General features: G+C 64.9%; 51 protein-coding genes (2 of these 51 cut by a window edge). 25 read left to right on the forward strand and 26 right to left on the reverse strand.

From position 1 onward, the window contains the following. Window positions 1-479 carry the 3' end of a glucosamine inositolphosphorylceramide transferase family protein gene (locus AU465_RS26630; RefSeq protein ID WP_192254834.1) on the forward strand. It extends 982 nt beyond the left edge of the window, so 479 of the gene's 1461 nt are visible here — the last part of the coding sequence; its start codon lies off the left edge, out of view; the stop codon is at window positions 477-479. A gap of 209 nt (window positions 480-688) precedes the next feature. Here the strand turns inward: AU465_RS26630 and AU465_RS26635 are convergent, their stop codons facing one another. Both AU465_RS26635 and AU465_RS26640 read right to left on the reverse strand, forming a co-directional pair. Further along, entirely contained in the window at window positions 689-1783 is a 1095-nt protein-coding gene (locus AU465_RS26635) for a glycosyltransferase family 4 protein (RefSeq protein ID WP_192254836.1), read from the reverse strand. Next, entirely contained in the window at window positions 1780-3192 is a 1413-nt protein-coding gene (locus AU465_RS26640; protein WP_192254838.1) for a lipopolysaccharide biosynthesis protein, read from the reverse strand. Before AU465_RS26640 ends, AU465_RS26635 begins: the two co-directional genes overlap by 4 nt. Window positions 3193-3432: 240 nt before the next feature. Between AU465_RS26640 and AU465_RS26645 the strand changes: the two genes are divergently transcribed. The 3 genes from AU465_RS26645 (at window position 3433) to AU465_RS26655 (ending at window position 8308) form a co-directional block, all read left to right on the forward strand. Continuing rightward, window positions 3433-5589 carry a GumC family protein gene (locus AU465_RS26645; protein WP_192254840.1) on the forward strand — a complete coding sequence of 719 codons (2157 nt, stop codon included), beginning with the start codon at window positions 3433-3435 and terminating at the stop codon, window positions 5587-5589. A 20-nt stretch (window positions 5590-5609) separates the two neighbouring features. Next, complete coding sequence (locus tag AU465_RS26650) at window positions 5610-6719, forward strand: glycoside hydrolase family 5 protein (protein WP_192254842.1); 1110 nt, start codon at window positions 5610-5612, stop codon at window positions 6717-6719. Between the two features lie 65 nt (window positions 6720-6784). Continuing rightward, the gene (locus AU465_RS26655; RefSeq protein ID WP_192254844.1) at window positions 6785-8308 is read left to right on the forward strand and encodes a hypothetical protein; all 1524 of its coding nucleotides are present in this window, start codon (window positions 6785-6787) and stop codon (window positions 8306-8308) included. A 42-nt stretch (window positions 8309-8350) separates the two neighbouring features. Here AU465_RS26655 and AU465_RS26660 read toward each other — a convergent pair whose 3' ends face one another. Continuing rightward, a complete protein-coding gene (locus AU465_RS26660; protein WP_246506449.1) occupies window positions 8351-9235 on the reverse strand; it encodes a GNAT family N-acetyltransferase in 885 nt (294 codons plus the stop codon). A 545-nt stretch (window positions 9236-9780) separates the two neighbouring features. Between AU465_RS26660 and AU465_RS26665 the strand changes: the two genes are divergently transcribed. From AU465_RS26665 to AU465_RS26675, 3 genes are read left to right on the forward strand one after another with little or no spacing between them, the layout of a single operon-like run. Beyond that, complete coding sequence (locus AU465_RS26665; protein ID WP_192254846.1) at window positions 9781-10332, forward strand: MaoC family dehydratase; 552 nt, start codon at window positions 9781-9783, stop codon at window positions 10330-10332. After that, entirely contained in the window at window positions 10329-11489 is a 1161-nt protein-coding gene (locus tag AU465_RS26670) for a CaiB/BaiF CoA transferase family protein (RefSeq protein WP_192254848.1), read from the forward strand. The genes AU465_RS26665 and AU465_RS26670 overlap by 4 nt, the downstream gene beginning before the upstream one ends. Before the next feature lie 14 nt (window positions 11490-11503). Further along, the gene (locus tag AU465_RS26675) at window positions 11504-12631 is read left to right on the forward strand and encodes an extracellular solute-binding protein (protein ID WP_192254996.1); all 1128 of its coding nucleotides are present in this window, start codon (window positions 11504-11506) and stop codon (window positions 12629-12631) included. 33 nt (window positions 12632-12664) lie between these two features. Here the strand turns inward: AU465_RS26675 and AU465_RS26680 are convergent, their stop codons facing one another. Next, on the reverse strand, window positions 12665-13501 hold the full coding sequence (locus AU465_RS26680) for an amidohydrolase family protein (RefSeq protein WP_192254850.1): 837 nt from the start codon (window positions 13499-13501) through the stop codon (window positions 12665-12667). A 122-nt stretch (window positions 13502-13623) separates the two neighbouring features. After that, on the reverse strand, window positions 13624-14409 hold the full coding sequence (locus AU465_RS26685) for an IclR family transcriptional regulator (RefSeq protein WP_192254852.1): 786 nt from the start codon (window positions 14407-14409) through the stop codon (window positions 13624-13626). A gap of 158 nt (window positions 14410-14567) precedes the next feature. Here AU465_RS26685 and AU465_RS26690 point away from each other — a divergent pair, with 158 nt between their 5' ends. The 6 genes from AU465_RS26690 (at window position 14568) to AU465_RS26720 (ending at window position 20958) form a co-directional block, all read left to right on the forward strand. Continuing rightward, a complete protein-coding gene (locus AU465_RS26690) occupies window positions 14568-15881 on the forward strand; it encodes an ABC transporter substrate-binding protein (protein WP_192254854.1) in 1314 nt (437 codons plus the stop codon). A gap of 106 nt (window positions 15882-15987) precedes the next feature. Next, a complete protein-coding gene (locus AU465_RS26695; RefSeq protein WP_192254856.1) occupies window positions 15988-16884 on the forward strand; it encodes a carbohydrate ABC transporter permease in 897 nt (298 codons plus the stop codon). A 302-nt stretch (window positions 16885-17186) separates the two neighbouring features. Beyond that, a complete protein-coding gene (locus tag AU465_RS26705; protein ID WP_376774907.1) occupies window positions 17187-18452 on the forward strand; it encodes an ABC transporter permease subunit in 1266 nt (421 codons plus the stop codon). Window positions 18453-18459: 7 nt separating this feature from the next. Beyond that, entirely contained in the window at window positions 18460-18912 is a 453-nt protein-coding gene (locus AU465_RS26710; protein ID WP_192254858.1) for a MaoC/PaaZ C-terminal domain-containing protein, read from the forward strand. A gap of 20 nt (window positions 18913-18932) precedes the next feature. After that, window positions 18933-19667, forward strand: a complete 735-nt coding sequence (locus AU465_RS26715) for an SDR family oxidoreductase (protein ID WP_192254860.1) — start codon at window positions 18933-18935, stop codon at window positions 19665-19667. 13 nt (window positions 19668-19680) lie between these two features. Then, entirely contained in the window at window positions 19681-20958 is a 1278-nt protein-coding gene (locus AU465_RS26720; RefSeq protein ID WP_192254862.1) for an L-fuconate dehydratase, read from the forward strand. A 90-nt stretch (window positions 20959-21048) separates the two neighbouring features. On the opposite strand, the gene doeB is transcribed toward AU465_RS26720, so the two are convergent. The 10 genes from doeB to ehuR all read right to left on the reverse strand — a co-directional run bounded on the left by doeB (window position 21049) and on the right by ehuR (window position 30947). Further along, window positions 21049-22050, reverse strand: coding sequence for a N(2)-acetyl-L-2,4-diaminobutanoate deacetylase DoeB (doeB, locus tag AU465_RS26725; RefSeq protein ID WP_192254864.1), 1002 nt, complete (start codon window positions 22048-22050; stop codon window positions 21049-21051). A 5-nt stretch (window positions 22051-22055) separates the two neighbouring features. After that, window positions 22056-23234, reverse strand: coding sequence for an ectoine hydrolase DoeA (gene doeA, locus AU465_RS26730; protein ID WP_192254866.1), 1179 nt, complete (start codon window positions 23232-23234; stop codon window positions 22056-22058). A gap of 135 nt (window positions 23235-23369) precedes the next feature. After that, window positions 23370-24362, reverse strand: a complete 993-nt coding sequence (locus tag AU465_RS26735; RefSeq protein ID WP_192254868.1) for a cyclodeaminase — start codon at window positions 24360-24362, stop codon at window positions 23370-23372. After that, window positions 24359-25345: a hydroxyectoine utilization dehydratase EutB gene (eutB, locus tag AU465_RS26740; protein ID WP_192254870.1), complete on the reverse strand. Its 987-nt coding sequence runs from the start codon at window positions 25343-25345 to the stop codon at window positions 24359-24361. The genes AU465_RS26735 and eutB overlap by 4 nt, the downstream gene beginning before the upstream one ends. A gap of 5 nt (window positions 25346-25350) precedes the next feature. Next, window positions 25351-26127 carry an ectoine utilization protein EutA gene (gene eutA / locus AU465_RS26745; RefSeq protein ID WP_192255000.1) on the reverse strand — a complete coding sequence of 259 codons (777 nt, stop codon included), beginning with the start codon at window positions 26125-26127 and terminating at the stop codon, window positions 25351-25353. A 5-nt stretch (window positions 26128-26132) separates the two neighbouring features. Beyond that, a complete protein-coding gene (gene ehuD, locus AU465_RS26750) occupies window positions 26133-26792 on the reverse strand; it encodes an ectoine/hydroxyectoine ABC transporter permease subunit EhuD (RefSeq protein ID WP_192255002.1) in 660 nt (219 codons plus the stop codon). Beyond that, window positions 26792-27451: an ectoine/hydroxyectoine ABC transporter permease subunit EhuC gene (ehuC, locus tag AU465_RS26755; protein ID WP_192254872.1), complete on the reverse strand. Its 660-nt coding sequence runs from the start codon at window positions 27449-27451 to the stop codon at window positions 26792-26794. Before ehuC ends, ehuD begins: the two co-directional genes overlap by 1 nt. A 229-nt stretch (window positions 27452-27680) precedes the next feature. Then, entirely contained in the window at window positions 27681-28481 is an 801-nt protein-coding gene (gene ehuB / locus AU465_RS26760; RefSeq protein ID WP_246506464.1) for an ectoine/hydroxyectoine ABC transporter substrate-binding protein EhuB, read from the reverse strand. A 158-nt stretch (window positions 28482-28639) separates the two neighbouring features. Next, on the reverse strand, window positions 28640-29425 hold the full coding sequence (ehuA, locus tag AU465_RS26765; protein ID WP_210325259.1) for an ectoine/hydroxyectoine ABC transporter ATP-binding protein EhuA: 786 nt from the start codon (window positions 29423-29425) through the stop codon (window positions 28640-28642). 136 nt (window positions 29426-29561) lie between these two features. After that, a complete protein-coding gene (ehuR, locus tag AU465_RS26770; protein ID WP_192254877.1) occupies window positions 29562-30947 on the reverse strand; it encodes a MocR-like ectoine utilization transcription factor EhuR in 1386 nt (461 codons plus the stop codon). 92 nt (window positions 30948-31039) lie between these two features. Between ehuR and AU465_RS26775 the strand changes: the two genes are divergently transcribed. From AU465_RS26775 to AU465_RS26790, 4 genes are all read left to right on the forward strand, one after another. Further along, window positions 31040-31522, forward strand: coding sequence for an Lrp/AsnC family transcriptional regulator (locus AU465_RS26775; protein WP_192255006.1), 483 nt, complete (start codon window positions 31040-31042; stop codon window positions 31520-31522). A gap of 123 nt (window positions 31523-31645) precedes the next feature. Further along, window positions 31646-33142, forward strand: a complete 1497-nt coding sequence (locus tag AU465_RS26780; protein ID WP_192254879.1) for an NAD-dependent succinate-semialdehyde dehydrogenase — start codon at window positions 31646-31648, stop codon at window positions 33140-33142. A gap of 35 nt (window positions 33143-33177) precedes the next feature. Beyond that, on the forward strand, window positions 33178-34557 hold the full coding sequence (locus AU465_RS26785; protein WP_192254881.1) for an aspartate aminotransferase family protein: 1380 nt from the start codon (window positions 33178-33180) through the stop codon (window positions 34555-34557). An 8-nt stretch (window positions 34558-34565) separates the two neighbouring features. After that, window positions 34566-35669: an alcohol dehydrogenase family protein gene (locus AU465_RS26790; RefSeq protein ID WP_192254883.1), complete on the forward strand. Its 1104-nt coding sequence runs from the start codon at window positions 34566-34568 to the stop codon at window positions 35667-35669. Between the two features lie 37 nt (window positions 35670-35706). Here AU465_RS26790 and AU465_RS26795 read toward each other — a convergent pair whose 3' ends face one another. From AU465_RS26795 to AU465_RS26805, 3 genes are all read right to left on the reverse strand, one after another. Continuing rightward, on the reverse strand, window positions 35707-36468 hold the full coding sequence (locus AU465_RS26795; protein WP_192254885.1) for an SDR family oxidoreductase: 762 nt from the start codon (window positions 36466-36468) through the stop codon (window positions 35707-35709). 36 nt (window positions 36469-36504) lie between these two features. Then, window positions 36505-37275 (reverse strand): SDR family NAD(P)-dependent oxidoreductase, encoded by a 771-nt coding sequence (locus AU465_RS26800; protein ID WP_192254887.1) that lies wholly within the window; start codon window positions 37273-37275, stop codon window positions 36505-36507. A gap of 118 nt (window positions 37276-37393) precedes the next feature. Continuing rightward, window positions 37394-38224, reverse strand: coding sequence for a GNAT family N-acetyltransferase (locus tag AU465_RS26805; protein WP_192254889.1), 831 nt, complete (start codon window positions 38222-38224; stop codon window positions 37394-37396). 313 nt (window positions 38225-38537) lie between these two features. Between AU465_RS26805 and AU465_RS26810 the strand changes: the two genes are divergently transcribed. Continuing rightward, window positions 38538-39404 carry a hypothetical protein gene (locus AU465_RS26810; RefSeq protein WP_192254891.1) on the forward strand — a complete coding sequence of 289 codons (867 nt, stop codon included), beginning with the start codon at window positions 38538-38540 and terminating at the stop codon, window positions 39402-39404. Between the two features lie 4 nt (window positions 39405-39408). Here AU465_RS26810 and AU465_RS26815 read toward each other — a convergent pair whose 3' ends face one another. After that, complete coding sequence (locus tag AU465_RS26815) at window positions 39409-40611, reverse strand: ROK family transcriptional regulator (RefSeq protein ID WP_192254893.1); 1203 nt, start codon at window positions 40609-40611, stop codon at window positions 39409-39411. 221 nt (window positions 40612-40832) lie between these two features. Here AU465_RS26815 and AU465_RS26820 point away from each other — a divergent pair, with 221 nt between their 5' ends. The 6 genes from AU465_RS26820 (at window position 40833) to AU465_RS26845 (ending at window position 46901) form a co-directional block, all read left to right on the forward strand. Then, window positions 40833-42071: an extracellular solute-binding protein gene (locus AU465_RS26820; protein WP_192254895.1), complete on the forward strand. Its 1239-nt coding sequence runs from the start codon at window positions 40833-40835 to the stop codon at window positions 42069-42071. An 80-nt stretch (window positions 42072-42151) separates the two neighbouring features. Further along, window positions 42152-43036 (forward strand): carbohydrate ABC transporter permease, encoded by an 885-nt coding sequence (locus AU465_RS26825; RefSeq protein ID WP_192254897.1) that lies wholly within the window; start codon window positions 42152-42154, stop codon window positions 43034-43036. Continuing rightward, on the forward strand, window positions 43036-43881 hold the full coding sequence (locus tag AU465_RS26830) for a carbohydrate ABC transporter permease (RefSeq protein WP_192254899.1): 846 nt from the start codon (window positions 43036-43038) through the stop codon (window positions 43879-43881). Before AU465_RS26825 ends, AU465_RS26830 begins: the two co-directional genes overlap by 1 nt. Window positions 43882-43883: 2 nt before the next feature. Then, entirely contained in the window at window positions 43884-44900 is a 1017-nt protein-coding gene (locus tag AU465_RS26835) for an SIS domain-containing protein (protein ID WP_192255008.1), read from the forward strand. Next, the gene (locus AU465_RS26840; protein ID WP_192254901.1) at window positions 44900-45838 is read left to right on the forward strand and encodes a PfkB family carbohydrate kinase; all 939 of its coding nucleotides are present in this window, start codon (window positions 44900-44902) and stop codon (window positions 45836-45838) included. The genes AU465_RS26835 and AU465_RS26840 overlap by 1 nt, the downstream gene beginning before the upstream one ends. Beyond that, a complete protein-coding gene (locus AU465_RS26845) occupies window positions 45825-46901 on the forward strand; it encodes an ABC transporter ATP-binding protein (RefSeq protein WP_192254903.1) in 1077 nt (358 codons plus the stop codon). Before AU465_RS26840 ends, AU465_RS26845 begins: the two co-directional genes overlap by 14 nt. Window positions 46902-46945: 44 nt before the next feature. On the opposite strand, the gene amaB is transcribed toward AU465_RS26845, so the two are convergent. Beyond that, complete coding sequence (gene amaB / locus AU465_RS26850) at window positions 46946-48460, reverse strand: L-piperidine-6-carboxylate dehydrogenase (RefSeq protein WP_192254905.1); 1515 nt, start codon at window positions 48458-48460, stop codon at window positions 46946-46948. A 452-nt stretch (window positions 48461-48912) separates the two neighbouring features. Between amaB and AU465_RS26855 the strand changes: the two genes are divergently transcribed. Further along, window positions 48913-49350, forward strand: coding sequence for a VOC family protein (locus AU465_RS26855; RefSeq protein ID WP_192254907.1), 438 nt, complete (start codon window positions 48913-48915; stop codon window positions 49348-49350). Window positions 49351-49478: 128 nt separating this feature from the next. On the opposite strand, the gene AU465_RS26860 is transcribed toward AU465_RS26855, so the two are convergent. The 6 genes from AU465_RS26860 to AU465_RS26885 all read right to left on the reverse strand — a co-directional run. Beyond that, window positions 49479-50753: an RNA polymerase sigma factor gene (locus tag AU465_RS26860; protein WP_192254909.1), complete on the reverse strand. Its 1275-nt coding sequence runs from the start codon at window positions 50751-50753 to the stop codon at window positions 49479-49481. Then, on the reverse strand, window positions 50750-51124 hold the full coding sequence (locus AU465_RS26865) for a YciI family protein (RefSeq protein ID WP_192254911.1): 375 nt from the start codon (window positions 51122-51124) through the stop codon (window positions 50750-50752). Before AU465_RS26865 ends, AU465_RS26860 begins: the two co-directional genes overlap by 4 nt. A gap of 78 nt (window positions 51125-51202) precedes the next feature. Then, the gene (locus tag AU465_RS26870; RefSeq protein WP_192254913.1) at window positions 51203-52324 is read right to left on the reverse strand and encodes a DNA topoisomerase IB; all 1122 of its coding nucleotides are present in this window, start codon (window positions 52322-52324) and stop codon (window positions 51203-51205) included. A 313-nt stretch (window positions 52325-52637) separates the two neighbouring features. After that, complete coding sequence (locus AU465_RS26875) at window positions 52638-53513, reverse strand: transglutaminase family protein (protein ID WP_192254915.1); 876 nt, start codon at window positions 53511-53513, stop codon at window positions 52638-52640. Continuing rightward, window positions 53514-55925, reverse strand: a complete 2412-nt coding sequence (locus tag AU465_RS26880; RefSeq protein WP_192254917.1) for a circularly permuted type 2 ATP-grasp protein — start codon at window positions 55923-55925, stop codon at window positions 53514-53516. A 6-nt stretch (window positions 55926-55931) separates the two neighbouring features. Then, window positions 55932-57225 carry the 3' portion of a transglutaminase family protein gene (locus AU465_RS26885; RefSeq protein ID WP_192254919.1) on the reverse strand. Its footprint extends 2066 nt past the window's final position, so only the last 1294 of its 3360 coding nucleotides appear in the window; its start codon lies beyond the right edge, outside the window; its stop codon occupies window positions 55932-55934.

A 57225-nucleotide genomic window follows, 5' to 3' on the forward strand; every position in this document is an offset into this window, starting at 1 on the left:
TCTACCGCGCCTCGGACTTCCCGGACCGTTGGAGTCCTGAGACGGTGCTGGTCGAGGGCGAGATTTCCGATGCCACCTTGTTCGATCATGAAGGCATGCTCTGGCTGTTCGCCACGGATCGGGACGGTCATGGAAGCTCTTCCGACACGCTGGTGGTTTTCTCGGCTCCCGCGCTCGCTGGCCCGTGGCGGCCGCATCCGGTGAACCCGATCCTGATCGACCTTCGCATGGCCCGCCCCGGCGGAGCCTTCGTCCGCGACCGCGAGGGCCGCGTGCTTCTTCCCGTCCAGGACGGGACGCTGGGTTATGGCGGCGGGCTGGGCTTGTCCGAACTGCTGGAACTCAACCAGCATGCGGTGCGGCTGTCGGCGCCCCGGCCGATCGATGCCGCCGGCGACTGGCCCTATCCGAAGATCCACACGCTCAACCGGGCGGGCCGCCTGGAGGTGATCGACGGGATCGCCGCCGCGCGGAAGTAGCCAGAGACCGTTTCGAAACTCGCTCTGCGAGTCATATGAAGGTGTCTTTCGAGAACCGGAGCGGAGCGTACCTTGAATACGTGAGCACCGGCCTACGCCGGCCGTAGCCTTAACTGCCACGATCACTCATGAGTGCTTCGGCCGGCGAAGGCCGGAAGCGCAGAGAACGCCTGCAGATGGCCGTAGGAGTAGAGTTTCCAAATGGGCTCTCAGGCAAGAAGTAGCGCCTCGTAGCCTGCGCACATCCTGGCCGGCGAATATTTGTCCCGCAGCCGCCGTCCGGCCGCCGAAAGCCTGGCCTTGAATTCCGGCCGCGCGAACAGATCGCCAAGTCCCCTGGCCATGCCGGCGGCGTCGGCCTCGACGAACAGCGCGGCAGGTGAGCCGTCCTCCGCGGTCAGCACCTCTCGCATGACGTCGAGGTTGCTCGCAACGACCGGCAGCCCCGAAATGGCCGCTTCGACGCAGGCGAGGCCGAAGGTCTCGGTCATCGAGGCAGACGCGTAGGCGTCGCCGGCCGCAAGAAATTCGAAGATGCGCGCCGGCGCAATCTCGCCGACGAGATGCAGCCGGTCGGCGACGCCGCGGCTTTCGGCAAAGGCGACGAGCGCCTCGCGCTCCGGCCCGGCGCCGGCGAGCGCCAGATGGACGTCGGGCAATCGATCGAGCGCCCCGACTAGCGCAATCTGGTTCTTCATGCGCGTCAGCCGGCCGGACGAGACGGCCAGCGGTACGTTCTGCGGCAGGCCAAAGGCGGCACGTGCCGCAGCCTTGTCGAATTCCTCATCAGGTGAGGGAACGCCGTGATCGATGCGGTGGAGACGCCCCCGATAGGATTGCGGATAACGATCGAACTGCGCTTCGGTCCAGCCGGAATTGACGACATTGGCCTGGTAAAGGCCGACCATGCCCATCAGCTTGTCGATCTGGGACAGCAGACCCATGACGCCCTTGCTGTGCGGGGCGCCGCTCTGGTTTGCGACGATGTGCTTGACGCCGGCCAGCCGGGCCCCGATCGTGCCGAAGATGTTGCCATAGTGCTGATAGGTAATCACCGCATCGGGACGTGCCGCGCGCAGATATTGCGTCAGCCCTATGGTCGCCCGGATTTGCCCGGGCAATCCGCGCGGGCGTTCCGTCAGGATGAAATCCGCATTGGGATCGCGGTCATAGGCATCGGTCTTGCGATACATGAAGACCGTGCGCACCGCGTGCCCGCGCGCCCGCAATCCTTCGCCCACCATGTCGGAGATACGTTGCGCGCCCGCGGCTTCAGCCTGGGTCTGCACCTGGATGATCTTCACGTGCGCCCTCTCAGGAGCAGGTGGGGCACGAGACCGATCCGGTCAAAAGACAAGCCGAGGATCGATGGGTTGATGCCGATTCTGCGCCGGGCGATCAACACCCCGAACGCCGTCCAGGCGATGACGGTTCCGGCAATGCTGAGCGCAGCGCCCACAGGCCCGAGGTAATAGGTTGCCACCGCGGTCACGCAGAGCCCGACGACGTTGACGACGACAAGCACCTTGAACAGCGCGTGCTGGAGACCGGTCAGCTGCAGCAGGATTTCGATCGGGCCGCAGGCGGTGCCGAAAGTCGCGCCTATGCCAAAGATGACGAGCGTCGCCCTCATGGTCGGCGTCGCATAGGCCGGATTGAAGATCGACAGGATGAAGTTGCCGAATATCCAGAAGGATGCCAGCACGCACAGCGCGATGACCGAGCCGCCAAGCGCGGCGAGGCTGGTGATGCGCTGAACGTGGGCCCTGTCGCCGCTGTAGAAGGCCCCCGATATCTGCGGCGCCAGCGCCTGGTTGATGCCGTTGAGGGCAAGGGTCACGAAGCGCGTGGTCCGGTCCGCCACGAAGATCGCGCCTGCTGCCTCGGGCCCCAGGATCATCGCCACGAGCAGCGTGCTTACCTGGCCGAGAGCGGGTGGCAGCGAGGTGACGCCCCACAGGCCGAGCGTCACGGTCTTGAATTCCTGCTTTTGCCCTTCCGTGAGACCGCCGCGATCGGCACGCGCCGTGTCGCGCACCAGGACAATTGTTTGCGGGACGACCGAAAGGATGAGCAGCAGTGCCGTCAGATATGTCGCGGCGACCGCATCGATCTTCACATGCATGAGGTGCAGCGCCGCAACGGCGGCAATTGTCGCCGCGCGCCAAATGATGTCCCGCGGCAACAGGCCGGATATCAGCGCGTTCTTGGCCCTGAAAGCGCCGGAGGTAAACTCCGACCAGCCGAGCGAGAACGACAGCACCGCGGCCGCCACGCACAGCGGCAGCCATTCCGGCGTTCCCCTGCCGATGAAGGGCACGAATCCTACCACGATCATGAGCATGCTGGTGCCGATAAGCCCGGCCAGCGCCACGAGAATAGCGCGCGCCATCAGCGCGTGAGCCGAGCCGAGATCGCCCAACCCGGCATATTGGGGCCAGAACCTGAGCACGGTGCTCTGCTGGCCTACCGAAGCGAAGAAAGAAACCAGGCTCGCGCCGGCATAGGTGGCGCTGTAAAGGCCGAACTCGCGTTCGTTCGTCACCATGGCCACGGCCACGAACATCAGGAAGGACAGGCCCGCGCTGGCAAGCTTGATGATGCCGGCAACGGCGCCACTCCTGGCAAGCGCCGTGATCGACATGCGCATGTCGGTCGCCGGGCTGGCCGCTGCCCCCGGGGCGGCCTCGCGGTTCCCTGTATTGTCCTTCAACGTCGCCTCCTGAGACGATCGGCGATGGGCCTACCCCGCACCTACGACGACGCTCAAAACCCGATCCTGCATAAGCAAAATGCCGCAATCGCGCCAGCGCGAACGCTTCGCATGGTTACCGGCACCGCCCGCGCCGAACGCATCGTCACGCCACCACCCTTAACGGATGGCTAACGATAATCCTTAATAATGTGGAGACGAGTGAGGTCGTGAGGTCGCGGCTCTCAACGAGGAACATTGATGAAGCCAGCCAGGATCGACGAGCGCACTCTTCCGCCGCTGTTCGACATAGGTGCCGTATGGGCCATTCTTTGGGCGCGTCGCTTGATGGTGCTTGCCATCGCCGGCGCGGCATTGCTGTTGGCGCTATCCTATCTTGCGGTGACCAAACCGAGCTATACGGCGACGGCCTCGATACTGATCGACCCCCGCGACACGCGCGCGACCAATTTCAACAACGTGCTTCCGGGGATCGGCTCCGACAGCGCCGCCATCGCCAGCCAGGTCTTCGTCATCCAGTCGCCTGACCTGCTCGGCGCCGTCTTCAAAAGCCAGAAGCTCGACAGCGATCCCGAATTCTCCGGCGTCGGCCTGACGTCGCACCTGTTGTCGCTGTTCGGAGTCGGCGCGACCTCGTCGCAGGACGCTGCCTTCAAGCGCTTCCAGGGCAAGGTGTCGGTGGAGCGCGAAGGGCTGACCTACGTCATCAATGTCAGCTTCACGTCGCCGTCGCCGGAAAAGGCCGCGCGCATCGCCAATGCCATCGTCGACCAGTACCGGGCAGGTCTCGTGGGAGAACGCGAGACCGCCAACAGCGACGTGAATACGCTGCTCACGGACAGGATCTCCGGCTTGCAGAAGGACGTCAGCGTCGCCGAGCGGGCGGTCGAGGATTTCAAGACGAAACATAATATTGTGAATTCGACGGATGGCGGCACGCTGCAGTCGCAGCTCGATCAGCTCACGTCGCAGCTGATCGCCGCCCAGGGCGACGCCGATCAGGCCAAGGACCGCTACAACCAGGCGCTGGCTGCGGGAAATTCGCCGGCCGGTCTCGCCAAGCTTGCGGACGTTCTTACCTCCACCTCGGCCATCAAATTGCGCGACGACTACAACCAGCGCGCCACCGAGCTTGCCAGCCTGCAGACCATGTACGGGCCGCGTCACCCGACCATCGGACGGCTTCAGTCCGAGCTGGAGCGGTTGAAGCGGCTGATGGCCGCCGAGGCGGATCGCATAAGGCAGCAGTTGAAGGCCAGCTACGACCTTGCCGTGCAGAATGTCGGGAAGCTGCAGGACAAACTCGAAGCCCTGCGCCAGCAGTCGACGAACTCGAACGTCGCGCAGGTGCAGCTCAGGCAGCTGGAATCGAAGGCCCAGGCGACCCGCGCGGTGCTCGATGACTACCTCAAGCGCGCGCAGGAAACGTCGCAGATGCAGGGCGTGCAGACCTCCGAGGCGCGCAAGATCGGCGTGGCATCGCCGCCTGTACAGCCGACATGGCCGAAGCCGGTCCTGCTTCTCTTGGTGAGCGCGGTTCTGGGGCTCCTCGCCGGATGCGGCCTCGCTCTGGCGCTTGGTCCGCTCCCGCGGCCGCAAGAGGATCCGCTGGCACCGAAGGATGTCGCGTCGGAGCCGGTCGCGGACCGCAAGGAAGGCTCGCCTGCCAGCCCCCGGCCATTGCCGATGCCGGCCAATTTCGGCGAATACCGTCTGCCCGGCGTCGCCGGCGGGACCGCCTATTCCAACATCAAGGCGATCAGGAAGCAGCTGTTCCAGACCGGAAACGAAACGCTGTCGCTCGACGTGTTGAAGATCATGCGGCAGATGGTCCTGCACCTCAACGACCATGGCAAACCCTTTGTCATCCTCGTGTCTTCGATCCGCAGCAGTTTCGAGGCACGGATCGCAGGCGCGATGCTGGGGATCGGCATGCAACGGGCCGATCAGAATGTGCTGATAGTGGAAATCGGCGATCATCTGTCCAACTCGACGACAGACGGAGCCGGATTGTTCATCGATGGCGCGACCGGCCTGCAGACGGTCGTGTGCAGCTCCGTGACGGAGAAAGGTCCCGGCGTTGTGGATCGCAGCACCTTCCCCGGCATTCTGGCCGAGGCAGGGAGCGCGTTCGATTTCGTGCTCGTGATCGCGCCTTCGTTCAATGAGAACGGCTGGAATCCGGAACTTTTCGCCAAAGCCGACCTTGCGCTTCTGGCACTCGGCCAGTCCGAGCAACCTTCGGAAGCCGCCAGGCTGCTCGCGCAAAAATTCGGCGCCGGCCAGATCGGCCGCAGCGCCACTCTTGTCGTCGCTCCGGACAGCGCGAAGCCGGCCGGGGCGACCGACGGACCGCGAGCGGCCGGCGAACAGCGCCGCAGCGCCGCCCGGGGATAGACAGTGGAGGCGGTGGACCGATGACATGGCCGCCCAACGTGTCGCGGCGGCATGCGCTGGTTCTTGCCGCCGGAGCCGTTCTCGCCACCTCCCCTCTGCCACGGTCCGCCGCGCTGGCGGCGGCCGATGCCCGTGTACCATCGCGTGGCTTCAACCTTCCGGGATGGCTCGATCGCGACGGTGGGTCTGCTCCCGCCGCGGCCACGCTTGAAAAGCTGCGCCAATCGGGGTTCGAAACGATCCGGCTGCCGGTAAACGCCGATTTCGTCTCCAGCGGCGACCCGGCAACGCTTCGCCGCATCCAGAACGGGATCAGGGACCTTGTCGGCTTCGGCTTTTCGGTCCTCCTCGACATGCATCCCTCGGGCGAGCTGGTGGCGGCTTTCCGAAACGATCCCGAAGCCGCGGGCGAAAAGGTGCTTCAGGCCTGGACGGCCCTGCGCGTCGTCGTTGCCGATCTGCCGGCGCAATCGGTCTATCCGGAGCTGCTGAACGAGCCACCGATGGAACAGACCAACTGGCTGGCGTTGCGGGAGCAGATCGCCGCGACGCTGCGAGCAAGCTGTCCGCTCCACACGCTGGTCTGGGGACCGGCACGGTTTCAGGGCATCTGGGAAATCGCCGACACGCCGCCGCTCGCCGACGACAATCAGATTGCCGCCGTTCACTACTACGCGCCCATGGCATTTACCCATCAGTGCGAGAACTGGGATGCCTCGCCGCTCGCCCGTATTGCAAACCTGCCCTTTCCCGCAAGCAAGGAAACGGCGTCGGTGAACCGGCTGCTTTCCAAATTGCGCGCGGCGGGCGACGAAGAGGCCGCCAAGCTCGTTGAGGACGAGTTGTCGGCGCCTTGGACGGAGGCGCGGATCGCCCAGGATTTTGGCGGTCTGGCGCGCTGGTCCACGACCCACGGCTGTCCGGTTATGCTCAACGAATTCGGTGTGCTCAATTTCTGCGTGGATGTCGAAAGCCGCGCGTCCTGGGTGCGCGCCGTGCGCAAGGCGGCGGAAGCGAACCATGTCGCATGGACCTACTGGGAACTCGATCAGGGTTTCGGCTTCATCAGGAGCAGGCAGAGCATCGAAGGGTTCGACGGCGCGATGATTGCCGCGCTGCTCGGAGGTTAGCGGGACGTGGACGACAGGCGCCATAAACGCTTGCTGGGGCAAGCAATGACCGGAGCGGGCCAGCGATGAGCATGACGCAGGCCTATTCGCCTGCCCAACTAGGCGCGCCGCGCCGCGATACGCCCGAAGCCCGGCTGCATGTCGGCACGGCCTTGCTTGTCGTTGCGCTCGCGGTCTCCTCCTTTGCCGTGTGGACCCCGTTCGGGGTAGCCGCGACCTTCGTGCTGACGCTGATGATTGCGAACGCAATGCCTTCGGGCGTGCCCGTGCTGATCATCTGCGCCTTCCTCTACCAGAACCTCGTGGTCGCCTGGTTCACCCCATACATTCCCGACAACGACACGTTCGACGCGCTGCGCGGCACCAACTTCATCATCCTGATGACCGCGTTCGGCATCTTCCTGGCTGCCTCGTTTCAGTACCGCGTCCGCGCGCTGACCGAATTGCGCCCGTGGCTGCTGCTGAGCATGGTGCTATGCGGAACGGTTTGCTTCTATTTCGCGCTCGGCGTCGTGCATGGCGGCCCGAAGGACGCGGTCGTCTATTTCCGCAATACGGTCACGCCGCTTGCCTGCTTTCACGTCGCGGTCCTCGCCGCCAGCCTCTATCCCGTCGACCTGCGCAAGAGCATGCTCTGGCTCGGCGCCGGCGCGATCGTCTATGGTTATGCGGAACTGACCTTCACGATGGATTTCCTCGGCCTCTTCCATGGTGACCAATATGTCGAGCGCAGCATATCGCGGCAGGTCGAGACCGGCGTGTGGGAAAAGGCGCTCCAGGAAACGGGTTTCGTTTACCGCGGGATCGAGGACGTGATGACCACGACCTTCTTCAACACGCCGCTGTTCAAAGACATCCTGCCCAGCGTCTTCCGCATCGGCGGGCCGAACTTCCATCCGATCAGCTACGCTTACGCCTTGAGCATCATTTCGGCCTGGCTCCTCTTCAAGGGACGATGGTTGCTGCCTCTCGCGGCCTTGCCGCTGCTGCTCGTCATCGGCTCCAAGGGAGCGACCTTCACGCTCTTCGTCGCGATTGCCGCGCGGCTCATCTACCGCCCTTCCCGCGCCGGTCTGGCGCTCCTGGCCGTGATGGCCCTGGCCGTGGTCTGGACGACCGCGGCGATCGCCTATGGCGCCACGCATGGCGACTATCACGTCCTCGGCCTGATTGCCGGCATGCGCGACTTCCTGGCTAACCCGCTAGGCCAAGGACTGGGTCTCGGCGGCAACCTGTCGAGCACCAGCATCAATCTCAACTGGCAAACCGCTCAGGCCGAGGGTGCCGCCTCCGTGCCGGTCGAGAGCGCGGTCGGTGTCATGCTTTACCAGATGGGCGTAGGCAGCCTCGTCTTCTTCGGCTTCCTGGCGGCGCTGGCCGTGGCATTGCGGCGCCAGCTTATCCAAACCGGCGACCCGGATTTCCTGTTCTGCTTTGTCGGCATCGTTACCATATCGGCCAACGCGGTGCTGCAGGAGGAGGCGTTTTACTCCCCTCTCGCCCTCGCCTTCTGCCTTTTGCTCGTGGGCGTCTCGCTGGGAACACGCTGGCGCATGGCCGCGGCTGCAAGAGCCGAAGCAGCGGGCTGAGTATCGGATCGGCTGGATTCAAGGCCAGCTTCGCGACTTCGTTCAGGAACCGAACAGCACCATCTCGGTGAACGTCAGGTCTCCCGGCGAAGGCGATTTCGGGCCCTTGAAATACTTGATGCCCTTCTTCGGAAAATACCTGCCGGACAGACCGGGAACCGGGGCCATCGCATCGACGAGGCAAACCAGCTGCCCGCGCCGCAGGAGAAAGCGCCCCACGGCCCCGGCGCAACGGACCAGATCCGCGTGGGAGCGGCAGTAGACGACCTGGCAGCACGGAATGAGACCATGCAATATCCGGCGCGGCTTCAGCACAAGGGGCAACGCCAAGCCGTCGCAGATGCAGATCAGCGACAGGCAGCCCAGCGCGGCATGCTCGAGCAGTATGTATCTTTCATTGTCGGTGAGCTCAGCCATTTCGGCGAGGTCCGCACGGGCATCCAGCACGCGGTCCGGGCGCAGCATCGCGTTCAGGACGGGAAAGAAGGCGACCTGTCCACCGGAAAACAGGCGAAACCCGAATGCCTTGTTGAGCCTCACTGTCCCCGGCGATGGCGAAATATTGGTGTAGACCACGTCCTTGCGCATGATGACCGTCGCGATCATCCTGCTGGCATAAGGTCGGAACTCCGCATCCACGGACCAACTCGATAGATTGCAGCGGATTTCGTCGCCGTCCACACTCCTGTGCCTGGCATAGAGCGTAAGCACGGCGCCGACGACCCGGCCCGACTTCTCGAGGACGAAACCATAGCGCGGAAAATCGGCGACCGCGGGCCGCCGTGACAGGCGGGTCAGCGCCTCTATCCAATAGCCGTGGCTGCGTTCCGGAAAGCCCCTGTGCAGGCAGTCCGCCACGCCTGCCCAATCTTCCTCGTCGAAGGGTCGGCAGCCGACACCGGGAGGAAATGCACCGAGAACCGCCATGGTCGACTCAAGAAAAAAGGCACACAATATGGTCGAGGTCCGTATTATCCTGACGATCGATTACTAACGAATTACACGGCCATCGACGCGAATTTTATTGGCCGTATTCGGCGATGCCGTATCGCGCCCCTTGCGTACAACCATCAGGCCAAGCTTTACAACCTTTCCAGCGGTTAAGAGTTGCAGAATTAACCGATGTTTCTTCCTGCGTGATTTCTGGACAGAACCGTCGCACGGTTTCCTGGATTGCCCGAAGGCAGGCCCTTCGCGACCAAGCTTCACGCGCCGGCGCAACGGCCTGCACCCTGGCGCCGGAGCCCGACTGCAGTCGACCCGAGGAGGGACCGGGGCCTTCGCTGAGCTTCGCGCAGCCGAGCAAGCCGGTTCGGCCCGACGGACAAAATTTCTACCCGGCCCCGCTTGTACCGAAATCTCATATGTGAATATAATCTTCACAAGAGAAGATTTGGGGAGGATCGACCGCGTCTGGCTCCGGCCTTGTCCGGATGGCGCGGCCCATTCTCCGGCAGCGGACGAACAGGATAATGACCAGCTTCCCGCCCACCGTCGGCGTCGCTTCGACACGCCCTTCCGACATGCCGGCCGATCACGCCGAGCTGCCGGTGTGGAACGCCGAAAACTGGTTCTATGAGGATTGGCCGGTCGGCCAGAAGATCCGCTCGCTCCGGCGCACCATGGCCGAAGGCGACTGCCATCTCTTCAACACCCTGGTGCTCGATATCCACCCCTATGTGCAGGACCAGATGTTCGCCGAGCGCGAAGGCATTTTCGGCAAGCGTCTGGTAGCGGGCGCGTTCGTCTTCTCCGCCGGGCTTGGACTCGTCGCCACCAATTGCGTCAACGCCTTTTCCTACGGCTACGACAAGCTCCGCTTCATCAAGCCGGTCTTCATCGGCGACACCATCTATTCGATCCGCACCAACATGGAGAAGCGGCCCCGCTACAAGGACATGGGGCTGATCCGCGCCAGCTACGAAGTGTTCAAGGGCGAAGGCGAGCTGGTGCTCTACTGCGAGCACTTGCAAACCGTGAAATACAAGAACCCGGCCGACTTCGCCGGCAAGACGGAGAAATGATCATGGCCGCCGACCTGCCGCTGTCCGGCCTTGTCGTTGTCGACATGAGCCAGTTCCTGTCGGGACCTTACTGCTCGCTGAGGCTGCTCGATCTCGGCGCCCGCGTCATCAAGATCGAGCGGCCCGATGGCGGCGACCTGTCGCGCCGGCTCTATCTCAGCGACACCGAGATCGGCGGCGATTCCACCATCTTCCACGCCATCAACCGGGCCAAGGAAAGTTTTGCCGTCGACCTGAAGAACGAGGACGACCTGCAAGCGTTGCGCGGGCTGCTCGCGAAAGCCGATGTGCTGATCCAGAATTTCCGGCCCGGCGTCATCGAGCGGCTCGGCCTCGACTATGAGCATGTGCGCACGCTCAACCCGCGCCTGGTCTACGCCTCGATCAGCGGCTATGGCGAGGAAGGCCCGTGGGTGAAGCGTCCGGGCCAGGACTTGCTTGCCCAGGCGCGCTCTGGCGTGATGTGGCTGAACGGTGACGAGGATCAGGGTCCGGTGCCGTTCGGCCTGGCGATCGCCGACATGCTGGCGGGTGCCGCCTGCGCGCAAGGCATCCTCGCAGCACTTGTCCGGCGCGGCATCACCGGCCAAGGCGGCCATGTCGAAACCAGCCTGTTCGAGGCGCTGATCGATTTCCAGTTCGAGGTGCTGACGACCCACCTCAACGACGGCCGACGGCTGCCGCGCCGCTCGTCCTTCCGCAGCGCCCACGCCTATCTGGCGGCGCCCTACGGCGTCTATCCGGCGAAGGACGGTTTCCTGGCGATCGCCATGACGCCGATCCCGAAACTGGCCGACCTGCTCGAGATCGAGGCGCTGGCACCCTACCGCGACCAGCCGTCGACCTGGTTCACGGCGCGCGACGAGATCAAGGCGATCATCGCGCAACGCATCGCGCAGAAGCCGGTCGACGAATGGCTGGCGATCCTCGAGCCCGCCGACATCTGGTGCGCGAAGATCCTGAACTGGAAGGAGGTGCTGGAGAGCGACGGCTTCAGGGCGCTCGACCTGTTGCAAACCGTGACGCGCGAGGACGGTGTTGCGATCCACACCACCCGGTCGCCGCTGAGGGTCGACGGCGTGCGCGCCAAAGTCGATCGGGCAGCGCCGCGCGTCGGCGAGCACAGTGCAAAAATCCGCGCGGAGTTTGGTCTGTGACCGCGCTCAAGGGTATGACCTGGAACCATCCGCGCGGCTACGATCCGATGGTGGCCTGCTCCAGGCTTTGGCAGGAAAAGACCGGCGTTTCGATCGAATGGGAGAAGCGCTCGCTGCAGGATTTCGAATCCTTCCCGGTTGAGGAACTTGCCCGCGCCTATGACTTGATCGTCATCGATCATCCGCATGTCGGCCAGATCACCGGCGAAAAATGTCTGGCGCCTCTCGACGTGCCGGGCCGCGAGAAGGAGCGCGAGGCGCTCGCGAAGGCAAGCGTCGGCCGATCCTTCCCAAGCTACACCTGGCAGGGGCGGCAATGGGCTTTTCCGATCGATGCCGCGACCCAGGTGCAGGCCTGGCGACCCGACCTGATCGAGGCCGCGCCGACGATCTGGACCGAGGTGCTGGAGCTTGCTGAGCAGGGCCGCGTGCTCCTGCCGCTCAGGCCGCCGCACTCGCTGATGTGCTTCTTCACGCTTGCCGCCGATCTCGGCCGGCCATGTGCCGTCGAAGGATCGGGCGATCTGATCGATGCCGAGACCGGCGAAACCGTCGTCGAAATGCTGCGTGAGATCGCGGCGCTCGTCGACCCCGAATGCCTGACGATGGACCCGATCGCGGTGTTCGAAAAGATGGCCGAGCCCATCTCGCGCATCGCCTGCGCGCCGCTGATCTACGGCTACGTGCCCTATGCGACAGGCGGATTCCGCCCGAACCGGCTTTTCTTTTGCGACATGCCGTCCGTGGGCGGCAATGGCCCGATCGGCTCCGCCCTCGGCGGCACAGGCATCGCCGTGTCGGCCTTCTCCGCCGCCAGCAAGGAAGCGACCGACTTCGCCTACTGGATCGCCAGCGGCGATGTGCAGCGCGGCCCCTATGCCGCCGCTGGCGGCCAGCCCGGCCATGCCGCCGCCTGGGAGGACGAGGCCGTCAACGCCGCGACAGGCGACTTCTATCGCGCCACGCGGGCAACGCTGGAAGGCGCCTGGGTGCGCCCGCGCCACGACGGCTACATGGCATTCCAGCAGGCCGCCTCCGACCGCCTCAACGATGGTCTGGCCGGCAGGCAGGACGCACGCCGCGTCGTCGCCGACATCAATCGCCTGTTCCGGGAGAGCTTCGCGCCGGCCGCCGCCGGCTAATGCATCTCGCTCGACCGCGCAGCAGAGTCGGGCTTACAGCCGCCACAGCTTCTTCGCGTTGCCGGAGAGCAGCTTCGCGCGCTCGGTCGCGCTCGCGCCGGCGATCAGCGCATGCGTGGCCGCCACCCAGCCGAGCAGCCCGCCACCTATTTTGCAGACCGGCCAGTCGCTGCCCCATACGACGCGGTCCCAGCCGAAGCTGCCGATCGTGTGCTCGACATAGGGCCGCAGCGTCTCGGCGGTCCAGGTCGCTGGATCGGCATAGGCGACGACGCCCGAAATCTTGCCCACGACATTGGGGCGCCGCGCGATCGCGGCGATCTGCTCGCGCCAAGGGTGCTCGGCCCTGTCCTTGATGTCGGGCACGCCGCAGTGATCGAGAACGAACTGCACGTCCGGCGCCAGATCGACCAGCGCGATCGCTTGGCTCATCTGCCGCGGCAGGACGCAGAGATCGAAGGTCAGCCCGCTGCCGGCGATACGCTTGATGTTTTCACGGAAAAGCGCGCCCTCGGAAACGTCGTCGGGCACGACATGCAGCACGCGGCGGAAACCTTTCACGAAGGGATCGGCCTTCACCTTGTCCAGCCAGGCAGCGAAGCCAGCCTCTTCCGGTCGGCAGGAGACGATCGCACCCCTCACCAGGCTGCCTGGCTTTTTCGACAATCCTTCGACGTGAGCCGTCTCGGCCGCGATATCGGCAGGGTCGACGTCGACCTCCATATGCAGCGCCAGCTCTATGCCCGCGCGGCGTGCCTCGACGGCATATTCATCGTAGGAAAAATCGCGGTCGAGCGCCGGCACGCCGGACAGCCACGGATAGCGCAGCGCCGCCTTGTCGATGAGATGCAGGTGGGTGTCGACGATCATGGCTTCCTCCCTTGTCGCGCTTCTGCATGTCGCCCAAAACTGTGCAGCGGTTTTGGGAAAATGACATGCCTCAAAACATGGTCTCGATCATCTCACGGGAGAATTCATCATTCAAATAAGAATTATTCCTTCGACCTCACATCCGATCCCGCGAGTTGCGACAAACGGGCCGCGGCGGCCTGGAGCAGCGTGATGGTCCTGGTGATATCGGGCGCGGCCGGCGCATTGACCAGGGTGATATAGGGTATGGTGAGCGCGGCGATGCCGCGTCCGTCGGGACCGAGCACCGGCGCCGACAGATTGTAGACGCCGGCCGTCTGCAGCGAAGCCATCATCTCATAGCCGCGGTCGCGCACCTGGTCGAGGCGGGCGAAGAAGTCGGGCGACAGCTTCATCTCCTCGTTGCTGCGCAGATGCTCGGCGATCATCATCTCGCGTTCTTCCGGCGAGCGGAAGGCCAGCAGCACATGTCCCGAGCCGGTGTCGAACAGGCTGATATGCGAGCCGACGCGGATCGAGATACCCCAGTATCGCGGCGCTTCCTGCTGGGCGATGACGACGGCGCTGCCACGGTCGAACACCACGAGCTGGTTTGCCTGCCACGACGTCTCGGCCAGTTCGCGCATGATCGAGGTGGCGTAGGAGACCAGCCTGCGCACCGGCGCATGCAACTGGCCGAGCCCGAAGAGCTTCAGCGTCAGCGAATAGCGGTCGCCGTCGGGGCGTGTGACATAGCCGCGTTTCACCAGACGGTCGAGCATCCGGTAGAACTCGTTCGGACTGCGGTCGAGCCGCTTGGCGATCTCGGCCTGCGTCAGGCCGCCATCGACGCTGGCGAGCAGTTCCAGGATGTCCAGCCCCTTGTCCAGTGCCGGCGCGCGATAGCGGTCTTCCTCGTCGTCCTGCACCGGATGTCCCTCTGGTGAATTTTCATCTTCATATACGCAAGAGTGCCTTCATTGGGAAGAAGTTTCGGCTTGACGACTTATGAATATTTTGTTTGCATATGAATGAAGCGGCTGAGCTTCAGGTCATGGCGGCCACTGGCCGTCCAGGGAGGATATTCATGAACAGACTGCTTTCCGGCGTCGCCGCCGGCGCATTGCTCATGGCATCGGGCGCTGCATTCGCGGCCGACCTGCCGGGCAAGTTTCCCGGCGTCACCATCGACGCCAAGCTGATTGGCGGCCAGCAATACGAAAAGCTCTACGAGCGCATCGGCGAGTGGGAGAAGGCGACCGGCGCCAAGGTCAACGTCATCTCCAAGAAGAACCACTTCGATCTCGACAAGGAGATCAAGTCGGATATCGCGTCGAACTCGATCACCTGGTGCGTCGGCTCCAACCACACCTCGTTCGCGCCGCAATATCCGGGCATCTACACCGATCTTGCCAAGCTCCTGCCGAAGGAGGAGATCGACGCCTTCGTTCCGGCCAACATCACGGCCGGCACGCTCGACGGCAAGCTGGTGATGCTGCCGCGCGCGCAGTTCGACGTCTCGGCGCTCTACTACCAGAAGAGCCTCTATCAGGACGAAGCCAAGAAGAAGGCCTACAAGGACAAGTACGGCGAGGATCTCGCGCCGCCGGACACGTTCGACGAGATGGCCCAGCAGGCGGAATTCTTCGCCAGCCCGCCCGATTTCTACGGCACGCAATATGCCGGCAAGGAAGAGGCGATCAACGGCCGCTTCTACGAGATGCTGATCGCCGACGGCGGCGAATATCTCGACAAGGACGGCAAGCCGGCCTTCAACTCCGAAGCCGGCGTCAAGGCGCTCGACTGGTTCGTCAACCTCTACAAGGCCAAGGCGGTGCCTGCCGGCACGACCAACTATCTGTGGGACGACCTCGGCCAGGGCTTTGCCTCCGGCACCGTGGCGATCAACCTCGACTGGCCGGGCTGGGCCGGCTTCTTCAACGACCCGAAGTCGTCGAAGGTCGCCGGCAATGTCGGCGTCAAGGTGCAGCCCAAGGGCTCGTCCGGCAAGCGCTCCGGCTGGTCCGGCGCGCATGGCTTCTCGGTGACCGAGAACTGCGCCAACAAGGAAGCCGCCGCCTCGCTCGTCTGGTGGCTGACCAACGAGGACAGCCAGAAGCTGGAGGCCGCCGCCGGCCCGTTGCCCACCCGCACCAAGGTGTGGGAATGGGACCTCGAGCAGGCCAAGTCCGATCCGTATAAGACCGAAGTGCTGCAGGCATTCCAGGAAGCCGCCAAGAACGCCTTCCCGGTGCCGCAGACGCCGGAATGGATCGAAATCTCCAACGCCGTCTATCCGGAACTGCAGGCCGCGATCCTCGGCGACAAGACCTCCAAGCAGGCGCTGGACGACGCGGCCGCTAAGGCGACGCAGATCCTCGAGGACGCCGGCAAGCTCTAAGGACTATCCTCCCTGCGGCGCCGGTCCTTGCGACCGGCGCCGCTTTGACCGATGCGGCCGCCCTGCGATTGGATCGCCGGCCGCGCAAACTTCTTTAGGACATCGCATGACGGCCAAGCGGCTTTCCGCGCCAACCCTTCTTCTGCTGCCGGCCGTGCTCGTGCTGGCGGCGGTGGTGGTCGTGCCGCTCTGCCTGTCATTTTATTCCAGCTTCACGCCGTTCAGGCTGACGCGGCCGGAGACCTTCTTCACCTTCATCGGCCTGCGCAACTATCGCAACATTCTGTCCGACGCGAATTTCTGGTGGGCCTTCGGCCGCACCGTGCTTTTGCTTACCATCGCGCTCAATCTGGAGATGCTGCTCGGGCTCGGCCTCGCGCTGCTGGTCGAGAAGGCCAGCCGCGGCCAGCGGCTGCTGCGCACCATCATGATGTTCCCGATGATGTTCTCGCCGATCCTCGTCGGCTTCCAGTTCAAGTTCATGTTCAACGACAATATTGGGCTGGTGAACAACGCGCTGCAGTCGCTCGGCCTGACGCGGGATGCCATCCCCTGGCTGATCGAAGGCCACCTCGCCTTCATCGCCATTTCGATCGCCGAGATCTGGTCGTCGACCTCGATCTTCGCGATCCTGATCCTTGCCGGCCTGCTCGCCATGCCCAAGGAGCCGGTCGAGGCGGCGCGCGTCGACGGCTGCACACCTTGGCAGACCTTCCGCTATGTGACCTGGCCCTTCATCATGCCCTTCGCCTACATCGCCATGACCATCCGCTCGCTCGACGTCGCGCGCGCCTACGACATCGTCAAGATCATGACCGATGGTGGCCCGGCCGGCCGCACGGAGCTGTTGTGGACGCTGGTCGCGCGCACCGCATACAGCGATGCCCGCATGGGCGTGGCCAATGCCATGGCCTATTTCTCGATCCTGCTGTCGATCGTCTTCACAGTTTATTTCTTCAAGAAGCTCGCCGCGGCGCGCACCCAGATCGGCGCGGAGTGGTGAGAATGGACGCCAACGCATCCGCCCGCCTGAAGCGTAGCGCCGCGACGATCGCGCATCGCATCGGCCTGTTCCTCGCCATGCTGTTGATCTGCCTGCCCGGCATCTGGATCGTGCTGTCCTCGCTGCGGCCGACGGTCGAAATCCTCGCCAAGCCGCCGGTCTGGATCCCGCAGCAGGTCTCGCTCGACGCCTACATCGCCATGTTCAGCGGCGTCGGCAAGGGCGGCATTCCCGTCCTCGACTATTTCCGCAATTCGCTGATCATCTCGATCACCTCGACCGTCATTGCCATCGCCATCGGCATGGCCGGCGGCTACGCCTTCGCGCGCTACCGTTTCCGTGGCAAGTCGGCAATGTTCCTCGGCCTGATGCTGACCCGCACCGTGCCCGGCATCGCGCTCTCGCTGCCGCTGTTTTTCGTCTATGCCCGCCTCGACATCATCGACACGCATTTCGGCCTGATCCTCGCCTATGTCGCGCTCAACGTGCCTTTCACCATCTGGCTGATCGACGGCTTCTTCCGCCAGGTGCCGAAGGATCTTGCCGAGGCCGCGCAGATCGACGGCTGCACGCGCTGGCAGGCCTTTTGGCAGGTCGAGTTTCCGCTTGCCGGACCAGGCATCGCGTCCGCCGGCATGGGCCTCTACGATCCGGACCGGGCTAAAGCGCGAAAGCTCGCCGAGAAATGGGGCGTGACCGCCTACCGCTCGCTGGAAGAAGCGGCAGCGGTGAAGGATGCGATCTTCGACCTGGCGACGCCGCCCGGCCGGCACGCCGAAGTCCTGAGGGCCCTTCCTGACGGCGCGGTGGCGCTGATCCAAAAGCCGATGGGCAACTATCTCGGCGAGGCGACCGAGATTCTTGAAATCTGCCGCGCCAAGAAGCTGAAGGCGGCGGTGAATTTCCAGCTCCGCTTCGCGCCGATGATGCTGGCGCTGAAGGACGCGATCGCCAAGGGCTGGCTTGGCGAAGTCGTCGACTTCGACGCCTGGCTGGCGCTGGCTACTCCGTGGCAGCTTTGGGAGTTCCTGCTCACGGCGCCGCGCGTCGAGATCGCCATGCATTCGATCCACTATCTCGACCTGATCCGCCAACTATTGGGCGACCCGAAGGGCGTGCATGCCAAGACGCTCGGCCATCCCAACCACAAGGTCGCGCAGACGCGCACCAGCGCCATTCTCGACTATGGCGACACGGTGCGCTGCGCGCTCTCGATCAACCACGACCACAAGTTCGGACGCCGGCACCAGGCCTGCGAGTTCCGCGTCTGCGGCACCGAAGGCGCCGCCTACGTCAAGCTCGGCCTCAATCTCGACTATCCGCGCGGCGAGCCGGACATTTTGGAAATCTATCCCAAGGGCGGGTCGGACTGGGTGAGCGTGCCACTTGCCGGCGAATGGTTCCCTGACGCCTTCGTCGGGCGCATGGCCAATGTTCAGCGCTTCGCTTGCGGCGAGGACGCCGAGCTGGTCAGCTCCGTCGAGGACGCCTGGAATACGATGGCGTTGGTCGAAGCCGCCTACAAATCGAGCGCCGCGCCGGCGACGCCGCTCGCGGAAAAACCGTAGGGATGAGATGGAACAGTTCACCTATTTCGAGGACTACGAGATCGGCTCGTCGCGGCTCACCAGCGGCCGCACGATCACCGAGACCGACTTCGTCGTCCATGCTGGCCACACCGGCGATTTCTTTCCGCATCACATGGACGCCGAGTTCATGAAGACGACGCCCTTCGGCCAGCGCATCGCGCATGGCACGCTGGTGTTCTCCGTCGGCGTCGGCCTGACGGCGACCATCATCAATCCGGTGGCCTTCTCCTACGGCTATGACAGGCTGCGCTTCATCAAGCCGGTCTTCATCGGCGACACGATCCACACGCGCACGACGATCGCCGCGAAAGAAGACGATCCGAAACGGCCGGCCTCCGGTCGCGTCATCGAACGCGTCGAGGTCATCAACCAGCGGGACGAAGTCGTGTTGGCCGCGGACCACATCTATATCGTCGAGCGGCGCAAGCAGCCGGCTTGAGACTCGGAAGGAGACACGACATGGCTCATTCACTGGACGGCAAGACCGTCGTCGTCACCGCGGCCGCACAAGGCATTGGCCGCGCCAGCGTGCTCGCATTTGCCGCGGCCGGAGCAACCGTACATGCCACCGACATCAACGAATCCGCGCTGGCCGAGCTCAACGGGCAGAAAGGCATCGCCACCCGCAAGCTCGATGTGCTGAACGACGATGCCGTCAAAGGCGCCTTCGCCGAGATCGGCCGCGTCGATGTGCTGTTCAACTGCGCCGGCTTCGTCCATTCCGGCTCCATCCTCGAGATGAAGGAAGAGGACCTCGACTTCGCCTTCAATCTCAATGTTCGCGCCATGATCCGCACCATCCGCGCCGTGCTGCCCGGCATGCTCGAGCGCGGCGACGGCGCGATCATCAACATGGCGTCGGTCGCCGGCGCCCCGAAGGGCGTGCCGAACCGCTTCGCCTATGGTGTGACCAAGGCGGCGGTGATTGGCCTGACCAAGTCGATCGCCGCCGACTATGTCGCCAGGGGAATCCGCTGCAACGCTATCTGCCCCGGCACGGTGGAGAGCCCGTCGCTCGAAAGCCGCATGCGGGCGCAGGGCGACTACGAGGCCGCCCGCACGGCCTTCATCGCTCGCCAGCCGATGGGCAGGCTAGGCACGGCCGAGGAAATCGCCGACCTTGCCGTCTATCTCGCCGGCGCCACCTACACGACCGGACAGGCCTATAATATCGACGGCGGCTGGTCGATCTGATGAGGCAGTGAACATGACCCGCATTATCGATCTTCGCGTCTTCGACCTGCGCTTTCCGACGTCGCAAAGCCTCGACGGGTCGGACGCCATGAACCCCGACCCGGATTATTCCGCGTCCTACGTCATCCTCGACAGCGACGTCCCCTCATTGAAGGGCCACGGGCTCACCTTCACCATCGGCCGCGGCAACGAAATCTGCTGCGCGGCGATCGAAGCGCTGCGCCATCTGGTCGTCGGCCTCGACCTCGAATGGGTCAAAGAGGATCCCGGCCGTTTCTGGCATCACCTGACCGGCGACAGCCAGTTGCGCTGGATTGGCCCTGACAAGGGCGCAATGCACCTTGCCGTGGGCGCCGTGGTCAATGCGGTTTGGGACCTATGGGCGAAGGAGGTCGGCAAGCCGGTCTGGCGGCTGGTCGCCGAAATGAGCCCGGAAGAGCTCGTGCGGATTGTCGACTTCCGCTATCTCACCGATGCGATCACGCCGGCCGAGGCGCTGGATATCCTGAAGAAGGCCGAGCCCGGCAAGGCCGAGCGCATCGCAACGCTCGAACGCGAAGGCTATGCCTGCTACACCACCTCGGCCGGCTGGCTCGGCTATCCCGACGACAAGCTGAGACGCCTCTGCCAGGAAGCAGTCGACCAGGGTTTTGATCACATCAAGCTGAAAGTGGGCCGCGACCGCGCCGACGACATCCGCCGCCTGAGGATCGCCCGCGAAGTGATCGGTCCGGACCGCTACCTGATGATCGACGCCAACCAGGTCTGGGAGGTCGACCAGGCGATCGACTGGTTGCACGACCTCGCTTTCGCCAAGCCTTTCTTCATCGAGGAGCCGACCAGCCCCGACGACATCGCCGGCCATGCGAAAATCCGCAAGGCCGTGGCGCCGATCAAGGTCGCGACCGGCGAGATGTGTCAGAACCGCATCATGTTCAAGCAGTTCATCGCCGGCGGCGCCGTCGACGTCGTGCAGATCGACTCCTGCCGCATGGGCGGCCTCAACGAGGTGCTGGCCGTCCTGCTGATCGCGGCCAAGTTCGGCCTGCCGGTCTGGCCGCATGCCGGCGGCGTCGGCCTGTGCGAATATGTCCAGCATCTCTCAACGATCGACTACGTCGCGGTGTCGGGCACCAAGCAGGACCGAGTGATCGAATATGTCGATCACCTGCACGAGCATTTCCTCGAGCCCTGTATCATCGAGAACGCGGCTTATATGCCGCCGACGGCACCCGGCTTCTCGATCGAGATGAAACCGGATTCCATTGCCGCCTACCAATTCCACGGTTGAATGCGAGCCGTACGCAGGCAAATAGGTCTGCGTACGATATCGCTTCTCAAACGCTCAGCACGACGCGTGATCTGGCACCGCGATCGGGCATCAATCGACCTCGACGGCGAGCACTGAGACGCAATCGCCGGCCTTTATCAGGCCCGGGAAATGGCGCGCGGCCAGCAGGCCCGACATCCCGGCCTTGATCTCCTGCGGTGCGATGCCGGTGCGGCCGGTCGAATGGATGCGCGCCACGACCTGGCCCTCTTCCACCTTCTCGCCGAGATCGATCATGGTCTCGATCATGCCGTCGTCCTCGGCGAAGGCAAAGCAATCGCCCGACGGCATATCGAGCCATTGAGTTCTGCCCTTCTCGACCGCACCGGAAGCAATACCGGCATGGCGAAGCACGTTGAGCACGCCGCGCCGGGCAATGCGCACCGTCTCGGCCCGCGATGTCCCGCCACCGCCAAGCTCTGTGGTGACGAAGACCTTGCCCATCGCCTCCGCCGCCGTGTCGTACATGCCGACCGCATCGATCTCGGTCATGCGCATCGAGAACGGCGCAGAGAAAGCCTCGACCGCGGCGAAAGCCTTCTTTTCCTGCGCCTTGTCCGGCAGCGTATGCGCGGCGCAGAACGGCACGAAATCGAGCGTCTTTCCGCCCGAGTGGAAGTCGAACACGATGTCTGCCCGCGGCAGCAATTCGCGCTGGAAATAATCGGCGATCTTTTCCGTCACCGTGCCGTCGGGCCTTCCGGGAAAGCTGCGGTTCATGTTGCCCTTGTCGATCGGCGAGGTGCGCGTGCCGGCGCGGAACGCCGGATAGTTCATCGCCGGCACGATGATGACCGTGCCGGTGACGCTTTTCGGGTCGAGCGTGCGGGCGAGCTCGTAGAGCGCCAGCGGCCCCTCATACTCGTCGCCGTGATTGCCGCCTGTAAGCAGCGCCGCCGGCCCCTTGCCGTTGCGGATCAAGCAGATCGGGATCGTCACCGAGCCCCAGGCGGAATCGTCGCGGCTGTAAGGCAGGCGCAGGAAGCCGTGCTGGACGCCGTCGCGCTCGAAGTCGACGGTCGGCGTGATCGGCGATGGACGCAGAGCTGACATCGGTCTCAGTCCTTCACGAAGAGCTTGCGCGGCACGTTGGCCAGGCATTCGACGCCGGTCTCGGTGATCAGGATCGACTCGGTGATCTCCAGCCCCATCGTCTCCAGCCAGAGACCGGTCATGAAATGGAAGGTCATGCCGGGCTTGAGCTCGGTGCGGTCGCCGGGGCGCAGGCTCATGATGCGTTCGCCCCAATCCGGCGGATAGGAAAGACCGATCGAGTAGCCGGTGCGGTTGTCCTTGACGATACCGTACTTCTTCAAGACGGCGAAGAAGGCATTGGCGATGTCCTCGCAGGCGTTGCCCGGCTTGGCAGCGGCAAGGCCGGCATCCATGCCCTCCAGCGTCGCCTTCTCGGCGTCGAGGAAGGCTTGCGTCGGCTTGCCGAGGAAGACGGTGCGCGACAGCGGGCAATGGTAGCGGTTGTAGCAGCCGGCGATCTCGAAGAATGTCCCCTCGCCCGCCTTCATCGGCTGGTCGTCCCAGGTGAGATGCGGCGCCGAGGCATCGGCGCCCGACGGCAGCAACGGCACGATCGCCGGATAGTCGCCGCCGATGCCTTCCACGCCACGCGTGCCGGCGTCGTAGATCTCGGCGACCAGATCGCATTTGCGCATGCCGACCTCTATTCTGTCGACAATGCGCTTGTGCATGGCCTCGACGATGCGGGCGGCGTTGCGCATGTAACCGATCTCGGCCGGGCTCTTCACGGCGCGCTGCCAGTTGACCAGCGCGGTGGCGTCGACGAACCGGGCATTGGGCAGGTGCTTCTGCAGCGCGGCGAAGGCGGCCGCGGAGAACCAGTAATTGTCCATCTCGACGCCGATGGTGAGCTTGTCCCAGCGGCGCTCCGCCAGCACGCTGGCGAGGTAATCCATCGGGTGCCGCTCGGTCGACTGCACATAGTGGTCGGCATAGCCGACGATGTTGTTGTGCGCGAGATAGGCGGTGCGCTTGGCGCCATTGGCATCCTGGCCGCGACCGTACCAGACCGGCTCGCCCGAAGGCGGCACGATGACCGCCTGATGCACATAGAAGGACCAGCCGTCATAGCCGGTCAGCCAGGCCATGTTGGAGGGATCGCTGACGATCAGCAGATCGACCCCCTTGGCCTCCATGGCGTTCCGCGTCTTGGCGAGGCGATCGGCAAATTCGCCTCGCGAGAATTTCAGGTTTGGCTGCATCGTTCTTGGTCCTCGTCTGTTGGGCCCAGAGCCTGATTCAACTTCGTTGAATCAGGCTCCTCGCCTATTTCTGTTTGAGCGTGATCTTTTCGGAAAACCGGTTCCCACTTTTCCGGATCACGCTCTGGCCAGGTATCAGCTTTCGAAAACGGTTCCGGCATTGGCCGCCCGCGCGCGGTCCCGGGCCAGAGTGGCAATCGCGGTGTCCTGCACGCCAGTGCCGGTGAGGTCGGCGATGGTGATGTCGTCGGCCGAGCGTCGTCCATGCTTCTTTCCGGCGATGACCTGGCCGAGTTCGGTAACGTCGGCGTCGGCCGCCATCACGCCAGCTTCGATGGCATGGTGAAGCTCCCCGAGACGCCGCGTCTGCTTCGCGCTGTCGGCGACATAGAGATCGGCCATACGAAGGATCGCCGGCGCGATCTCGTTCTTATGCTCGGCATCCGAGCCCATAGCTGTGATGTGCTGGCCGGCGGAAACGAAACCGGCCTTGATCAGCGGCTCGGTCGAAGGCGTGGTGGTGACGATGATGTCGGCGCCGGCTGCCGCGTTCGCCGCATCCGGTTCGGCGCGCACCATGATGCCCAGTCTCTCGCGCAAGCGCGCGGCGGTCGCCTCGGCCTTGGCTGCGTCGCGCGCCCAGATGCGCGCTTCCTCAATCGGCCTGACAAGGCGCAAGGCCTCCAATTGCAGGCCGGCCTGCAAACCGGCACCGAAGATCGCGGCTATGGCGGAGTCTTCGCGCGACAAATGCTTGGCCGCGACCGCGCCGGCAGCAGCGGTGCGGACGTCGGTCAGATAGCCATTGTCGAGCAGCAGCGCCTCGACCACACCGGTCTTTGCCGAAAGCAGCACCATCATGCCGCCGCCGCTCGGCAGCCCGAGCGCCGGATTGTCGAAGAAGCCGGAGCTTATCTTGACAGCGAAGCCGTCTATGCCGGGCACATAGGCGGATTTCACGTCGACCTCGCCGCGATGCTCGGGAATGTCGAGCCTCAGAATCGGCGGCATCGCCACCGGCAGCGTGGCCAAAGCGCGGAAGGCATTTTCGACACAGGCGACGGCGTCGAGATCGAGCCTCACGATCTTGCGCAGTTCCACTTCGGTGAGGATGGTCATGCGGCTCACGCGGCGCTCTCCTCCAGTTCAGGGTCGCCGCAGACAATGCGGCGATGCAGGCTCATGTCGATGTTGCGGCCGGAGAGGATAAGAACGGTGGGGCCGTTCACCTTCACCTTTTCGGAAAGCAGCGCGCCGATGCCGACGGCGCCCGCGCCCTCGACGATCTCGCGCTCTTCCGCATAGGCATGGCGGATGCCGGCGGCGATCTCGTCCTCGGAGAGCAGGATGACATCGTCGAGCAGGCCACGGCACATGGCAAAGGTCAGCCGGTTGTCGAGGCCGATGCCGCCGCCGAGCGAATCCGCCAGCGTCGGCAGTTCCTCGACCTGCACGGGACGCCCGGCATCGAGGCTCGCCTTCATCGCGGCACCGCGCGCCATCGAGACGCCGATGACTTTGGTGCCCGGGCTCACCCCTTTGACCGCCGCCGCGACGCCCGCTGCCAATCCGCCGCCGGAAAGCGGCACCACCACAGCTGCTGCGTCCGGAACCTGCTCCATGATTTCCAGGCCCAGAGTGCCTTGCCCGGCGATGATGTCTGGATGGTCGAAGGGCGGCAGCATGATGAGCCCCTCCTCCGCGACCAGCCTGTCGACCTCCTGTTGTGCGTCGTCCTGGCTGTTGCCGACGATACGGATATCCGCGCCGAGGCGGCGGATGGCGTCGAGCTTGTTTTCGGGCACCAGCCTGGACATGCAGATCACCGCGCGCATGCCTTCGAGTTTCGCCGCATGGGCGAGCGCGCGACCGTGATTGCCGGTCGACGCCGCGACAACGCCGCGCGATCTTTCTTGCGGGCTCAGCGCGGCGATGGCGTTGGACGCACCGCGCAGCTTGAACGCGCCGGTGGTCTGGTGATGTTCCAGCTTGAGGTGGACGGGATGGCCCGCGCGGTCCGAGAGGCTTTGCGACTTAACGGCGGGTGTCCGCTCGACCTTGCCGGCAATATTTTCGCGCGCAGCGCGAATATGCTGAAGCGTGACTTCCATGTCGATCACTGGGCCAATGACTTCGTCATCAGCCGGCCGAACTCCGGCCGCGGCGTGTCGTCGCCGCAGAGCCGCAAGCAGTTCCAGGCGCTGGCCAGGTTGCTGGTGACGACCGGGCGGCCGATCGCTTCTTCCATGCCTGGAACGGCAAGCGCCGCGCGCAGCGCGGTGCACGAAACGAACAGCGCATCGGCCTGCGCGTGCGTTGCCTTGCGCGCCAAGTCCACGAGCGAACCGGGCTTGATGCGCGCCATCTCGCGATCGTCCTCGAAGCCGAGGCAGGTGAAGCTCTCGATGTCGAAGCCGTGCGCGGCGAAATAGGTTGCCATCGGCCGGCTGGTCTCGACGGTGTAAGGGGTGAGAATGCTGATCCGCTTCGCCTCAAAGGCGTTCAGTCCGCGCACGCCTGCCATGGGTGGCGTGATCACGGCAACATTCGGTTTGGCCGCTTGGATCGCCGTTTCGATCTCGGCATCGCCGATCACCACGGAGGCCGATGTGCAGGAATAGCAGACGGCGTCGAGCGGCTCGTCCGGCAGGATCAGCGCCGCGCCTGCCGAAAGCGACGGCTGCATCTTGCGCAGGTTTTCCGGCGTCGTCGGATTGGCATAGGGAATGCGCGCCACATAAACGCCGATCCGCTCGCTCGCCACCATGCGGCGGAAGTCGACCTCGCTGGTATGGTCGGTGGCAAGGGTGATCAGGCCGACGCGCTTTTCAAGCGGACGCGCATCGAGGGCGGGCCGGCTCGGCGCCAGCCGGATTTCGGGCAACGGGTTCATGACTTTCATCTCTCGATCCTGCCGTAGCGGTGCTCCAGCCAGCGCAAGAGTACGACGGAGCAGAGGCTGATGACGAGGAAGAAGGCGCCGACCAGCGTCATCGGCTCGATATAGCGATAGTAGGTGTTGGCGACGCTCTTGGCCTGGTTCATCAGTTCAAGCACGGTGATCGCCGAAAGCAGCGGCGTTTCCTTGAACATGGCGATGAAGTAGTTGGCCAGAGCCGGGATCATCGGTGGGATCGCCTGCGGCAGGATGACATGCGTCCAGGTATTGTAGCCGCTCAGGTTGCAGGCCTTGGCGGCCTCCCACTGGCCGCGCGGCACATTCTCGATACCGGCGCGATAGACCTCGGCCGTGTAGGTGCCGTAGTGCAGGCCAAGCCCGATGACGCCTGCCACCAGCGGCGGCAAAAGAATGCCGATGTCGGGCAGAACGTAGAAGATGAAGTAGAGCTGCACCAGAAGCGGCGTGCCGCGGATGAACTCGGCGAACCAGCCGACGCTGCGCGACACGGTCCGGTTCGGCGAACGCCGCGCCAGCGCTATCGCCAGACCGACGATCGCCGCCAGGACCGAGCCGAGCACCGTCGCCAGGATCGTGATCTTCACGCCCTGGATCAAGGTCGGCATGATCTCGCGGACGAAATTCCAATCCCATTCCATCACACACGCACTCCGTCGAGGCCGCGCGCCATGCGGCGCTCCAGCGAGCGCACGCCCCAGGAGATGATCAGCGCGAGCACGAAATAGATGACGAGCACGGAGACGAAGGGCATCAGCGTGCTGCCGGTCTGCGAGCGTACCACCTGCGCCTGGAAGGTGAGATCGGCGAGCGAGATCAGCGACACGACCGACGTCGCCTTGAGCAGTTCGATGGCGTTGTTGCCGAAGGTCGGCAGCATGACCAGCAGCGCCTGTGGCAGGATGACGTGGCGCATGCCTTGCCAGCGGCCGAGGTTGAGCGCCGTGCAGGCCTCGTATTGCTCGCGGCCGATCGACAGGATGGCGCCGCGCACGACCTCAGCGGCATAGGCGCCGACATTGAGGCCCAGCGCCAGCACGCCCGCCAGCAGCGGCGTCAGCGACAGGCCGACGAAAGGCAGCACGAAATAGGCCCAGAACAGCTGAACGAAGATCGAGGTGCCGCGGAAGAACTCGATATAGATCGTCGCCAGTGCCCGCACGATGGAGAAGCGCGACACGCGGCCAATGCCGGCGAGGAAGGCCATGATCAGCGCGAGCACCGACCCCATCAGCGTCAGCTCGATGGTGACAAGCGCTCCCTGCAATATCAGGCCGAGATAGCCGGACCACTGGGTCATGAAGTGCGAAGTGTCCTACGTTTGTGTTTGTCCGAGGCGGTCGCGACAGCTCCTTCTCCCCGTTCGCGGGGGAGAAGATGCCGGTTCACCCTCCCTAGCTGCAGCGCAGTTGTTGCGGAGGACGGGCAGGCAGATGAGGGGCAGCACTAACCTTCAAATGCTGGCGCCGCCCCTCATCCGGCCCTTCGGGCCACCTTCTCCCCGTCAACGGGGAGAAGGCAAAAGAACACTACTTCGCCGCGCAGAGCTTCTCGCGCGTCGTCGACATCGCCGCCTTGGCCGAGAAGCCGTAGGGCTCGATGATCTTAGCGAACTCGCCCGACTTCTTCATCTTGGCAAGCTCGACGTCATAGGCATCGCGCAGCGCCTCGTCGCCCTTCTTGAAGGCGGCGCCGTCGCAATAGACCGGCGCGCCCTGCACCGGCGCGATCACTTCGAGGTTCGGATCGTTGGCCTTCTTGATGAGGTCGTTGATCGAGAGCACCGGCAGTGAATAGGCGTCGATGCGGCCGTCCTGCACCATCTTCAGGCCGCTCTGGCCGTCCGGCACGACGATGACGCGGTCGCGCGGCACGCCGGCATTGAGCGCCAGCTTCTCCTCGGTGCCGCCGCCCGGCGCGCCGACGGTGGCGGAGGTATCCTTGGCGATGTCCTCATAGCTCTTGAAGCCCTTCGGGTTGCCCTTCTTCACCAGCATCGCTTCCGCATCGCACAGCACCGGCTCGGAATAGGCGACCGCCGCGCAGCGCTCCGGCTTCATGAACAGGCCGGCGGTGACAACGTCGAAGCGGCCGGCCTGCAGGCCGGGGATCATAGCGCCATATTCGGAGATGGAGGCGACGATGTCGTTGACGCCGAGGCGCTTGAAGATTTCGCGCGCCACGTCCGGCGCCGCGCCCGAGACCTTGCCGTCGGCGGCGACCGCCGTATAGGGCGGCTCATTGGCGATGGCGACGCGGGCGAAGCCTTGCTGCTTGAGTTGCTCGAGCTTTGCGTCGTCCGCCGAACGCGCACCGGAGGCGAGCAGCATTGCGCTCACTGCGAGGCCGGCGACGCCAGCCAGGATGCCAAGTTTCTTCATCGTTCCCAACTCCTTGGTTTCTCTTCTTGGTTTGCTCGGTTCGGGACGGCGTTCTCGCCGACCGTTTCCGATTTTCGGGACGGCTTCGCCGCCCTAGGGCATTGCGGTCAGACGCGGTGTCCGGCCGCGATGATCTTCTTCAGGAAGCCCTGCGTGCGTTCCTGCTTGGGATGGCGGAAAATCTCATCGGGCTTGCCTTCCTCGACGATCCTGCCGCGGTCGAAGAACAGCACGCGGTCGGCGAAGTCGTGGGCAAAGCCCATCTCGTGGGTGACGAGCAGCATCGTCATATCGGTCTCGGCGGCGAGCTTGCGCATGACGTTGAGCACCTCCTCGACCAGCTCAGGGTCGAGCGCCGAGGTAACCTCGTCGAACAGCATGATCTTGGGCGACAACGCCAACGCCCGAGCGATCGCTACGCGCTGCTTCTGGCCGCCGGAAAGCTGCGCCGGCATCGCCTTGGCCTTGTCGGCCAGCCCCACCATGTCGAGCAGTTGCATCGCCCGCTTTTCGGCGGCGGCGCGCGCGACGCCCTTGGTCAGCATCGGCGCCAGCGTGACGTTGTCCATGACGCATTTGTGCGGGAACAGATTGAAGAGCTGGAAGACCATGCCGATCTTCTGGCGCATCTTGGCCAGGTGCCGCTCGTCGGCCGGCAGCAGCCGGCCGTTGCGCTCCATGTGATAGAGCTGTTCGCCGTCGATCTGGATATGGCCGCCGTCGATCTTCTCCAGCGTCATCAAGATGCGCAGGATCGTCGTCTTGCCCGATCCGGACGGGCCGATCAGCGCCAGCTTCTCGCCTGGCATGACCTGCATCGACAGGCCGTCCAGCACCTTGAAGGTGCCGAAGCTCTTCGAAATGGCATCGACCTTGATGATGGGCGCGGGCAATATGTTTCCCCGTTCTGGAGCGGCCTATGCCCTTAACGATGCGAAACGCGCCAAATCATGTCAATCAGGAAAATAATATCATGACAATATTTCGCGCGCCGCACAATTTCAGGGCAATCTGCATTCAGCTTGTGCGTCAAATGGCGAGCAGGAGATGCTCAGGATCGCCAAGCAGGAGCTTGGCGACAACGCTCAAGCCGGCACGCAGTTCCCCTTCGGTGGTCGATCCGAGCGAGATGCGGACGGCCGGATGCCATGGCGTGGCGGCGATACGGAAAGACGTGCCCGGCGCGATCGCCACACCGCGCAGGCGCGCCTGGGCGACAAAGCTCTCCTCGGCGCGGTCGCCCGGCAGCTCCAGCCAGAGATGCAGCCCATCGCGATGGAAGCGATAGTCCACCCCCGTGAGCACCTCAGCGGCGATCTCCTGCCGGCGTCTCAGCGCACCGCGCTGCCATTTGACCAACTCGATCGCCGTACCGTCGTTCACCCAGCGCGTCGCGATCTCCGCCACCATCGGCGTTGCCATCCAGTTCGAGACGAGGTGGCGGTTGGCGACGGCCGCGACGTAGCGGTCCGGCACGGCGAGATAACCGATGCGCAGGCCGGGCACGACGATCTTGGTGAATGAGGTGACGTAGAGCGTCCGCTCGGGCGCGAAGGCGGCGACGGCGGGAGGCCTGCCTTCGACCAGCGGCCCAAGCACATCATTCTCGATGATGGCGATGTCATGCTTGCGCGCCACCGCCGCGATCTGCTCGCGCCGGTTGGCGTCCATCAGGGTCGCCGTCGGGTTGATCACCGAAGGCTGGACGAAGACGGCGCGGATGTCCGAGAGACGGCAGGCTTCGTCCAACGCCTCGGGGATCAGTCCATTGTCGTCGATCGGCAGGCCTTCGAGGTTGAAGCCGAGATAGCGCGCAAGCGGCACCAGCGTGTGATGGCCGATCGCCTCTGTGGCGACCGTCGAGCCGGGCGGCGCGACGCTCATCAGCGCCACCGTCATGCCGGCCGTGGCGCCGTTGGTGAGGTTGACGTTCTGCGGCGAGGCTTCGAGGCCGCAGAGCTTCAGCCATTCGACCGCCACCGCGCGGTGGCGCGGGAACACCATGTTCGGCCGGAACGACAGCGCCGAGCTCGACGGCAGGTTCTCGGCCAGCCAGGAGAGCGCCTGCTTCAGCTTCTCCAGATGCATCGGCTCGCAGACCGGCTTCAGGATGGAGAGGTCGATGACCTCGCCCAGACGTTCCGGAAGGTAGGGCGGCTCTGGCTCGCGGCGCTGCGTCTGAACGAAGCTGCCGCGCCCGACCTCGCCGGAAATCAGGCCGCGGCGGATCAGCTCCTCATAGGCGCGGCTGACGGTCTGCACCGAAAGTTTCAGGTCGTCCGCAAGGCGGCGGTGCGTCGGCAGCCGCGCGCCATTGGCGAGCCGCCCGTCATGGATCGCGCGGGCGAATTGGTCGGCCAGCGAGAGATAGGCCGGTCGTCGGATGAGCGCAGGATCTGGCTGCCATAATGTCATGACTTATTAGAGATCGAAATCAGTGCAATTGACAATCGAAATAATGCATCGTCATGGTGCCTTGAGCAAAAAACGGAGCCGGCATGGCGGCAGTGAAACTCGACCCGATCGACCTCAGGATCCTGGACGCCATCCAGCGCGACGGGCGCATCACCAAGCTGGCGCTGGCCGAGAAGGTCGGCCTGTCGCCGACGCCCTGCTGGATGCGGCTGCGCAAGCTGGAGAAGGCCGGCATCGTTTCCGGCTATCACGCTTCGATCGCCATGCGCAGCATCGCGCCGGTGGCGACGGTACTGATGGAGGTGACCCTAGCCAACCACCGCCAGGCCGATTTCGATCGCTTCGAGCGGGTCGTTCGCGACATACCCGAGATCGTCGCCTGCTGGTCGGTCGGCGGCGGCGTCGATTATGTGCTGAAAGTGATGGCGCGCGACGTCGACGCCTATCAGCGGCTGGTGGATAGCCTGCTGGAACGCGAGATCGGCATCGACCGATACTTCACCTACATCGTCACCAAGACGGTGAAGGAGGAGACGGTGTTGCCGGTCGCCGATCTGCTGCCGGGGCAAAGCTAGAGAGATTGTCTGGCCCTGCGGGTGATTAGAGACAATCTTTCTGGCTGATGGTGCCGAAACAGCCTCTCTGTCTCAGCCGCGCGGCTAGTCTCTCCGCATCGCCTTGGCACCGGGAGACAATCGATGTCCGCGCATTTTGCCCGCACGAATCACCACGACGCGCTCGACCGCCTTGCCGACCGCCGCCTGCGGCGCGCGCTCGCCTATGTCGACGGCCATTGGACCGCAAGCGAGGCGGCGGAAAGTTTTGAAGTCACCGATCCGGCGACCGGCGCCACGGTCGCCTTCGTCGCCGCGCTCGATGCCGGCCAGACGACGAAAGCGATCGATGCTGCCTCGCGCGCCTTCCCGGCCTGGCGCTCGGCCCTGCCGCAGGAGCGCTCAAGGGTCTTGCGAAAATGGTTCGATCTGATCGTCGCCGCCAAGGACGATCTGGCGCTGCTGATGACGCTCGAGCAGGGCAAGCCGCTCAAGGAATCGCTGGGCGAGATCGACTACGCCGCCTCCTTCGTCGAGTGGTATGCCGAGGAAGCAAAACGCCTCAACGCCGAAAGCGTCACCAGCCACCTGCCCAACGCCGAGATGACCGTGCGCCGCGAGCCGCTCGGCGTTGTCGGCGTCGTAACCCCGTGGAATTTTCCTTCCGCCATGCTCACCCGCAAGGCGGCGGCCGCCCTTGCTGCCGGATGCACCATCGTCGCGCATCCCTCTTCCGAAACGCCTTTGTCGGCGCTGGCACTAGCCGAGCTCGGCGAGCGCGCCGGGCTGCCGGCCGGCGTCTTCAACGTCGTCACCGGCGATGCGCGAACGATTGTCGGCGCGATGTGCGCCGACACCAGGGTCCGCGCCATGAGCTTCACCGGTTCGACCGAAGTCGGCAGGCAGATCGCCGCGCAGAGCGCACCGACCATGAAGCGCCTGGTCATGGAACTCGGCGGCCATGCGCCGCTCATCGTCTTCGACGATGCCGATGTCGACAAGGCGGTGACGATCGCGCTCGACGCCAAATTCGTCACCTCCGGCCAGGATTGCCTCGCCGCCAACCGCATCTATGTGCAGCGGCCGATCTACGAGCGGTTCTGCGCCGCTTTCGCGCGCCGCATCGAAAGCCTTCGCACCGGCAACGGGCTTTCCGGCGACGCCGATATCGGGCCGCTGATGCACGAACGTGCCGTCAAGAAGGTGGAGGAGCAGGTGGCGGACGCGCTCGCACGCGGCGCGCGGTGCCTGACCGGCGGCAAGCGTCACGCGGCCGGGCAGCTGTTCTTCCAGCCGACGCTGCTCGTCGACGTGACGGACGACGACGCGCTGATCATGCATGAGGAAACCTTCGGCCCGGTCGCGGCCGTGACGCCGTTCGACGACGAAGCAGAAGTCGTGACCCGCGCCAATGCTACCGAATACGGCCTCGTCGCCTATGTCGTGACCGAAAGTGGCGCCCGGCAGGCGCGCATGGGCCGCGCGCTGGACTACGGCATGGTCGCGATCAACCGGGTGAAGATCACCGGCGCGCCGATCCCGTTCGGCGGCGTCAAGCAGTCCGGCATCGGCCGCGAAGGCTCGCGCCACGGCCTCGAAGCCTTCACCGATCTGAAATACCTTTGTCTGGACGTCGCCTAGCCCACGCCGGAAGAATTCCCTGCAGGAGAAAAAAGATGCTTGAACAATCCAACGAACTTTCGGCCTGGGACCGCGACCACTTCTTCCATCCCTCGACGCATATGGGCACGCATGCGCGCGGCGAATCGCCGGCCCGCATTATGGCCGGCGGCGAAGGCGTCACCGTGTGGGACAACACCGGCAGGAAGAGCATCGATGCCTTCGCCGGCCTCTATTGCGTCAATGTCGGCTACGGCCGCCAGAAGATCGCCGATGCCATTGCCGAGCAGGCGAGGAACCTCGCCTACTACCACGCCTATGTCGGCCACGGCACCGAGGCCTCGATCCGGCTTTCCAAGATGATCATCGACCGCGCGCCGAAGGGCATGTCGAGGGTTTATTTCGGCCTTTCCGGCTCCGATGCCAACGAGACCAACATCAAGCTGATCTGGTATTACAACAATGTTCTCGGCCGGCCCGAGAAGAAGAAGATCATCTCGCGCTGGCGCGGCTATCACGGCTCTGGCGTCATGACGGGTTCGCTGACCGGGCTCGAGCTGTTCCACAACGCTTTCGACCTGCCGCGCGCGCCGATCATGCACACCGAGGCGCCCTATTATTTCCGCCGCGCGGACCGCTCGATGAGCGAGGAGCAATTCTCGCAATATTGCGCCGACAAGCTCGAGGAGATGATCCTCGCCGAGGGCCCGGACACGGTCGCGGCCTTCATCGGCGAGCCGATCCTCGGCACCGGCGGCATCGTGCCGCCGCCGGCCGGCTATTGGCAGAAGGTCCAGGCGGTGCTGAACAAGTACGACGTGCTGCTCGTCGCCGACGAGGTCGTGACCGGCTTCGGCCGTCTCGGCACCATGTTCGGTTCCGACCACTACGGCATCCAGCCTGACCTGATCACCATCGCCAAGGGCCTGACCTCGGCCTATGCGCCGCTCTCCGGCGTCATCGTCTCCGACAAGGTCTGGCAGGTGCTCGTCAAGGGTTCCGACAAGCTGGGCTCGCTCGGCCATGGCTGGACCTATTCGGCGCATCCGATCTGCGTTGCTGCGGGCATCGCCAATCTCGAACTGATCGATGAGATGGATCTGGTTAGGAATGCGGGTGAGACCGGCGCCTATTTCCGCGCCGAGCTGGCCAAGGCCGTCGGCGGCCACAGAAACGTCGGCGAGGTGCGCGGCGACGGCATGCTGGCGGCGGTCGAGTTCGTGAAGGACCGGGACGACCGCGTCTTCTTCGATCCTTCGCTGAAGGTCGGGCCGCAGATCGCCACAGCGCTTGCAGCAAGCGGCGTCATCGGTCGCGCCATGCCGCAGGGTGATATTCTCGGATTCGCGCCGCCGCTCTGCCTGACGCGCGAGGAGGCCGACACGATCGTCGCCAAGACCGCCGACGCGGTGAAGAGCGTATTGGCCAGCATCTGAGAAGCGACATGAACGCCATGACAAGAACTGTTCCAGCCATGATGGCCGCCGTGCAGCTCACCGGCCATGGCGGTCTGGAAAAGCTCGTCTACCGGACCGACGTGAAGGTGCCCTCGCCGGCTGCCGGCGAAGTGCTGGTCAAGGTCAGCGCCTGCGGCATGAACAACACCGACGTGTGGGTGCGCCAGGGCGCCTATGGCACGGAGGAGGACGCCGCCGCGGTGTCGACCTGGCGCCGGCAGGGCAACACGCTGACCTTCCCGCGCATCCAGGGCACCGACACGGTGGGCACCATCGTTGCCGTCGGTGACGGCGTGCCTGCCAGCCGCATCGGCGAACGCGTGATGGTCGATTTCTCCATCTACAACCGCGACGACGATTCGCTTGCCGACATCGACTATATGGGCCACGGCCGCGACGGCGGTTATGCCGAATACCAGGCGCTGCCGGCCGAGAACGCGCATGTCGTCGACACCGACCTCAGCGACGTCGAGCTCGCCACCTTCTGCTGTGCCTATCTCACCGGCGAGCAGATGCTGGAACGCGCGGAGCTCAAGGCCGGCGAGCGGGCGCTGGTCACCGGCGCGTCCGGCGGCGTCGGTTCCGGCATCGTGCAACTGGCGCGGGCGCGCGGCGCCATCCCCTATGCTGTCGTCGGCAAGGGCAAGGAGCAGGCCGTGCTCGACATCGGCGCCGAGAAGGTGATCACGCGCGGCGTGGCCGATCTGCCTGCCGCGGTCAACGAAGCGACCGGCGGTCGACCCATCGACGTGGTCGCCGACCTTGTCGGCGGCACCATCTTCAACGACCTGCTGCGCATTTTGCGGCCCGAAGGCCGCTACACCACGGCGGGCGCCATTGCCGGGCCGGTCGTGCAGCTCGACCTCCGCACCATGTATCTGAAGCAGCTGCAGCTGCACGGCTCGAGCCAGGGCACCAGGGGCGATTTCCGCCGCATCGTGGGCTACATCGAGGAAAAGAAAATCAAGCCGCTGGTCGGCGGCGTCTACAAACTGTCGGACTTCCACCGCGCCCAGACGGACTTCATGGCCAAGGACTTCGTCGGCAAGCTGGTGGTGGTGCCGGACACTGTGGCAGCCGAGAACAAATAACGGTCGATGGCAGCGGCCAAGGGCTCGCCCATCGCGGTCAGCCCTTGCGCTCCTGCAGGATGTTGCCGCCGTCCACGACGAGGACGGCGCCATTGACGTAGCTCGCCCCGTCGGACGCCAGGAACAGGACGGCGGCGGCGACCTCCTGAGGTGTGCCGGCGCGTCCAAGCGGCGTGTTTTGCGCGGCAACGAGCTCTTCCGGCGTCGAGGCGCCCGTCGCGATCCAGCCCGGCGCCACGGCATTGACGGTGACGCCGCTGCGGCCGACTTCGAGGGCAAGCGCATGCGTCAGCCCGACCATGCCCGCCTTGGCCGCGGAATAGGCGGCCTCTCCTTCGTTGGAGACGTAGGGTCCGGTGACCGAGGCCATGTTCACCACGCGTCCATGCCCGCGCTGAACCATGCCGGCCAAGAATCCGCGTATGCTCAAGAACGCGGTTTTGAGGCTGACATCGATGCCCCGGTCCCAGTCGCTCTCGCTGAGATCGAGAAATCGCCGCTGCAAGGCCGGCTGGGCCACCGTTCCCATGCCGGCATTGTTGACGAGGATATCGATCTCGCCGACCTCCGAGCACAGCCGCTCGACATCCGGCGCGCGCGTCAGATCGGCCACCACGGCGCGGACATCGAGCCCTTCCGCCCGCAGCTCTTCAGCGCGCTGCGCGACACGCTGCGACGAGGCGGTAATGGCGACCGCAAGCCCGGCTTCGCCGAGCGCGCGTGCGACGGCGACGCCGATGCCGTCGGCGGCGCCCGCACCGGTCACCAGTGCCGTGCGGGATTTGCGAAACAGGAGCATGAACCCTCCAGGCGATGAAGCCGATGCCGCCGCAATTCAGTATCCGGCACTGATGCCGAAATCGATCGAAAGCGCGGCCCCGGTGATCGGCGCCGCGCCGGGCTGGCAAAGATAGTGGATGAAGGAAGCGATCTCCTCCACGGTGATGAAGCGAGCTCTTTCCCCTTGCGGATAGTGCCCCAGGAGCTTCCGCTTGTAACCGTCCGGATCATTTCCGCCATAGGTCGTCGCCTGATACTCGATCATCGGCGTCGCCGTGTCGCCGGGGCAGACGGCGTTGACCCTGATGCCGCGCGAGGCAAGCTCCAGGGCGAGGGCCTTGGTCAGCAGGACGAGCCCGCCCTTGGAGGCGCAAAAGACCGCCGCGCCGTTGTTGCCGACGATGCCCGCGTCGGACGCAATATTGATGATCGCACCTTGCGCCGCTGCGAGATGCGGAATGGCGGCCGAGATCAGGAAGAACGCGCCTTTGAGATTGACGTCCAACACAAGGTCCCATTGCTCTTCTTGGACCTCGCTTGCCGGTCCCTCGAGCCAGACGCCTGCAGCGTTGACGAGAATGTCCAGACGGCCGCCCCACTCACGGGTTTTGTCGACAACCTCCCGGCAGGCGGCGACGGAGCGGATATCGAGCGGCAAGCCGATCGCCTTTGCGCCGGTCGCGGCGATCTTTGCCACGGCATCATCGAGTTTCACACCTGGAAGGTCGGCAAGCGCGACGTTGTCGCCGTCAGCCGCGAGGCGAAGTCCGGTCGCGAGACCCATCCCGCCGGCACCGCCCGCGATCAGGACTGTCCTGCCAGCCATTTCGATAACCTCCACGAAACGCCATCCTTGGTTCCATGCGAACCATGTCCCGCAGACATGTCGCGTGCACCACGCCAGACGAACAGTGATCCCAACAGGTTCGGCCTGCGATCCGCGCTCACCCCAACTCCAGCGTCGTGATGCCGAAAACCTTCGTCGGGGCGTTGCCCGGCTTGCCGCCCTTGTACATGCGGGTCGTCGTGAAGCCCGCAACCATGCCGGCTGCCTGAAGCATGGCGGCAAAGCCGACCTGGGTGGCCGGCACGTCGATATGCAGCGCTTCGCCCGCTGTCCTGTCCGCCAGCGCCGCCACCAGCGCCAAGGCTGTGTCCATCCCATCGGCGAACAGCGGGCCGATCTTGAATCCCTCGCGGCATCGGCGTGCCACGCCATAGCCGGCAATGCCGGCCGAGCCGGCGGACATGAGCGCAATCCGGGGCGGCTGCAGCCATTCCCGCAGGAAGGCCTCGCGCAGCGCCGGGAAGCACTGGCGGTCGTAAGCGAGGATCTCGGCGAAGCTGGCGGCCGTCGCGGGCAGGATGTCGCTGCCGCCGGCCAGGCGGACAGCTCCGCTGAAGCGGACGGTCTCATAGGCAGGCACGAACCCCTTGCGCTGGTAGTTGGCCCTTTGCTCGGGCACGCCGTCGAGACCGACGATCCGGTCGCCGAGCCGGGCCATGCCGGCGTCCCAGACCGCCTTGCCATGGCCTTCGCCACGCCAGTCGGGCCGGCAGATATAGAGGCCGATGAAGCCGAATCCCGCGCCGTAGGCGACAGCCGAAATGCCGGCCACCATCTCGCCGCCGGCGAAGGCGCCGATGAACCCTTCCGGATCGGCGGCCCTGAGTGCGGCGGCATCGCCGATACCCGGATTCCAGCCCTCGCCCGCCGCCCAGTCGACAAGCGTTTCCACTTCGCTGGGCGTCAGCGTCCGGATCGTTCTCGGCATTGCTTCACTCGGCGGCGGCCTGAGGTGACGGATTTCAAACCGCACGATAGGTCGCGGCTCGCAGCTTGCAAGGGGCATCTCACCGCGGCGGCGTGGAGGACAAAGCGCCGGCGCGGCTCAGCCGAAGCAGAGCGCTCGACGAAGGAGACCTGTGGATCCGACTGTTGCTTGAGGGTTTTCCAAACTGATGCAAAGAGTTAGCGAGGAACCTGCTGTGCAATCATCGTTGTTCCAAAAGGCAACTGGACACGACCGGCGAAGGCTATAAATCTTCATTTGCCGTTGCTTGATATGAATGGGAGTGCCGCAGGAAATGCCGCTGAGTGCCGAAGAGATCGCCAGTCATCCGGCAGCTCTCCGCGGTGTCCAGGAACAGTCGCGCGCGCTTATCCACATCTACGAAACCAGCCCGCGCCTTGCCGCCGTTTTTGCCACCCAGCAGCGCTGGCTGCTCGGCCATGTCGGGCTCGCTTTGCATTTCAGGCGCGACCCCAATGATCGCCGCACCGAAATGACGGTGGCGCGTTTCATCGAGGTCGTGCGCCGCAATTCAGTCGCCAGCCGCAACACCGCCGAGGCGTTCGTCAAGGAAATGCTGCACTACAACGTCGCTGAATATCTTTCGATGAGCGGCGATGGCCGTGCCCACCCCTTGCGGGTGACCGCGGCCACCATTGAGACCTTCACCGGCTGGATCCATGCCCATTTGAGGACGCTTGATCGGATCGACGGCGGGAACCGGTTGGCAACCTTCCTCGAGCGGCCCGATGTGCTGGCAAAGCTGCAGCCATTGATCTGCGACGGATTGCTCGCGTCCGTTCCGGTGCGGGAACCCGAACAGACTTTCTCGTTGTTTATCTGGTTGAACAACGGCGGCATCGTCATGGACTGGCTGATGTCGGGCATCGACCCGGAGGACGCCAACCTCGAGAAGATTCCGACCGGCGTCATTTCGATCAGCGAATTCGCGCATTGGTTGAAGTTGTCGCGCACGCATCTGGCGCGCAAGCTCCATGACGCCGAGGCGCTCGGCAGTATCGGCTGGGTCGGCCAGCGCGGACATTCCGTCATGTGGGTCTCACGGCAGTTCTTCCAGGAATACATGGCCGTGCAGGCAGCCAAGCTCGCTGTGGTCGATGCGGCCTTCGAGGTATGTTTTTCCACGGCCCGCGAAAACTGAGCGCCTATCCGGCTTTCAGAATAGCCGAGAAGCGCGGGTCGAAAGCCCTGCTGATCGGCTCGGCCGCGGCGCCGACGGCGATGGCCCATGGATCGGTGGTGCCGAGTTGCAAACGCGGCAGTCGCCGCCCGGGGCGATCGGCGATGGACGGCAGCAGCGGATGCATGGCCTGCAGCAGGCGCCGGGCCAGAGGCTCGGGCGCGCCGCTGGTGAGGATGACGGTCTGTGGATCGAAGATCGTTTCGATGAGATGCACGCTCCAGCGCAGATCGGATGCGGCGTCTTCGATCCAGCCCATGACCTTGGGATCTGCCGCGACGGCCAAGGCGGCCAATTTTTCGTAGAGGTTGGCATCGGCGGGGTTGAGGCCGAGATGCTGGTAGAGCGAAGCAAGCGAGGCGCGGTGCTCGAGCGGCGTCGAACCTGGCCCCGCGGGAGACAGCAGCGCCATGCCGATCTCGCCGGCATTGCCGTTGCCGCCGCTGTAAAGCTCGCCGTTGAGGATGAGCCCGGCGGCGATGCCGTAACCCACATAGAGGCAGACCGCGTGATCGATGCCATGCGCCGCGCCGACGATGCGCTCCGCCGTGGCGCAGGCAGCGGCGTCGTTCTGCAATCCGACATTCAGTCCGGTCCCGGCCGCCAGCGTCTCCAGCAGCGGAAATTGCTGCCAGGCCGGCATCATCCATTTGTTGTCGGGATTCTTGAGGCCGAAAGGCCCTGGCATCGCGACGCCGAGGCCGACCAACCGTCGCTCCGATTGGGCGGAGATGCCGGCCAGCTCGTGCCTGACGCGAGCCACAAGCCCGAGGATGATCTCGACGCCTTCCGACGGTTGGTCGAACGGAAGGCTCGCCTCGGCGCGGGCCACGACATTGCCGACGAGGTCGACCACGACCACACGTGTCAGGTGTCGGTCGATCTGCAGGCCGATGGCGAAGGCGCCTTCCGGCACCAGCCTGTAGGGCGTGAAGGGCTGCCCCCTGCCCTTGCGCACCGCATCCAGCGCCACGACCAGGCCGTCGCGTTCGAGATCCTCGACGATATTCGAAACCGCCTGCTTGGTGAGCTGGGTCGCTCGCGCCAGGTCGGCGCGCGATAGCGCGCCGTTGAGCCGCAGCGCCTCGATCATGACGCGGCGGTTGTGCGCGCTCGTCCCCTCCTGGTTGGTGCCGCTCTTGGCGCGGATCGGGCTGATGTCGTGCACCTGCGTTTCCCCCTTGACTCCATTAAAGGATTGCATGACTAATTAAGTCAAGCGAATTGACTTAATGGTGAAGACCAGAACGGTTTCAAGAAAAAGACGGCATGGCGCCGAGCCTTCGCCGCCCGCCGCTCCGGCAGATCCGGTCACACGCGATAGCATTCGGGAGAGCGGCGTGCTGCCTACGCCGCCAACCCGCGGATTTCTAAAATGGGAGAAAAAACATGCTGAAATCGATCGGTAGGACACTTCTGGGCGCGGTCTTCATTGGCGGGCTGCTGGTTCCCCACGCCTTCGCCGAAACCACCTTGAACGCGCTCTTCATGGCGCAGGCCGCCTACAGCGAAGCCGACGTCCGCGCCATGACCGAGGCCTTCACCAAGGCCAATCCGGACATCAAGGTCAATCTCGAATTCGTTCCCTATGAAGGCCTCCACGACAAGACCGTGCTCGCGCAAGGCTCCGGCGGCGGTTACGACGTCGTGCTGTTCGACGTCATCTGGCCGGCAGAATATGCGACCAACAAAGTGCTGGTGGACGTGTCGTCGAAGATCACCGACGAAATGAAGAAGGGCGTGCTGCCCGGCGCCTGGACCACCGTCCAGTATGACGGCAAGTACTATGGCATGCCCTGGATCCTCGACACCAAATACCTGTTCTACAACAAGGAAATCCTGGAGAAGGCCGGCATCAAGGCGCCGCCGAAGACCTGGGACGAGCTCAACGAACAGGCCAAGATGATCAAGGACAAGGGTCTGCTCGCCACGCCGATCGCCTGGAGCTGGTCGCAGGCCGAAGCCGCCATTTGCGATTACACCACCCTGGTCAGCGCCTATAAGGGCGACTTCCTCAAGGACGGCAAGCCGGACTTCCAGAACGGCGGCGGCCTCGAGGCGCTGAAATACATGGTCGACAGCTACAAGTCGGGCCTGACCAATCCCAATTCCAAGGAATTCCTGGAAGAAGACGTCCGCAAGGTGTTCGAAAACGGCGATGCCGCCTTCGCGCTCAACTGGACCTATATGTACAACATGGCCAACGACCCGAAGGACTCGAAGGTTGCCGGCAAGGTCGGCGTCGTGCCGGCGCCGGGCGTTGCCGGCAAGAGCGAGGTTTCGGCCGTCAACGGCTCGATGGGTCTCGGCATCACCGCCGTCAGCAAGCATCCTGACGAGGCCTGGAAGTACATCGAGTTCATGACCTCTCAGAAGACGCAGAACCAGTACGCCAAGCTCTCGCTGCCGATCTGGGCCTCGTCCTACGACGACCCGGCCGTCACCAAGGGCCAGGAAGAGCTGATCGCCACGGCAAAGCTTGGGCTCGCGGCCATGTATCCGCGTCCGACCACGCCGAAATACCAGGAACTGTCGACCGCCCTGCAGCAGGCCATCCAGGAATCGCTGCTCGGCCAGACCTCGCCTGAAGACGCGCTGAAGACGGCGGCCGAAAACAGCGGCCTTTGAACCCAATCGCTGAACCGCGGGCGGCCTTGCGCCGCCCGTGTTATCACTGAAATTTCGACGATCAGGGAGAGGCGCCTCGGATGTCAGGCACCTGGATGACGACTCGTGCGTGGCTGCTGATGCTGCCGCTTTTGGTGGTCATGGTCGCCGTCATCGGCTGGCCGCTGGTCGACACCGTCGGCCTCTCCTTCACCGACGCCAAGCTGGTTGGCACCGCGGGCAATTTCGTCGGCATCGACAATTACACCAAGATGCTGACCAGCTCGAACTTCACCCGAACGCTGACGACCACCACCTGGTTCGCCGTCGTTTCGGTCGCCGCCGAAATGGTGATCGGCGTGCTGGCCGCGCTGCTGCTCAACCAGGAATTTCGCGGCCGCAGCGTGTTGCGCGGATTGATGATCCTGCCCTGGGCGCTGCCGACCGTGGTCAACGCCACGCTCTGGCGACTGATCTACAATCCCGAATATGGCGCGCTGAACGCAGCACTCACGCAATTGCATGTCATCGACGCCTATCGTTCCTGGCTGGGCGAGCCCGGAACGGCGCTGGCGGCGCTGATCGTCGCCGACTGCTGGAAGAACTTTCCGCTGGTGGCACTCATTGCGCTCGCAGCCCTGCAGGCGGTGCCGCGCGACATCACCGCCGCCGCCCTGGTCGACGGCGCCGGTCCCTTCGCCCGCTTCCGCTTCGTCATCCTGCCCTATCTTGCCGGGCCGCTGATGGTGGCACTTGTGCTGCGCACCATCGAAGCCTTCAAGGTCTTCGACATCATCTGGGTGATGACGCGCGGCGGCCCTGCCAACAGCACCCGCTCGCTGTCGATCCTCGTGTATCAGGAGGCCTTTTCCTTCCAGCGCGCCGGCTCCGGCGCGTCGCTGGCGCTGATCGTTACTCTGCTCGTCACCGTGCTTGCCGTTGCCTATGCGGCGCTGGTCAAGAAGACCGCGGGGAGCGCCGCCTGATGGAACGCAAGAACCCGGTCTTCACCGCCTTCATCTATGCCTGCGCCATCCTGCTCGCCGCGGTGATCCTGGCGCCGCTCGTCTGGCTCTTCGTGATGAGCATTTCGCCGGCGGCCGATCTCGCCGCCAAGCCCTTGCGCTGGTGGCCGCAAAGCGCCGACTTCTCCCGCTATGCGCAGCTTTTGTCGACGACCGAAAATAGCGCCGGCGCCGCCTTCACCGCATCGCTGCGCAACAGCCTCGAGGTCGCGGGCATGGCGACGCTCGCCGCCATCCTGCTTGCCGTGCCGGCCGGCTGGGCCGTCTCGCGCACGCCCTCGGTCGGCTGGTCGCTGTCCATGGTGATCGCCACCTACATGCTGCCGCCGGTGGCGCTTTCGGTGCCGCTCTATATGGGGCTGTCCTATCTCGGCCTGCTCAACAACGTCTTCGGGCTGGCGCTGATCTATTTGACGATCCTGGCGCCATTCACCACCTGGCTGATGAAATCGGGCTTCGATGCCATCCCGCGCGAGATCGAGGCAGCCGCCATGATCGACGGCGCCGGGCTCTTCCAGACCTGGCGCATCCTCAGTTTGCCGCTGGCGGCGCCCGTGGTGGCGACATCGGCGCTCTTTGCCGTGCTGCTTGCCTGGGACGAGTTCTTCTACGCACTGCTCTTCACCTCGGACCAGCGGGCGAAGACGCTCACCGTCGCCATCGCCGATCTCGCCGGCGGCCGCGTTTCCGACTACGGGCTGATCGCCACGGCCGGCGTGCTTGCCGCCTTGCCGCCAGTGCTGATCGGCCTCGTCATGCAGCGCGCGCTGATTTCGGGTCTCACCAGCGGCGGTGTGAAAGGATAATGATGATTGGAGAAAAGAAGCGCCCCGCGGGGCTTGCCGCAATCGATCGCGAGATGGCGCGCCAGCATGAGGATGCGATCGCCTCATTCAAGAACAACACCGATATCGCCGGCCAGGTCGCTGCCTCGATCAGGCGCAACGGCAGGCTGGTCCTGCTCGGTATGGGCGCCTCGCATGCCGTCGCCCGGACCGTCGAGCCGCTTTATCGCGCCCGCGGCATCGATGCCATCGCGGTGCCGCTTTCGGAGCAGCTCGGCCAGCCATTGCCCCTCACCGGCAGGACGGTGCTCGTCACCTCGCAATCCGGAGAGAGCGCCGAGGTGGTGCGGTGGTTCTCCGAGGCAGGTCAGCGCGCCGACATTTTCGGCCTGACGCTGGAAGCCGGCTCCTTCCTCGGCCGGACGATCCCATGCCTTGTCGGCGCCGGCGGCACCGAGCTTGCCTTTGCCGCGACTCGCAGCCTGACCGTGACCTTCGCCCTGCATCTCGCCATCCTGGCGGCACTCGGCGATGATCCCGCGCCGGCGCTCGCGGCGCTGGAGACTCCGGAAGCCATCGCGATCGACGCCGCGCTGGCTGCCCTGAGCGAGGTGGCGACCGTCGTCACCTCCGGCCGCAGCCTGCAGGGGCTGGCCGAGGCGCTGGCGCTCGGCCTCACCGAGCTGTCGCGCGTGCCATGCTTCTCCCTTGAAGGCGGTCAGCTTCGCCACGGGCCGATGGAGATGCTCAGCTCCAAAATCGGCATCGTCCTCTTTCGCGGCAACGACGCGACCGCCGATCTCGTCACCGCGATGGCGCTTTCCGTCGTCGAGGCCGGCGCGCGGCTGGTCATCTTCGACGCGTCCGGCAAGCCGCCCGTCGCTGGCGCCGTCACACTGGCCTTCAAGCCGGCCTCCGGGCTGGCGGCGGTCCTCGCCATGCTGCCGGTGGCACAATGTCTGATGATCGCCTTCGCCGATGCCCGCGTCGAGAATGCCGGGACGCCGGTCCGCACCACCAAGATCACGCGGAGCGAATGATGCGGCCGCTGGCGGTAATCGGCAACGTCAATGTCGACCTGATCGTCGGCCCAGTCGCGCCCTGGCCGAAGGCGGGAACGGAGACGGTTGTCGACCATGACGATCTGCGCGTCGGCGGCCAGGCCGGCAACAGCGCGCTTGCCTGGCAGGCGCTCGGCATCGACTTCGAAATCGCCGCCAATCTCGGCAACGACCAGTTCGGCCGCTGGCTGCGCGAAGCCTTCGGCTCCCGTGCGGAGAAATGGCCGGTTCATCCCGAGGGAACGACGCTGTCGGTCGGCATGACCCATCCCGATGGCGAGCGCACCTTTTTCACCACGCGCGGCCATCTGCCCCGCTTCAGCCTGGACGACGTTCTGTCCGTTCTCGAAGGCAAGCGGCTCTACGGCGGCTATGCGCTGCTTTGCGGCTCCTTCCTGACCGACGACCTCACCCGCGACTACGATGCCTTTTTCGACTGGGCCGAAGCGCATCATATCGCCGTTGCGCTCGACACCGGCTGGCCGATCGACGGCTGGACGGCGGCGAACTGCGCCGCCGCGCGCGGCTGGCTGTCGCACTGCGAGCTGGCCCTCTTCAACGAGGTCGAGACGACGACGCTGGCCGGGCTGGAAATCCCCGCGGACGCCGCGCGCAAGATCCGCGGCGGCATGAGGGAACGCGCGACCGTGGTCGTGAAGCGTGGGCCCGACGGTGCGATCGCCATCGGCGCCGACGGCCAGTTGATCGAAGTGCCGGCGCCGCGCGTGAAAGTCGTCGACACGATCGGCGCCGGCGATGTCTTCAACGCCGCCTTCCTCGCCGCGTTGGCGCAGGAGCGGTCGCTGGACAGCTGCCTGTCCGCCGCCGTCAGGGTGGCGTCGCGCGCCATCTCCACCTTGCCCCGCGACTATGGCGGGCCGATGCTTTTCGAGGACGCCGTCAATGAGCGCGCTTGAGATCCGCGATGTCCGCAAGAGCTACGGCAGCGTCGAAACGCTGAAAGGCATCGACATCGCGCTGGACAGCGGCGAGTTCCTGGTGCTGCTCGGCTCGTCCGGCTGCGGCAAGTCGACCTTGCTCAACATCATTGCCGGGCTGGCGGAGGCAACCAGCGGCGACGTGCTGATCGGCGGCCGCTCGGTGCTTGGCGTGCATCCGAAAAACCGCGACATCGCCATGGTCTTCCAGTCCTATGCTCTCTACCCGAACCTAACCGTGCACCGGAACATCGGCTTCGGGCTGGAGATGCGAAAGGTTCCGGCGGACCAACGCGACAAGGCGGTGCGCGAGGCGGCGAGGCTCCTGCAGATCGAAACCTTGCTCGACCGCAAGCCAGGCCAGCTTTCCGGCGGCCAGCGCCAGCGCGTCGCCATCGGCCGGGCGCTGGTGCGCAAGCCGCAGGTGTTCCTGTTCGACGAGCCGTTGTCCAATCTCGACGCCAAGCTGCGCCTGGAGATGCGAACCGAGCTCAAGCGCCTGCACGAAATGCTGCGGACCACGGTCGTCTATGTCACGCACGACCAGATCGAGGCGATGACGCTGGCGAGCCGGATCGCCGTCATGCGCGACGGCCGCATCGAACAGCTCGGCACGCCGCAGCAGATCTACAACCAGCCGGCGACGCTCTATGTCGCGGGCTTCGTCGGCGCCCCGTCGATGAACATGCTGGAAGCGGCCGTCGAGGATGGCAAGCTCGCAATCGCCGGCACGGACGCGCGGCTGGCGCTGCCGGCGCGCTACGCGGGCACGGCCAGCAACGGCGCAAAAGTCGTTGTCGGCATCAGGCCCGAAGCGCTCCGCCTTGGGTCCGGCAACAGCGCTGAACTGTCGCTGCCCGTCGAGATCGACGTGGTCGAACTGACCGGGCCTGAGCAGGTCACCACCGCTCGGATCGGCGCGCAGCGGGTGACGGCAACCCTGCCGCCGCAGGCTCGCGTCGCCAAGGGCGAGCGCTGCGCGTTTGTCTTCGACGAGATCTCGCTTCGCCTGTTCGATCCGGCGACCGGCAAGGCGTTCTGAGCAGCAGTATCAGGCGCCGCAGTTCGCGGCGCCCGCGCCTGCCCTTAGTCGATGTCGAACGACACGCCTTGCGCCAGGGGCAGCGCCTTGGAATAGTTCACCGTGTTGGTGGCGCGCCGCATATAGGCCTTCCAGGCATCCGAGCCGCTTTCGCGGCCGCCGCCGGTTTCCTTTTCGCCGCCGAACGCGCCGCCGATCTCCGCACCCGAGGTGCCGATGTTGACGTTGGCGATGCCGCAATCCGACCCGTCGACGCCGAGGAAGCGCTCTGATTCCTGCAGATCACGCGTGAAGATCGACGACGACAGGCCGGCGCCGACCGCATTGTGCAGCTCGAGCGCCTCGTCGAAATCGGAATATTTCATCACATAGAGGATCGGCGCGAAGGTCTCTTCCGTCACCGGTGAGACCTGCTTCGGCATCTCGACCAGCGCCGGGTGCACGTAATAGGCTTCCGCGTAGTCGTTCTCGACCCGTGTGCCGCCGGTCACCTTGCCGCCATGCGCTTGCGCTTCCTTGAGCGCCTTCTGCATGTTGTCGAAGGCGGCCTTGTCGATCAGCGGTCCGACCAGCGCCGACGTCTCCAGCGGATTGCCGACCGAAACGCTCTGATAGGCTTTCTTCAGCCGCGGCAGCAGCGCGTCATAGACGCTTTCATGCACGAACAGGCGCCGGAGCGTCGTGCAGCGCTGGCCGGCCGTGCCCATCGCGCCGAAGGCAATCGCCCGCAGCGCCATGTCGAGATCGGCGGTGGGCGCAACGATGCCGGCATTGTTGCCGCCGAGCTCCAGCACCGCGCGCGCGAAGCGCTTGGCAAGCCGCGGGCCGACCTCGCGGCCCATGCGGGTCGAGCCGGTGGCCGAAACCAGCGGCACCTTCGGATGGTCGACCAGCACCTCGCCGACGGCGCGGTCGCCGATCAGCACCTGGAGCAGGCCTTCCGGCGCGTCGGCGCCAAAACGCTCGACGGCGCGCTTGAAGATCGCCTCGCAGGCAAGCGCCGTCAGCGGCGTCTTTTCCGACGGTTTCCACACCACGGCGTCGCCGCAGACCAAGGCGAGCGCGGCGTTCCACGACCACACCGCAACGGGGAAGTTGAAGGCCGAGATCACGCCGACGACGCCGAGCGGATGCCAGGTTTCCATCATGCGGTGGCCGGGGCGCTCGGTGGCGATGGTCAGGCCGTAGAGCTGGCGGGAAAGGCCGACGGCGAAATCGCAGATGTCGATCATCTCCTGCACTTCGCCAAGGCCCTCCGACGGGATCTTGCCGACCTCGATCGACACCAGCCGGCCGAGTTCCGCCTTATGCGCGCGCAGTTCCTCGCCGAGCAGGCGCACCAGCTCGCCGCGCTTCGGTCCCGGCACCAGCCGCCAGGCCTGAAACGCCTTGTGGGCGGTATCGATGGCCTTGGCCGCATCGGCCGGCGAGTTCGTCTTCAGCGCCGCGATCTCTTCGCCCGTCACCGGGCTGTGCACGATGAGGTCGCCGCCGGAAAGCGCACCCTTGGCGACGCCCAGTTTCTCCAGAAGTGAGGCCGTTTCCTTGGCTATCGTCATTTTTATCCCTTTCAGATCCCGCCGTTGATATGGCGCGGGTGGAAGCCCTGCGCCATGCCTTTGGCCGTGCCATACGGCACGTCCAGGCGCTTTTGATGGCGTGGCATTACTCGTTTCAGGAAAAAACCGCCACCCCGGCATGGTCCAAGCCCTGCACGCAAAATTGGGCCAGGCAGTGGACCGGGGCGTGTTGAGATTCAGGTCAGGCCGAGCCGGAGTCGAAGACGGGCGCGAAGCGACCAAACCGGGCGGGTCCAAGAATCGGAGCGGAGCGTACTTAAAGTACGCGAGCACCGGCCTACGCCGGCCGTAGCTTTAACTGCCACGACCATTCATGAGTGCTTCGGCCGGCGAAGGCCGGAAGCGCAGGAAGCCGCCATTTGTAGTCGCAGCATAACCCGTTAGGCGTTGGGTCCCTTGTTAGACTAGACGACACCTTTTAGATTGGGCGCATGGCGCTCAAACGGATGGACAACATAGGAATCGTCGTCGACGACCTCGCAGGGACGATCGATTTCTTTCGCGAGCTTGGCCTCGAGCTCGAAGAGCGGGCCACGATCGAAGGAGAATGGGCCGGACGCGTCACCGGACTGGGCGATCAGCGCGTCGAGATTGCCATGATGCGCACGCCGGACGGTCACGGCCGGCTCGAGCTCTCCCGCTTCCTCACGCCGCCCGTCGTCGAGGATCACCGCAACGCCCCGGTGAACGCTCTAGGCTACCTCCGCGTCATGTTCACTTTGGACGACATCGACGAGACGCTTGAAAGGCTCCGCCAGCGCGGCGCGCAGCTCGTAGGCGAAGTAGTCCAGTATAAAGACGCATATCGGCTCTGCTACATCCGCGGGCCTGAAGGGCATCTCATCGGACTCGCCCAGGAACTCGGCTGAACGCAATACGAAGACAATGACGAGGAGCGACCAGTGTCGGCGAGCGCGTCTCGCAAAGGGTAACTTTGCATCAGGCGGCGCGGGCTTCATCGAGCGGACGCGCGCCGGAGCCGGCATCACCTGAATCCTCAGCGTGCTTTCTGAATCGACGACGTCCCGGCGCTCTCCTTGATCAGCCGATCGATATGCATGCGGATATGGGCTGCCTCGGCGGCGGTGTTGGCAAGGGCGATCGCGCGGTCGAAGGCCACGCGCGCCTCCTCGCCACGACCAAGCTGCATCAGCAGGCCGCCCTTCAGGCCGAAGAAGTGGAAATAGCCCGCCAGCCGTTCTTCCAGCGGCTCGACCATGGCGAGCGCCGCCTCCGCGCCGCGCACCTTGCTCACCGCGACGGCGCGGTTCAGCGTCACCACTGGCGACGGCTGCATCTGTTCGAGCAGGCCGTAGAGCAGATCGATCTCGGTCCAGTCCGTATCCTCGGGCGTCGCCGCCCGCGCATGCAGCGCCGCGATTGCCGCCTGCACCTGGTAGGGGCCGGGCTTGCGATGGCGCAGCGCCTTGTCGACCAAGGCCAGCCCCTCGTCGATCATCTTGCGGCTCCAGAGCGACCGGTCCTGGTCCTCGAGCAGCACGATTTCGCCACTCTCGTCGAAGCGTGCCGGCGCGCGCGCATGCTGCAATAGAAGCAGCGCGGTCAGCCCCATGATCTCGGGTTCCTGCTGAAACAGCCGGAGCAGCAGCCTGGCGAGCCGGATCGCTTCCTCGCAAAGCGGGGCGCGGGCCGGCGCCTCGCCGCCATTGGTCGAGTAGCCCTCGTTGAAGATGAGATAGATCATCGCCGCGACCGCCGCGAGCCGCTCCGAGCGCTCGACCGCACCCGGTGTCTCGAACGGCACGCCCGCGTCGGCGATGCGCGCCTTGGCGCGGGTGATGCGCTGCTCCATGGCGCTTTCGCCGACGAGGAAGGCGCGCGCGATCTGCTTGACGGTGAGGCCGGAAACGATGCGCAGCGCCACCGCGATCTGCTGCGTCGCCGGCAGGTCGGGATGGCAGCAGATGAACAAGAGCCGCAGGATGTCGTCACGGTAGTGCGCGCCGTCCAGCCGCTCGGCCATATCGCCTTCGGCATCCTCGAGATCGGAAATCTGGTCCTCTTCCGGCATCGGCGCCTGCTTGGCGCGCTTGCGCACCGCGTCGATGCCGCTGTTGCGGCCGACGAAGATCAGCCAGGCCGCCGGATCGCGTGGCGGCCCGTTCTTCGGCCAGTTCTTCAGTGCCCTGAGACATGCATCCTGGAAAGCTTCTTCCGCGGCGTCGAGGTCGCGGAAATAGCGCAGCAGCGCGCCCATCGCCTGCGGACGGGCGGTGCTGATCGCGTTGCTGATCCAGGCAAGATCGGTCATGCGGGTACCTTGGTCGGATTGAAGACGGAGATCGGCCTGATCTCGTAGGAGCCGCCGCTCGGATTGACCTCGGAGAGCTCGCGGGCGAACTCGACGGCCTCGTCAAGGTCGCGGCATTCGAGCGTGTAGAAGCCGAGAAACTGCTCCTTGGTCTCGGCGAACGGGCCGTCGAGCACGATCGATTCGCCCTTGACCTTTCTCAAGGTCGTCGCGGCGGTGGTCGGCAAGAGACGCGCCACAGGTCCTAGCCGGCCTGCTTTGGCGTATTTGTCCTGGACATTGAGGAGCTTTGCCATGACCTCATCATCCTGTTCCTTGCTCCAGGAGCAGACGACGTCTTCGGAGGCGTAGCAGAGGATGGCGTAGAGCATGGTGCGTCCTTTCCATATCAAAGGACGAGACAGTAGGACCCTTCCCGACACAAGGTCGATAAAAAAATTGTAGGGCGATCACAGGCTTATCCGGTTCCCTTGCCGCTCATCGGAGCCATGCGCCTTGAGCCACCTCAACACTAGCGTCTCTTCCTCGTCGAGGCCTGTTATAAGACGCTTTCGCTCGTTGGCTTTCGCCATTTCACTGAGCAGCTTCCCCTCGCCCCACGCCTCGAAGACGAGTGGGTGGATATAGCACCGGCGGCAGACGGCTCGCGTGTTGCCGAGCCGTTCAGCAACCTTGTCGACGATACCGTTCATCACCCGCTTTCGCTGGGCAGCACTTTCGGGCAACTCCGTCTGCGCAAACAGCGATGCCGCATGAATGGTGCCGCCCCAGGTGCGGAAATGCTTTGAGCTGAACTCCGGGCCGGACGCCTCGCGAATGTAGCGGTTGATGTCCTCGGAGCGCACCGGCCGGCGATCACCGCCTTCATCGAGATACTGGAACAGCGTCTGGCCCGGCAGGCCCTGCGCGCCGCGCACGACCTTGGCTATGCGGCGGTCGACGAGCTTCAGCTTCCATTCCTTGCCGGACTTGCCCTTGAAGGCGAAGCGCAGCCTCGATCCCTCGATATCGACATGGCGGTCGCGCAACGTGGTCAGCCCGAAACTCTTGTTGTCCCGGGCATAGGCGGCATTGCCGACACGGATCATGGTGTTGTCGAGCAGCCGGACGATCGCGGCGACCACGCGTTCCATCGGCAGGCCGTGCCGGCGCAGGTCGGCATCGATCTGGCTCCGGAGATCGGGCAATGCCTCGGCAAAGGCAACAAGACTGGAATATTTGACGCCGTCCCGCTCCTCGGTCCATTGCGGATGATAGCAGTACTGCTTGCGCCCGCGCTGATCCCGGCCCGTCGCCTGGATATGGCCGTTCGGGTGGGGCGAGATCCATACATCGGTCCACGCCGGCGGAATGACGATCGCCTTGATGCGGTCCAGCGTCGCTGCGCTGACCGCGTTCCCGTTCGGACCGACGTAGCAAAATCCCTTGCCTTTTCTCAGGCGCCGGATGCCCGGATCGCCGTCGCTGACATAGCTTAGCGAGGCGCGCTCGGCCGAACTTTGCGCGCCGTTTCCTTGCATTTCCTCACCACCGGCCAGGCGGTCGGAGGACGATTGTGCTCGTTGCAGCATGACGGCTCCACGGAACTGGTCCGTAGATAAGCCGCGCGATAGGCGGCTGGTTCCACCGTCCCAACAGCGCGCCCTTCAACCTTGCCGGTCGGCGGACACGTCGGCCATCCAGAGTCCACCATCGTCGGTGTGGGCGGGAAAATAGTCCCGCCCGGCCGGAATTGCCTCCAGAACCGCCCCCGACTCATCCGCCAGATAATCGTAGCCGAGCTGCTGCAGCAGGCTACCGGGATCGAGATGATTGTAGAGGTCGCGACGTGCCGCGCGCCGGATCGCAATTTGAGAAGCAGCCCGCGCGACCGATCGTACGCCTTCAGGCAGCGACCGGGATGACGTCGACCGCCTGCTCGCCGACCTGGCCGCCGGTGGTCTTCAGGACGCCGACGATCGGCGCCACGTCGGAATAGTCGCGGCCGTATCCGACCGTGATGTGGTCGTTGCTCGCGCGCATGCCGTTGGTCGGGTCGAATTCCTGCCAGCCGGCATCGCGCCCGCACCAGGCTTTCACCCAGGCATGCATGGCGTCGGCGCCTTCGAGCCTCGGCTTGCCCATGGGCGGGATGGTGCGCAGGAAGCCGCTGAGATAGCCGGCGGGGATGCCAAGCCCACGTAGCCCGGCGATCATGATATGGGAAAAATCCTGGCAGACCCCGCGTTTCAGCGCGAAGGCATCGCTGGCGCGCGTCTGCACGGTGGTTGCCTTGCCGTCATAGGTGAAATCGCGGTGGATGCGGTTGCAGAGATCGACCGCCGTGGCGGCCGCCGAACCGGCGAGGCTTTCCCGCGCATAGGCGGTGATCGCCGTATCGATGCCGGCGTAATCGCTGGCGGCGAGGAAATGATGCGGCGCGTTGGGCGACAGCGAACGAACCGCGTCGAGTTCCGCCCTCAAGCCGTGGATGTCGGGCGAGACGTCGAGGCCGGGTTCCGGCCGCGACACCGACACCCGTGCGCTCATCCTGATGTCGAGCTCCTCATGCGCGTCGCGAAAGGCGATCGCGGTGACTTTGTTGCCGAAGAAATCGGAAAAATCCGCCCGCTCGGCCGGCATCGGCTCGAACGACAGCGAGGCGGCGATAACCCGCTGCAGGCCGGGAATCGTCTGCGGCAGCACGCGCACCTGATGCCGGCCGCCGCCGGCAGCGGCGGCGTAGTCGTAGTGCAGGTGGAGCCTGATGTCGTAAAGCATCTAACCGAAATAGGCCCTGGCGAGGCTGTTGTAGAGATCGCCGATCTGGTTGGCGAGATCGTCGAGCACCTTCGCGGTCATGTCGTGGGGCTCCATCACGGCAATCGCCGTGTTGAGCTGCAGGATTTCCTTCGCCGCGGGCGACATATGTCCCTCGCCGCCGACCGAAGGCAGCATGCCGATCTCGGCCTTGAGCCGCTCGAGCTGGAACAGAATCGAGCGCGGGTTGAGCGGATCGAGCGCGAGCAGGTCGATCACCGTGCGCCGGCCGGCCTGCACCGGATATTGCCGGCGGTGGGTCATCACGCTGTCGCCGATTTCCAGCATCATGTCGAGCGCGCCGTCCGGAGCGCCGTTTCCGGTCAGCCGCGCCAGCGCGCGGGCTATCTGGATGCCGCGCTCCAGCCGTCGCCCGATCTCCAGGAAACGCCAGCCGGTGAAGCGGTACATGTTCTCGTGCAGCAGGCCTGAGAAGCCGGCAAGCTTGCGCAGCATGACCGTCATTGCCCGCGTCGCGTCGTCGCCGGGAGCCACGGTGCCGGCGAATTTATGGATGGTTTTCGACAGGTCCTTCAGCGCCAGCCAGCCGTCCGGCGAGAAGCGGTCGCGGATCTGGCCGGCGCTGTAGACGGCGCTGTCCAGCATGCCGATCAGCCCCAGAGGGATCGCCGTCTCGACCTCGATGCCGAACGGTTCGAGATAGTCCCTGATGTCGGCGAGCAGCGGCATCTCGGGGTCGGATGTCTCCGCCAGCCTGACGTGATAGGCGCGCAGCACGCGCACCGTGTCTTCAGAGCGCTCGATATAGCGGCCGAGCCATGTCAGGTTCTCCGCCGCGCGGCTTGGCAGGCTGCCCGGCATGGTGCGGGTGAAGCTGTCATGCTCCTGCGGCAGCAGCGTCTCGCGCTCGACCGGCCGGTCGCTGACCACCCAGACATCTGCCGCCTGGCCGCCGCGCTGCATGGCGATCGCGGTCGGATCGAGCGAGAAGCCGACGCGTGCAAAGCCGCCGGGCATTACGGTCCAGCCTTCTTGTGTTCGCGCCAGATAGACACGCAGGCTGGCGGGCCGCGGCTCAAGCCGGCCACCGAAAAAGACCGGCGTTGTCGAAAGCGTCACCGCTTCCTGGCCGACAAAGGCGTCGCCATCGGCTTCGATCCGCGCGACCAGCTCCGCCCGCTCCCCTGCCGACAGCGCCGAGCCGAGCCTGGTCGCGCCATCGTCCTCGAAGGCGAGCCGCGTAGACAGCGCCGGACCGACCACCATGCGGTCGACATTGGCCAGTACATGGTCGCGTTCGGTCTGCTGTCCGCACCACCAGGTGGCGATGTTCGGCAGCTTGAGCTCCTCGCCGCGCAACTCGCGCGCAATCCGCGGCAGGAAGGAAAGCAGCGCCCGCGTTTCCGCCAAGCCCGAACCGAGCGCGTTGACCGCTGAGACAGTGCCGCGTCGGATCGCCTCGACCAGTCCCGGCGTGCCGATCTGCGAGTCCGGCTTGAGTTCGAGCGGATCGGCAAAGGCCGCATCGAGCCGCCGCCACAAAACGCCGATCGGCATCAAGCCCGAAACGGTGCGCACCATCAAGCGGCCGCCGGAAACGGTCAGGTCCTCGCCTTCGAGCAGCATGATACCGAGATAACGCGCGATATAGGCATGCTCGTAATAGGTCTCGTTGAGCGGTCCGGGCGTGAGGATGGCGACGCGGCCGCCCGAGTCCTTCGCCATGCCGTTCAACGCATCGCGGAAACGGCGGAAGAAGCCGGCAAGACGGTGCACATGCATCTCGCCATAGATGTCGGAAAGCGCACGCGTGGTCGCGACCCGGTTCTCCAGCGCGAAGCCGGCGCCCGACGGCGCCTGCGTGCGATCGCCCAGCACCCACCAGCGGCCGTCCGGGCCGCGGCCGAGTTCGAAGGCGACCATATGCAGGAAATGACCGCTTGCCGGCCCGATCCCGACGACCGGGCGCAGATATTCCGGACTGGCTGCGATCAGCCCGGCCGGCAGGATGCCGGTCTCGATCAGCCGGTTCGGCCCGTAGATGTCGGCGAGGATCGCCTCGAACAGGTCGACGCGCTGGACAAGGCCGACGCTGATCTCGGCCCATTCCTTTTCGTCGATCAGCAGCGGGACATGCGCCAGCGGCCACTCGCGTTCGTTGGCGCCGGCCTTGTCGTAAACGCGGTAATAGACGCCGGCGTCGCGCAGATACTGGTCGGCGCGGGCAAAGCGCTGTCCGAGCGTTTCAGCCCCCAATTCGTCCAGAGCTTCGATGAAGGACCGCCAGGCCGGGCGCGGATTGCCTGTGGCGTCGACCATCTCGTCGACGACGCCGTCGATCGGCCGATAGTGCTCCAGCAGGCCCTGCGCCCGCGGCCTGCCGCCCGCCCGTCTTTGATTCCCCTTTGCCATGGTCGATCAGAGTCTCGCCGGCCGCCTGAGGTCAAGGGTCATCGGGAAGTCTTCAGAGCCTTCTTCGTCGCGCAGCACATAGCCGCCCGGCGTATGACCGCGCGGCTCGAAGCGGGCGAGCCGCCGCGCCTCGGCCTCGTTGCCGTTGACCGGGAAGGTGTCGTAATTGCGGCCGCCCGGATGTGCGACATGGTAGACGCAGCCGCCGATCGAGCGGCCCGACCAGCGGTCGTAGATGTCGAAGATCAGCGGCGTGTTGACGGGCAGCGCCGGATGCAGGCCCGACGCCGGCTGCCAGGCCTTGAAGCGCACGCCCGCCACCGCGACCTCTCTGCTGTCGGTCACCTTCATCGGCACGATGCGGCCATTGCAGACGATGGCATGGCGCTCCGGATTGAGGCCTTCGGTCCTCACCTGCAGCCGCTCGACCGAGGAATCGACGAAGCGGACCGTGCCGCCGATCGCGCCCTGCTCGCCCATCACATGCCAGGGCTCCAGCGCTTGCCTGAGTTCCAGCTTGACGCCGCCTTGGCTTACCTCGCCGCAAAACGGGAAGCGGAATTCGAGTTGGGCTGCGAACCATTCCGGACGGAAGTCGAAGCCATTGAGCTTCAGGTCTTCCAGAACGTCGAGGAAATCCGCCCAGACATAATGCGGCAGCATGAAGCGGTCATGCAGCGACGTGCCCCAGCGCACGAAGCGGCCGTCGAGCGGGTTCTTCCACGCGCGCGCGATGATGGCGCGGACGAGAAGCTGCTGTGCGAGCGACATGCGCGCATTGGGCGGCATTTCGAAGCCGCGGAACTCGACCAAGCCGAGCCGTCCGGTCGGACCGTCCGGCGAGAACAGTTTGTCGATGCAGATCTCCGAACGATGCGTGTTGCCGGTCACGTCGGTCAAGAGATTGCGGAACAGCCGGTCGACCAGCCACGGCAAGGGCGCCTCGCCCTTGTCCGGGCGCGCCACCTGCGCCAGCGCGATCTCCAGCTCATAGAGCGAATCGTGGCGCGCCTCGTCGAAGCGCGGCGCCTGGCTGGTCGGGCCGATAAACAGGCCCGAGAACAGGTAGGACAGCGAGGGATGCCGCTGCCATTGCAGCACCAGGCTCTTCAACAGGTCCGGCCGGCGCAGGAACGGGCTGTCGTTCGGGGTCGCGCCGCCGACCACGACATGGTTGCCGCCGCCGGTGCCGGTATGGCGGCCGTCGATCATGAACTTGTCGGTGCCGAGCCGCGACTGCCGCGCCTCCTCGTAGATCGCCGTCGTCGTGGCGACACATTCCTGCCAGTTGGCGGCCGGA

This window comes from Mesorhizobium silamurunense, from assembly GCF_014843905.1.
Classification (GTDB): Bacteria; Pseudomonadota; Alphaproteobacteria; order Rhizobiales; family Rhizobiaceae; genus Mesorhizobium; species Mesorhizobium silamurunense.

What these genes read in the sequence shown, in the direction of transcription:
- AU465_RS26820 (WP_192254895.1), top strand. Translation starts at nt 40,833, where the DNA reads ATGCTGAAATCGATCGGTAGGACACTTCTGGGCGCGGTCTTCATTGGC.
- AU465_RS26665 (WP_192254846.1), top strand. Translation starts at nt 9,781, where the DNA reads ATGACCAGCTTCCCGCCCACCGTCGGCGTCGCTTCGACACGCCCTTCC.
- AU465_RS26790 (WP_192254883.1), top strand. Translation starts at nt 34,566, where the DNA reads ATGAACGCCATGACAAGAACTGTTCCAGCCATGATGGCCGCCGTGCAG.
- AU465_RS26780 (WP_192254879.1), top strand. Translation starts at nt 31,646, where the DNA reads ATGTCCGCGCATTTTGCCCGCACGAATCACCACGACGCGCTCGACCGC.
- AU465_RS26795 (WP_192254885.1), bottom strand. Translation starts at nt 36,468, where the DNA reads ATGCTCCTGTTTCGCAAATCCCGCACGGCACTGGTGACCGGTGCGGGC.
- doeA (WP_192254866.1), bottom strand. Translation starts at nt 23,234, where the DNA reads ATGCAGCCAAACCTGAAATTCTCGCGAGGCGAATTTGCCGATCGCCTC.
- doeB (WP_192254864.1), bottom strand. Translation starts at nt 22,050, where the DNA reads ATGTCAGCTCTGCGTCCATCGCCGATCACGCCGACCGTCGACTTCGAG.
- ehuD (WP_192255002.1), bottom strand. Translation starts at nt 26,792, where the DNA reads ATGGAATGGGATTGGAATTTCGTCCGCGAGATCATGCCGACCTTGATC.
- AU465_RS26860 (WP_192254909.1), bottom strand. Translation starts at nt 50,753, where the DNA reads ATGACCGATCTTGCCTGGATCAGCAACGCGATCAGCACCGCCCGTCCG.
- AU465_RS26710 (WP_192254858.1), top strand. Translation starts at nt 18,460, where the DNA reads ATGGAACAGTTCACCTATTTCGAGGACTACGAGATCGGCTCGTCGCGG.
- AU465_RS26680 (WP_192254850.1), bottom strand. Translation starts at nt 13,501, where the DNA reads ATGATCGTCGACACCCACCTGCATCTCATCGACAAGGCGGCGCTGCGC.
- AU465_RS26825 (WP_192254897.1), top strand. Translation starts at nt 42,152, where the DNA reads ATGTCAGGCACCTGGATGACGACTCGTGCGTGGCTGCTGATGCTGCCG.
- ehuB (WP_246506464.1), bottom strand. Translation starts at nt 28,481, where the DNA reads ATGCTGCTCGCCTCCGGTGCGCGTTCGGCGGACGACGCAAAGCTCGAG.
- AU465_RS26835 (WP_192255008.1), top strand. Translation starts at nt 43,884, where the DNA reads ATGATTGGAGAAAAGAAGCGCCCCGCGGGGCTTGCCGCAATCGATCGC.
- eutA (WP_192255000.1), bottom strand. Translation starts at nt 26,127, where the DNA reads ATGAACCCGTTGCCCGAAATCCGGCTGGCGCCGAGCCGGCCCGCCCTC.
- AU465_RS26805 (WP_192254889.1), bottom strand. Translation starts at nt 38,224, where the DNA reads ATGCCGAGAACGATCCGGACGCTGACGCCCAGCGAAGTGGAAACGCTT.
- AU465_RS26660 (WP_246506449.1), bottom strand. Translation starts at nt 9,235, where the DNA reads ATGGCGGTTCTCGGTGCATTTCCTCCCGGTGTCGGCTGCCGACCCTTC.
- AU465_RS26830 (WP_192254899.1), top strand. Translation starts at nt 43,036, where the DNA reads ATGGAACGCAAGAACCCGGTCTTCACCGCCTTCATCTATGCCTGCGCC.
- ehuR (WP_192254877.1), bottom strand. Translation starts at nt 30,947, where the DNA reads ATGACATTATGGCAGCCAGATCCTGCGCTCATCCGACGACCGGCCTAT.
- AU465_RS26855 (WP_192254907.1), top strand. Translation starts at nt 48,913, where the DNA reads ATGGCGCTCAAACGGATGGACAACATAGGAATCGTCGTCGACGACCTC.
- AU465_RS26810 (WP_192254891.1), top strand. Translation starts at nt 38,538, where the DNA reads ATGCCGCTGAGTGCCGAAGAGATCGCCAGTCATCCGGCAGCTCTCCGC.
- ehuC (WP_192254872.1), bottom strand. Translation starts at nt 27,451, where the DNA reads ATGACCCAGTGGTCCGGCTATCTCGGCCTGATATTGCAGGGAGCGCTT.
- AU465_RS26715 (WP_192254860.1), top strand. Translation starts at nt 18,933, where the DNA reads ATGGCTCATTCACTGGACGGCAAGACCGTCGTCGTCACCGCGGCCGCA.
- AU465_RS26800 (WP_192254887.1), bottom strand. Translation starts at nt 37,275, where the DNA reads ATGGCTGGCAGGACAGTCCTGATCGCGGGCGGTGCCGGCGGGATGGGT.
- AU465_RS26840 (WP_192254901.1), top strand. Translation starts at nt 44,900, where the DNA reads ATGCGGCCGCTGGCGGTAATCGGCAACGTCAATGTCGACCTGATCGTC.
- AU465_RS26720 (WP_192254862.1), top strand. Translation starts at nt 19,681, where the DNA reads ATGACCCGCATTATCGATCTTCGCGTCTTCGACCTGCGCTTTCCGACG.
- AU465_RS26695 (WP_192254856.1), top strand. Translation starts at nt 15,988, where the DNA reads ATGACGGCCAAGCGGCTTTCCGCGCCAACCCTTCTTCTGCTGCCGGCC.
- AU465_RS26670 (WP_192254848.1), top strand. Translation starts at nt 10,329, where the DNA reads ATGATCATGGCCGCCGACCTGCCGCTGTCCGGCCTTGTCGTTGTCGAC.
- AU465_RS26875 (WP_192254915.1), bottom strand. Translation starts at nt 53,513, where the DNA reads ATGCTTTACGACATCAGGCTCCACCTGCACTACGACTACGCCGCCGCT.
- AU465_RS26880 (WP_192254917.1), bottom strand. Translation starts at nt 55,925, where the DNA reads ATGGCAAAGGGGAATCAAAGACGGGCGGGCGGCAGGCCGCGGGCGCAG.
- AU465_RS26870 (WP_192254913.1), bottom strand. Translation starts at nt 52,324, where the DNA reads ATGCTGCAACGAGCACAATCGTCCTCCGACCGCCTGGCCGGTGGTGAG.
- AU465_RS26690 (WP_192254854.1), top strand. Translation starts at nt 14,568, where the DNA reads ATGAACAGACTGCTTTCCGGCGTCGCCGCCGGCGCATTGCTCATGGCA.
- AU465_RS26645 (WP_192254840.1), top strand. Translation starts at nt 3,433, where the DNA reads ATGAAGCCAGCCAGGATCGACGAGCGCACTCTTCCGCCGCTGTTCGAC.
- AU465_RS26865 (WP_192254911.1), bottom strand. Translation starts at nt 51,124, where the DNA reads ATGCTCTACGCCATCCTCTGCTACGCCTCCGAAGACGTCGTCTGCTCC.
- amaB (WP_192254905.1), bottom strand. Translation starts at nt 48,460, where the DNA reads ATGACGATAGCCAAGGAAACGGCCTCACTTCTGGAGAAACTGGGCGTC.
- eutB (WP_192254870.1), bottom strand. Translation starts at nt 25,345, where the DNA reads ATGGAAGTCACGCTTCAGCATATTCGCGCTGCGCGCGAAAATATTGCC.
- AU465_RS26675 (WP_192254996.1), top strand. Translation starts at nt 11,504, where the DNA reads ATGACCTGGAACCATCCGCGCGGCTACGATCCGATGGTGGCCTGCTCC.
- AU465_RS26845 (WP_192254903.1), top strand. Translation starts at nt 45,825, where the DNA reads ATGAGCGCGCTTGAGATCCGCGATGTCCGCAAGAGCTACGGCAGCGTC.
- AU465_RS26650 (WP_192254842.1), top strand. Translation starts at nt 5,610, where the DNA reads ATGACATGGCCGCCCAACGTGTCGCGGCGGCATGCGCTGGTTCTTGCC.
- AU465_RS26705 (WP_376774907.1), top strand. Translation starts at nt 17,187, where the DNA reads ATGGCCGGCGGCTACGCCTTCGCGCGCTACCGTTTCCGTGGCAAGTCG.
- AU465_RS26655 (WP_192254844.1), top strand. Translation starts at nt 6,785, where the DNA reads ATGAGCATGACGCAGGCCTATTCGCCTGCCCAACTAGGCGCGCCGCGC.
- AU465_RS26785 (WP_192254881.1), top strand. Translation starts at nt 33,178, where the DNA reads ATGCTTGAACAATCCAACGAACTTTCGGCCTGGGACCGCGACCACTTC.